This is a genomic window from Stieleria magnilauensis (assembly GCA_007753675.1).
GTDB lineage: Bacteria > Planctomycetota > Planctomycetia > Pirellulales > Pirellulaceae > Stieleria > Stieleria magnilauensis.
Genome location: CP036432.1, coordinates 6,562,984 through 6,620,654 on the forward strand (window position 1 = coordinate 6,562,984; position 57,671 = coordinate 6,620,654).

General features: G+C 57.6%; 45 protein-coding genes (1 of these 45 running past the window's edge). 28 read left to right on the forward strand and 17 right to left on the reverse strand.

From position 1 onward, the window contains the following. Window positions 1–479 precede the first annotated feature (479 nt). The 6 genes from TBK1r_RS23480 to TBK1r_RS23505 all read left to right on the forward strand — a co-directional run bounded on the left by TBK1r_RS23480 (window position 480) and on the right by TBK1r_RS23505 (window position 8,249). Window positions 480–1,859 carry an outer membrane protein assembly factor BamB family protein gene (locus TBK1r_RS23480; RefSeq protein WP_419580316.1) on the forward strand — a complete coding sequence of 460 codons (1,380 nt, stop codon included), beginning with the start codon at window positions 480–482 and terminating at the stop codon, window positions 1,857–1,859. 196 nt (window positions 1,860–2,055) lie between these two features. Next, a complete protein-coding gene (locus tag TBK1r_RS23485; protein ID WP_145216259.1) occupies window positions 2,056–3,390 on the forward strand; it encodes a PQQ-binding-like beta-propeller repeat protein in 1,335 nt (444 codons plus the stop codon). A gap of 366 nt (window positions 3,391–3,756) precedes the next feature. Next, window positions 3,757–4,695: an SGNH/GDSL hydrolase family protein gene (locus TBK1r_RS23490; protein ID WP_145216262.1), complete on the forward strand. Its 939-nt coding sequence runs from the start codon at window positions 3,757–3,759 to the stop codon at window positions 4,693–4,695. Between the two features lie 50 nt (window positions 4,696–4,745). Next, the gene (locus TBK1r_RS23495) at window positions 4,746–4,958 is read left to right on the forward strand and encodes a hypothetical protein (protein ID WP_145216266.1); all 213 of its coding nucleotides are present in this window, start codon (window positions 4,746–4,748) and stop codon (window positions 4,956–4,958) included. Window positions 4,959–5,179: 221 nt separating this feature from the next. Next, complete coding sequence (locus tag TBK1r_RS23500) at window positions 5,180–6,556, forward strand: sulfatase (protein ID WP_419580317.1); 1,377 nt, start codon at window positions 5,180–5,182, stop codon at window positions 6,554–6,556. A gap of 130 nt (window positions 6,557–6,686) precedes the next feature. Further along, complete coding sequence (locus TBK1r_RS23505) at window positions 6,687–8,249, forward strand: sulfatase family protein (protein ID WP_145216272.1); 1,563 nt, start codon at window positions 6,687–6,689, stop codon at window positions 8,247–8,249. A 324-nt stretch (window positions 8,250–8,573) separates the two neighbouring features. On the opposite strand, the gene TBK1r_RS39020 is transcribed toward TBK1r_RS23505, so the two are convergent. From TBK1r_RS39020 to TBK1r_RS23520, 3 genes are all read right to left on the reverse strand, one after another. Continuing rightward, a complete protein-coding gene (locus TBK1r_RS39020; RefSeq protein ID WP_419580318.1) occupies window positions 8,574–12,314 on the reverse strand; it encodes a glycoside hydrolase family 127 protein in 3,741 nt (1,246 codons plus the stop codon). A gap of 72 nt (window positions 12,315–12,386) precedes the next feature. Next, entirely contained in the window at window positions 12,387–14,372 is a 1,986-nt protein-coding gene (locus TBK1r_RS23515; protein WP_145216275.1) for a sulfatase-like hydrolase/transferase, read from the reverse strand. Window positions 14,373–14,470: 98 nt separating this feature from the next. Beyond that, a complete protein-coding gene (locus TBK1r_RS23520) occupies window positions 14,471–16,048 on the reverse strand; it encodes a sulfatase (RefSeq protein ID WP_145216280.1) in 1,578 nt (525 codons plus the stop codon). A 357-nt stretch (window positions 16,049–16,405) separates the two neighbouring features. Between TBK1r_RS23520 and TBK1r_RS23525 the strand changes: the two genes are divergently transcribed. The 4 genes from TBK1r_RS23525 to TBK1r_RS23540 all read left to right on the forward strand — a co-directional run bounded on the left by TBK1r_RS23525 (window position 16,406) and on the right by TBK1r_RS23540 (window position 21,350). Beyond that, a complete protein-coding gene (locus TBK1r_RS23525) occupies window positions 16,406–16,594 on the forward strand; it encodes a hypothetical protein (protein WP_145216283.1) in 189 nt (62 codons plus the stop codon). A gap of 196 nt (window positions 16,595–16,790) precedes the next feature. Next, entirely contained in the window at window positions 16,791–18,398 is a 1,608-nt protein-coding gene (locus tag TBK1r_RS23530) for a tetratricopeptide repeat protein (RefSeq protein ID WP_419580319.1), read from the forward strand. 402 nt (window positions 18,399–18,800) lie between these two features. Continuing rightward, complete coding sequence (locus TBK1r_RS23535) at window positions 18,801–20,063, forward strand: DUF1559 domain-containing protein (RefSeq protein ID WP_145216289.1); 1,263 nt, start codon at window positions 18,801–18,803, stop codon at window positions 20,061–20,063. Window positions 20,064–20,171: 108 nt separating this feature from the next. After that, a complete protein-coding gene (locus TBK1r_RS23540) occupies window positions 20,172–21,350 on the forward strand; it encodes an SGNH/GDSL hydrolase family protein (RefSeq protein WP_145216292.1) in 1,179 nt (392 codons plus the stop codon). A gap of 14 nt (window positions 21,351–21,364) precedes the next feature. Here the strand turns inward: TBK1r_RS23540 and TBK1r_RS23545 are convergent, their stop codons facing one another. Beyond that, window positions 21,365–22,762: a multiheme c-type cytochrome gene (locus TBK1r_RS23545; protein ID WP_145216295.1), complete on the reverse strand. Its 1,398-nt coding sequence runs from the start codon at window positions 22,760–22,762 to the stop codon at window positions 21,365–21,367. Window positions 22,763–22,968: 206 nt separating this feature from the next. Here TBK1r_RS23545 and TBK1r_RS23550 point away from each other — a divergent pair, with 206 nt between their 5' ends. Continuing rightward, window positions 22,969–24,369 carry a sialidase family protein gene (locus tag TBK1r_RS23550; RefSeq protein ID WP_145216298.1) on the forward strand — a complete coding sequence of 467 codons (1,401 nt, stop codon included), beginning with the start codon at window positions 22,969–22,971 and terminating at the stop codon, window positions 24,367–24,369. A gap of 35 nt (window positions 24,370–24,404) precedes the next feature. Here the strand turns inward: TBK1r_RS23550 and TBK1r_RS23555 are convergent, their stop codons facing one another. The 4 genes from TBK1r_RS23555 to TBK1r_RS23570 form a co-directional block, all read right to left on the reverse strand. Then, window positions 24,405–25,175 (reverse strand): SDR family NAD(P)-dependent oxidoreductase, encoded by a 771-nt coding sequence (locus TBK1r_RS23555; RefSeq protein WP_145216301.1) that lies wholly within the window; start codon window positions 25,173–25,175, stop codon window positions 24,405–24,407. Window positions 25,176–25,418: 243 nt separating this feature from the next. Next, a complete protein-coding gene (locus TBK1r_RS23560) occupies window positions 25,419–26,696 on the reverse strand; it encodes a hypothetical protein (protein WP_145216304.1) in 1,278 nt (425 codons plus the stop codon). A 117-nt stretch (window positions 26,697–26,813) separates the two neighbouring features. After that, a complete protein-coding gene (locus tag TBK1r_RS23565) occupies window positions 26,814–28,172 on the reverse strand; it encodes a DUF1552 domain-containing protein (protein WP_145216306.1) in 1,359 nt (452 codons plus the stop codon). A gap of 116 nt (window positions 28,173–28,288) precedes the next feature. Continuing rightward, on the reverse strand, window positions 28,289–30,838 hold the full coding sequence (locus tag TBK1r_RS23570; RefSeq protein ID WP_419580320.1) for a DUF1592 domain-containing protein: 2,550 nt from the start codon (window positions 30,836–30,838) through the stop codon (window positions 28,289–28,291). 460 nt (window positions 30,839–31,298) lie between these two features. Between TBK1r_RS23570 and TBK1r_RS23575 the strand changes: the two genes are divergently transcribed. Continuing rightward, window positions 31,299–32,483: a prenyltransferase/squalene oxidase repeat-containing protein gene (locus TBK1r_RS23575; RefSeq protein ID WP_419580321.1), complete on the forward strand. Its 1,185-nt coding sequence runs from the start codon at window positions 31,299–31,301 to the stop codon at window positions 32,481–32,483. A 180-nt stretch (window positions 32,484–32,663) separates the two neighbouring features. Here TBK1r_RS23575 and TBK1r_RS23580 read toward each other — a convergent pair whose 3' ends face one another. Both TBK1r_RS23580 and TBK1r_RS23585 read right to left on the reverse strand, forming a co-directional pair. Then, window positions 32,664–33,065: a TspO/MBR family protein gene (locus tag TBK1r_RS23580; protein ID WP_145216312.1), complete on the reverse strand. Its 402-nt coding sequence runs from the start codon at window positions 33,063–33,065 to the stop codon at window positions 32,664–32,666. Between the two features lie 43 nt (window positions 33,066–33,108). Continuing rightward, entirely contained in the window at window positions 33,109–33,555 is a 447-nt protein-coding gene (locus TBK1r_RS23585; RefSeq protein WP_145216315.1) for an alpha/beta fold hydrolase family protein, read from the reverse strand. A 120-nt stretch (window positions 33,556–33,675) separates the two neighbouring features. Between TBK1r_RS23585 and TBK1r_RS23590 the strand changes: the two genes are divergently transcribed. Further along, window positions 33,676–34,839, forward strand: a complete 1,164-nt coding sequence (locus TBK1r_RS23590) for an ISAs1 family transposase (protein WP_145207505.1) — start codon at window positions 33,676–33,678, stop codon at window positions 34,837–34,839. Here the strand turns inward: TBK1r_RS23590 and TBK1r_RS23595 are convergent. Together TBK1r_RS23595 and TBK1r_RS23600 are read right to left on the reverse strand one after the other, a co-directional pair. After that, a complete protein-coding gene (locus tag TBK1r_RS23595; RefSeq protein WP_145216318.1) occupies window positions 34,772–35,449 on the reverse strand; it encodes an alpha/beta fold hydrolase in 678 nt (225 codons plus the stop codon). The genes TBK1r_RS23590 and TBK1r_RS23595 overlap by 68 nt on opposite strands. 193 nt (window positions 35,450–35,642) lie before the next feature. Further along, window positions 35,643–36,542: an SDR family oxidoreductase gene (locus tag TBK1r_RS23600; RefSeq protein WP_145216322.1), complete on the reverse strand. Its 900-nt coding sequence runs from the start codon at window positions 36,540–36,542 to the stop codon at window positions 35,643–35,645. Window positions 36,543–36,907: 365 nt separating this feature from the next. Here TBK1r_RS23600 and TBK1r_RS23605 point away from each other — a divergent pair, with 365 nt between their 5' ends. The 6 genes from TBK1r_RS23605 to TBK1r_RS23630 all read left to right on the forward strand — a co-directional run bounded on the left by TBK1r_RS23605 (window position 36,908) and on the right by TBK1r_RS23630 (window position 42,505). Then, the gene (locus tag TBK1r_RS23605; RefSeq protein WP_473772450.1) at window positions 36,908–37,087 is read left to right on the forward strand and encodes a DUF1328 domain-containing protein; all 180 of its coding nucleotides are present in this window, start codon (window positions 36,908–36,910) and stop codon (window positions 37,085–37,087) included. A 52-nt stretch (window positions 37,088–37,139) separates the two neighbouring features. Then, complete coding sequence (locus tag TBK1r_RS23610) at window positions 37,140–39,044, forward strand: AI-2E family transporter (protein ID WP_145216325.1); 1,905 nt, start codon at window positions 37,140–37,142, stop codon at window positions 39,042–39,044. Between the two features lie 74 nt (window positions 39,045–39,118). Continuing rightward, entirely contained in the window at window positions 39,119–39,541 is a 423-nt protein-coding gene (locus TBK1r_RS23615; protein ID WP_145216328.1) for a response regulator, read from the forward strand. Window positions 39,542–39,684: 143 nt separating this feature from the next. Continuing rightward, entirely contained in the window at window positions 39,685–40,755 is a 1,071-nt protein-coding gene (locus TBK1r_RS23620) for a CNNM domain-containing protein (protein ID WP_145216331.1), read from the forward strand. A 207-nt stretch (window positions 40,756–40,962) separates the two neighbouring features. After that, window positions 40,963–41,793, forward strand: a complete 831-nt coding sequence (locus TBK1r_RS23625) for a transglutaminase-like domain-containing protein (RefSeq protein WP_145216334.1) — start codon at window positions 40,963–40,965, stop codon at window positions 41,791–41,793. A 28-nt stretch (window positions 41,794–41,821) separates the two neighbouring features. After that, window positions 41,822–42,505, forward strand: a complete 684-nt coding sequence (locus TBK1r_RS23630) for a hypothetical protein (protein ID WP_145216337.1) — start codon at window positions 41,822–41,824, stop codon at window positions 42,503–42,505. 622 nt (window positions 42,506–43,127) lie between these two features. On the opposite strand, the gene TBK1r_RS23635 is transcribed toward TBK1r_RS23630, so the two are convergent. Continuing rightward, window positions 43,128–44,522, reverse strand: a complete 1,395-nt coding sequence (locus TBK1r_RS23635) for an IS4 family transposase (RefSeq protein ID WP_145207138.1) — start codon at window positions 44,520–44,522, stop codon at window positions 43,128–43,130. Window positions 44,523–44,697: 175 nt separating this feature from the next. Beyond that, entirely contained in the window at window positions 44,698–45,702 is a 1,005-nt protein-coding gene (locus TBK1r_RS23640; protein WP_145216340.1) for a hypothetical protein, read from the reverse strand. Window positions 45,703–46,252: 550 nt separating this feature from the next. On the opposite strand from TBK1r_RS23640, the gene sbnA reads away from it, so the two are divergent. From sbnA to TBK1r_RS23655, 3 genes are read left to right on the forward strand one after another with little or no spacing between them, the layout of a single operon-like run. Further along, window positions 46,253–47,293 (forward strand): 2,3-diaminopropionate biosynthesis protein SbnA, encoded by a 1,041-nt coding sequence (sbnA, locus tag TBK1r_RS23645; protein WP_145216343.1) that lies wholly within the window; start codon window positions 46,253–46,255, stop codon window positions 47,291–47,293. After that, window positions 47,290–48,945 carry an FAD/NAD(P)-binding protein gene (locus TBK1r_RS23650; protein WP_419580322.1) on the forward strand — a complete coding sequence of 552 codons (1,656 nt, stop codon included), beginning with the start codon at window positions 47,290–47,292 and terminating at the stop codon, window positions 48,943–48,945. The genes sbnA and TBK1r_RS23650 overlap by 4 nt, the downstream gene beginning before the upstream one ends. After that, on the forward strand, window positions 48,938–50,455 hold the full coding sequence (locus TBK1r_RS23655) for a Y4yA family PLP-dependent enzyme (RefSeq protein ID WP_419580323.1): 1,518 nt from the start codon (window positions 48,938–48,940) through the stop codon (window positions 50,453–50,455). The genes TBK1r_RS23650 and TBK1r_RS23655 overlap by 8 nt, the downstream gene beginning before the upstream one ends. Window positions 50,456–50,501: 46 nt before the next feature. Here the strand turns inward: TBK1r_RS23655 and TBK1r_RS23660 are convergent, their stop codons facing one another. Continuing rightward, the gene (locus TBK1r_RS23660) at window positions 50,502–51,701 is read right to left on the reverse strand and encodes an AI-2E family transporter (RefSeq protein WP_419580324.1); all 1,200 of its coding nucleotides are present in this window, start codon (window positions 51,699–51,701) and stop codon (window positions 50,502–50,504) included. Window positions 51,702–51,739: 38 nt separating this feature from the next. Continuing rightward, window positions 51,740–52,036, reverse strand: a complete 297-nt coding sequence (locus TBK1r_RS23665; protein WP_145216352.1) for a Rho termination factor N-terminal domain-containing protein — start codon at window positions 52,034–52,036, stop codon at window positions 51,740–51,742. Between the two features lie 390 nt (window positions 52,037–52,426). On the opposite strand from TBK1r_RS23665, the gene TBK1r_RS23670 reads away from it, so the two are divergent. After that, window positions 52,427–52,639 (forward strand): hypothetical protein, encoded by a 213-nt coding sequence (locus TBK1r_RS23670; RefSeq protein ID WP_145216355.1) that lies wholly within the window; start codon window positions 52,427–52,429, stop codon window positions 52,637–52,639. Between the two features lie 217 nt (window positions 52,640–52,856). Here the strand turns inward: TBK1r_RS23670 and TBK1r_RS23675 are convergent, their stop codons facing one another. Next, the gene (locus TBK1r_RS23675; protein WP_145216357.1) at window positions 52,857–54,566 is read right to left on the reverse strand and encodes an HAD family hydrolase; all 1,710 of its coding nucleotides are present in this window, start codon (window positions 54,564–54,566) and stop codon (window positions 52,857–52,859) included. A 317-nt stretch (window positions 54,567–54,883) separates the two neighbouring features. On the opposite strand from TBK1r_RS23675, the gene TBK1r_RS23680 reads away from it, so the two are divergent. From TBK1r_RS23680 to TBK1r_RS23705, 5 genes are all read left to right on the forward strand, one after another. Continuing rightward, entirely contained in the window at window positions 54,884–55,516 is a 633-nt protein-coding gene (locus TBK1r_RS23680) for a PDZ domain-containing protein (protein ID WP_419580325.1), read from the forward strand. Between the two features lie 103 nt (window positions 55,517–55,619). Further along, on the forward strand, window positions 55,620–56,048 hold the full coding sequence (locus TBK1r_RS23685; RefSeq protein WP_419580326.1) for a CsbD family protein: 429 nt from the start codon (window positions 55,620–55,622) through the stop codon (window positions 56,046–56,048). Between the two features lie 85 nt (window positions 56,049–56,133). Next, window positions 56,134–56,364, forward strand: a complete 231-nt coding sequence (locus TBK1r_RS23690) for a hypothetical protein (RefSeq protein WP_145216366.1) — start codon at window positions 56,134–56,136, stop codon at window positions 56,362–56,364. Window positions 56,365–56,772: 408 nt separating this feature from the next. Next, entirely contained in the window at window positions 56,773–57,441 is a 669-nt protein-coding gene (locus tag TBK1r_RS23700) for a catalase (protein ID WP_473772451.1), read from the forward strand. 88 nt (window positions 57,442–57,529) lie between these two features. Next, window positions 57,530–57,671 carry the 5' end (the start) of an NADP-dependent oxidoreductase gene (locus TBK1r_RS23705; RefSeq protein WP_145216372.1) on the forward strand. It continues 884 nt past the right edge of the window, so the window shows 142 of its 1,026 coding nt (coding positions 1–142); it begins with the start codon at window positions 57,530–57,532; the stop codon falls past the right edge of the window.

Consider the following 57,671-nt stretch of genomic DNA (forward strand, 5'->3'; position numbering starts at 1 on the left):
CGCCACCATTCGCCGGTGGGTGACCGTGAACGAACCGGTGACTCCGCCGGTGCTGTCGACCAAAGCCGTGAAGTCTTCGTGGCTCAGGCCTTAGAGGATTCGGACTACGTCACTCGCCACAACTATTAATCATTTCCCCGCCGCAGAGATCACCCCACACCTCCACGGTGCAATGGGCAATGGGGCGAGCGGAATAGCTCGACGAGATTTCCCGCCAACGGTTCCAAGCAAACGACTTTGTCGAACAACCACGTGGTCGATTGCTGACCGACAGTTTGACCTTCGACCACCGGCGGAAATCGTTTTGCCCCCAACGCCCAACACGCGGTCGATGATATACTTGACTTACTGGGGTACGTTCCAACAAATGGATCCGGTCAATGACAACGTTGCTTTTTGCCTGCCTGTTGATTGCCTCTATCAGCGCGAGTGCGGCAAACGCAGATTGGCCTCAGTTTCGTGGCCCCAATGGGTCAGGGGTGGCACCCCATTCAAGCCCCCCGATTGAATTTGGGCCTAAGAACAATCTGCTCTGGCGTCTGGAACTTCAGTCGGGTCACAGCTCACCGGTCGTCAGCGGCGACTTGATTTTCTTGACGACCTTTGACCCCAATCGGAAGCAACTCAGCGTCGTTGCAATCGATCGGCATCGAGGGACAATTCGATGGGAACGCGCGGTCGCCCCGAAAGAGATCGAACGGGGGCATCCTTCCTTCAACCCCGCCAGCAGTACCCCGGTGACCGACGGCGAGCGTGTCGTCGCTTACTTCGGATCGTACGGGCTGATCTGCTTCGATCTGGAAGGCAATCGGCAGTGGGAACTACCGCTTCCTCTCACAAAATCTTACGCCGGCAACGCCATTTCACCGATCATCGCCGGCGACAAGGTGATCCTTTATCGAGGGAATTATGTCGATCATTTCTTACTCGCCGTCGATAAGCGAACCGGCAAAGAACTCTGGAAAACGCCCCAGTCGGAACCTTTTCATCCCGAACTCGCGTGCACCGCAATTCCCATTGTTCAGAACGACCTATTGGTTTTGCATGGCGCGCGTAGCGTGCAAGGCTTCGATCTCGAAACGGGTCAGCAGCAATGGATCACAAAGTGCGCAACAACGGCCACGAGTACGCCTTTGATTGCCCGCGGGCGAGTGATCGTCGCCGCATGGAACAAGATGGGGGAACCGGCACTGCGACCTGAGTTCCCCGATTTTGACCAGCTTGTGGCCGATCACGATGCAAATGATGACGGTGTGATCCAGCAACCGGAGTTCCCGCGACTGTGGATCTTTCATCGACCGGAAGGTGCCGAAGCACCGCAAAACGGCGCGACGATCGGTTTTCGAAACGTTGATCAAAACAAGGATGGAAAAATCGCGGCGGATGAATGGCGGCGGCAGTTGCGTGATCTCGAACGCTTTCGGCGCGGGTACCAAAACCATGGCTTGCTCTCCCTGCCGACAGACCGCCGCGGTGTGTTGGCCAACGATGAAGTGATCACGCTGGAAACGCAGGGAATCCCGGAAGTTCCCTCGCCAATCAGCGATGGACGGTACGTCTATCTGGTCAAGAACGGCGGGCAGGTGACATGCGTTGATTTGGAGTCTGGCGAACGGGTTTATCGAAAACGTACCGGCGGCAGTGGCACCCACTACGCCTCTCCCATCATCGCTGCGGGCCATCTCTACATCGCTGATGGAAATGGTCGCATCGTGGTGATGCCGCTTGGTGAGTCGGCAAACATCGTCGCTACCAATGAAATGGGCGAGGGCGTTTATGCGACTCCAGCCGTTTCCGGCGATTGCCTCTACGTGCGAACCCTTTCGGCTTTATACGCATTCGGAGAGGGAAACCAATGAAGCCCGCACTTATAATCACGATCGCGTTGCTGCTTCAGACGTTCAGCGGTGCGGCAGAATAGAGTGAACGGCTTCAGGTGTTTACCGAAGAATCGAGTGTCGGTTGCCGTGACGTCGATACGGAGGCTCGCCTGGACCTAACCGCGTTAGAGCACGACCTGGAAGACGAAAAAAAATTCGAGAGCAAACTCCAGCGATGAAAACATTCTCCATCCCCATTGCCTGCTTCATTCTGTCACTGTCGCAATCTCTCTGTTTCGGTGATTCACCGGAGCAAAACTGGCACCATTGGCGAGGCCCAGACGCAACCGGCGTGTCGCGAACGGCCGATCCACCCGTCGAGTGGAGCGAAGACAAGCATGTCAAATGGAAGGTCGCGATCGATGGAAAAGGCACCTCGACGCCGATCATCTGGAACGACAAGGTGTTCCTTTTGACGGCAATCGACACCGGGGTGAAGGACACTTCGATTCCCGATCCCGAAGACCAACCGAAGTCCAATTTCTTCGACATCAAACGCCCCAACACAGAACACGCATTTGTCGTGCTGTGTCTTGATCGTGACAGCGGGAAAGAATTGTGGCGACGGACTGCAATCACGAAGATTCCCCACGAGGGCGCACACAACGACAACGATTTCGCCTCGGCGTCTCCCACGACCGACGGCAACCACCTGTATTGCTGGTTCGGATCCGCTGGCCTGTATTGTTACGACCTCGATGGAAACAAGCGTTGGGAGCGAGATCTCGGTGAAGCCAAAGTCGGTTCAAGCCTCGGCGAAGGATGTTCTCCCGTTCTGCATGACGGCAAGCTGGTGATCGTCCGTGACCATGCAGGTCAAAGCTCCATCGAAGTGCTGGATGCCACGTCCGGAGAGACCCTCTGGAAACGGCAGCGCGATGAAGACAACGCGTGGGCGACACCGAGAGTGATCCGACACAGTGGAAAAACGCAAGTCATCACTGCGGCCTCGGGCGCGGTGCGCAGCTATGACCTCGACTCGGGCGAGACCATCTGGCAATGCAGCGGTCTGACCGGCAACGTCACCCCGTGTCCAGTGATCGATGGCGATTACGTGATCTGCATGAGCGGCTACAAGGGCTACGCTGCGATGGCCATTCCGCTGACGGAGACCGGGGACATCTCCGGTAGCGAAACGATCCTGTGGCAGCGAGACCGCGGCACGCCCTACATCCCATCGCCGCTGCTTTACGATGGCTTGCTCTACTACAACCAATCGAACCAGTCGATCCTGACCTGCGTGGACTCCAAGACGGGCGAGACGGTTTTTGGCCCGGAACGCATCGGTCAGCTATCCAACATCTACGCATCCCCTGTCGGCGCGTCAGGACGCGTTTACATCACCGGCCGCGACGGGACAACGCTTGTCATCCAACGCTCTCGTACGCTGACAGAACTTGCTACCAATCGGCTCGACGACCGCTTTGATGCTTCTCCAGCGCTTGCCGGCAAGCAACTCTTTCTCCGCGGCGCAGAGCACCTCTATTGCCTGGAAGCAGATTCAAACTAGCGATTGGGCGACCTCAACCCGGTTGCAGTTGAGCACCCCATTTTCTTGTCAGCAATTTTCTTGTCGCTCCGCTTCCCGACGCTCCCATTTTTCTGGCCGCGATCTTTCTGCCGTCCCTGTCGGTCCCTGTGAGCCGACTGAGCGACAATCTTCCGACGCCAGAGCGGACGGCGAGCAGGCCAAGCTGTGCCGCGATCGGCTGTCGCATGATTAAGTCTCCGCGTGTGGATCGAATGACTCGCCTCAGCGATACCTGTATACTAACGAAAACCGACGACCATCTTGTGGGTCGATCGATTGGCGGCGATGAGCGGGTCAACCGACTGGTGGGTGACCGTCGCAGCAGTGGACGGCAGGGCAAGTTGAATGAGTCAGAAAAAGCAGCGAGGCAAAACACGGCAGTTGATTTTGATCGCGACTGCATTGATCGTGATTCCCGGAACCTTTGGCTACATCGAGTTTTGGTTATCACGGCCGATCGGCGAAGGTCCGGCCGGACCGGAGGTCGATCGCACTCACTTTGAAAATGTTTGGTCGGATCGTGCCGTTCGCGTGGTCGGCATCGGAGACAGCATCACGGCGGGGCTGGGCGCGAAATCACCCAAGCACACGTTCTTCAATCGGTTGATTCAAAACCCATCGGATGAAGATGAACCGATGCGTGACGTTTGCCTTTCATCCGTGTTGCCCAATCTTTCCGCCGAAAACTTCTCCATCTCCGGCTCGGAATCGAATCTCCATCTGGACGTGATTCGTGAGACGATTCCGACGTACCCGGACGCCTTCGGAATCGTTCTGATGACGTCCGGCGGAAATGATTTGATTCACAGCTACGGCCGCAGCCCGCCTCGCGAGTGCGCGATGCACTCCGCGACGCTTGAGCAAGCGAAACCTTGGATCGACAATTTTCGGGATCGACTGGACACGATGTTTCGGGAGATTGCCGCGAAATTTCCAGCAGGTTGCGAAATCTACATCGGTGATATCTACGACCCGACCGACGGCGTCGGCGATGCGCCAAGCATCTTTTTGCCGGATTGGCCCGACGGTTTAGCGATCCACGCCCGCTACAACCAAGTGATACGCAACGTTGCGTCCCAATACGAGTTCGTGCATGTCGTTCCTCTCCATGAAACATTTCTTGGCCACGGATCGCACTGCAGACAGTTCTGGCGATCAAGTTACGACAGCGACGACCCACACTATTGGTTCTTCACCAACATCGAAGACCCCAATGATCGCGGATACGATGCGATCCGAAGAGTGTTTCTCAACACCATCCTTGCCAAGACGACGCTCAAATAGAAAAAAGGGAAAGGGGCTTTTTTGGGACCGAAAGTGAGACAAGAAAATGGATGACAGGAAAATCTGGGAGGATCGTTGAGGGCCTGGATTCCATGCCTGCGACCGGCGAAATGGATCAGGTCAGTTCATTTCCCGCACGCCATTTTCTTGTCAACAATTTTCTTGTCGCCCCTTTTCCCGACTCCCATTTTTCTGCCAGCGATTTTTCTGCCATCTCTGTCGTTGCTGGACACGAATTACCCGGATCCGAGCAAAGCCCGTAGGTGGATGGCACTATCTGAGACACCCACTCCGTCGATCATGACGATATCATCATTGAAAATGTGACGATGGAAGGCTTCAAGTACTACACTGATAAGCCGATCCTGACTGAGAAAGATCTCTTGCGTGGCAAAGGGGCAGCTGCATTGAGGCAATGGAAGTCCGACCACGGAGCTTCGGGATAGAGCAACAAGTAACACACGAGCAAGCCCCAATCAACACCATGTCTGAATACGCGACGCGGAAAGTCATCCTGCTATGCCTGCTGTGCTTTGCCCCAGTCTCACTGCCGGCCGAGACGGTCAAGCCGAACATCGTGCTGTTGTTTGTCGATGACCTCGGCTGGTACGACCTCGGGTATCGCAACGCGAAGTTTGAGACGCCGAACATTGACCGGCTTGCCGGCGAAGGCGTCGATTTCACGCGTGCCTACATCGCCAGCCCCACCTGCAGTCCGAGCCGGGCAACGTTGCTGACGGGAAAACACCCGGCTCGTTTGCAACTCGTTCGCCACATTCCCACCGGAACGACAAACGGTTTCGACAAGTGGGGGCGAACCGATCAAGAATTCAATCAATGGGACGGTGACCCCGCCCAATTTCCGTGTCGAAACTGGTTGCCGCTTGAGCACACGACGTATGCCGAGGCGCTCGGTGACCTTGGTTATCACAACACGTTCATCGGTAAGTGGCACCTCGGCCACGAACCGTACCACCCGGACAAACAGGGGTTCGACGTTCAATTTGGCACTTCCAACTTCGGCCATCCCAAGTCGTACCTGGCTCCGTTCTTCAAGAACTCTGACGTATTGTCGGATGTCAAGAACGACTATCTGACGGACGTTCTCACCGACCGCTGTGTCGACACGATCAAAAGCTACGAAGGCGATCAACCGTTCATGCTTTCGATGTGGTACTACAACGTGCATCGACCGCCCGTTCCTCGACCAGATTTATTCGATCATTTTAAGTCAAAGGGCTACGACGACACCGACGCCATCTACGCCGCTCAAGTCAAGGCCGTGGATGAATCCGTTGGTCGCATCCGCCATGCACTCGCGACCAAGGGCATCGCAGACGACACGGTGATCGTTTTCTTGTCCGATCAGGGAAGCTGGTATCAGAATTTACCGCTCCGCGGCAGCAAGCGAGTCGACACGCTATGCGAGGGCGGCGCCCGGGTGCCGCTGATCATACATTGGCCCGGTGTCACCAAGCCCGGCACGCAATGTGACGGCTTGGTTCAATCGACCGACCTGTTCCCAACGTTCGTGGAGATGGCGGGCGGAGACTCATCGGCATTCAGCGACCTGGATGGCATTTCGCTGCTGCCGGCGATTCGAGGCAATCCACTCCCTGATCGTGGCGAGCCATTGTTCGGCTACCGCGCCTACCAAGACCTTTACGCTTCGGTTCGCGATGGCGACTGGAAGATGCTGGCTTATCGAAGCGGCAAAGTCAGCCTGTACAACATCGCCCAAGATGAATCTGAACAGAACGACGTGTCGGAGTCCAACGGCGACATTGTGAAACGCTTGACGGGGGAACTTGTCGCGTGGGAGCAACGCATGAACGTCCAACAATACTCCGGCGTGCAATAGATCCGCGAAAGCAGATCGTCGCGTCGGATACAATTCCGCAGAACGCCCTGGAAAAACGTCTCATCCCCGGTTCTGTCTACCATTACCTCCCACAATCCTATCCTCAAACGTTTGCCTGAAAGAGTTGACAATGTTATCGAAACGATCCCGCCTCATCGTCCCGCTCGCAGTTTTATTGTTTGGGTTCTCTTTCCATGCGTCTGCGGCAGAACGACCCAACATCCTGTGGATCACCATCGAAGATTGGTCACCCGATCTTTCTTGTTACGGGACAAAGGGGATCGAGACACCGAACGTCGACAAACTGGCCGCCGAAGGGATTCGGTACGAGCGAGCGTTCACCACGTCGCCGGTTTGTTCGACCTCCCGTTCCGCGATGATGACGGGATTTCATCAGAACTACATTGGTGCACACCAACACCGTACCGCCGACAAAAAACCGCTGCCTTTTGGCATTCGACCGATCCCGCATCTGCTCGCCGATGCCGGCTATTTCACCTGCCTGATGAGTTGGAAAACCGACTGCAACTTCCTTCCCGACAAGAAGGAAGAGTTGTTCATGGGGGTGGACTGGAGCGAGCGACAACCGGACCAGCCATTCTTCGCTCGGATCACATTCGGCGGCACCCACCGGTCTTGGAATCGCGATCCGGTGCGGCCGATCGACATCGCGGACGTGGAACTGCCACCGTACTATCCCGACACGCCTTTCATCCGTCGCGACTGGGCAAACGGACTCGAGCAGATGCAGTTGGTCGATCGCGAGGTCGGGGAATTATTGAAGCGACTTGACGACGAGGGGCTCGCTGACAACACGATCGTATTCTTCATCGGTGATCATGGTCGTTGCCACATCCGCGGCAAGCAGTTTCTGTACGACGAAGGCACTCGGATTCCGATGATCCTGCGTTGGCCGGGCAAGATCGATCCCGGTCAGGTCAACGATGACCTGGTGATGTCGATCGACATCTGCGCGACCGTTCTCGACGCCGCCAATGTCACTCCGCCTGTGCCGCTGCATGGAAAAAACCTATTCAGCGATGAAGTGAAGAATCGGAAGTACGTCTTCACCGCTCGGGACAAGATGGATGACACCCACGATGCGATGCGCAGCATTCGGTCGCGGGACCATAAGTTGATTTTAAACCTGATGCCGGAGCGGGCGTACTGCCAATTGAGTTTCTACAAAGAGGGCGCGTATCCGCCGCTTGCGGAGCTGAACGTGTTGAACCTGCAAGGCAAGCTGACTCCGGAGCAAGCGGCGTTCATGGCACCCAATAAACCGGAAATTGAACTGTTTGACCTGAGCAACGATCCGCACGAGGTCCGCAACGTAGCCGATGACCCGAAGTACGCGAGCGTCAAAGCTGAGTTGCTGCGCGAGTTAGAAAACTGGCGAACGAACGTGATCCATGACCAGGGGGTCTCGGATGATTTTCGCGCCGTTGGCGTTTTCCCTGAATCGTGTCCGCTGCCGACCGTAGGACAGTGGGCTCAAGAACACGCTGACGAATATGACTTCAAAAAGTTTGGCGTCCCCGGCTGGTTCCCCACCAGAACGCTTGATGAATGGCAGTCGGTCAAAGCGATGTGGGAACCCTGGGTGTTCCGCGAACCGACGAGCGACATGAAACGCCCCGTGATTCCCTACACGAAGAAACCCGGTGCAAAGAAAACCCGCGCAAAGAAATAGAAACGATCACCAAGAGCGATACCTCAGCCCTGGCGTTGGGGATCGAACGGCCGGACGCATCGGAAATCGCTATGATGCGAAAGCGAAACAGGCTGAGCCCGGACGCGATAGTGAGTCATCGAAACGAAGGATAAATCATGAAGATAAAATCATTCACTCTGTTGGCATGTCTGTGTGTCATGACACTGTCGGGCATTGCGTCGGCTCAGACGCCAACGGCCGAAGATTACATGAAATGGCCCGCGTGATGCCCGATTTGGCATGTTTATCCCTTGGGGCTCTACCCACCGCCGTTAAGGAAGACGAAGCATTGGCCAGGGCGTCTCATTCCTTTTCGAACTCGGCAATGATTTCGAGGATTCCAACGCAGGCGTCCTGCTTCGGGGTCATCCGCACACGGATTGCATCACACCGGATTGGCGCGGCAGGGTGAACGACGTTGTACTGATTCGCTCGCGTGTCGTAGCGGTCGGTCGTGTACAACTCGAAAGGTGTCCAATTTCCATTCTGCTCGACTTCAAGCGACCACTCGGCGGGAAACTTCACGTCGAATTGGTCCTGCATCCAATAGACGCCGACGCTTCTCAGTCTCTTGGTAGCGTGGAAGCGAGCCTCGACCCACTGCGGCTCGTTTTTCTGAGGACGGCTTGTCCAGCGGGGCACCTTCTTGCCGCTGGAGTATCGAGGTTCCTTGCCGTCACCGATCGCTGTGACGGTGTCGTCGGCGAACGTGTGCGACGCCGTAACGCTTGCGAACACGCTTTCCTTGGACAACGAAACGGGATCGAACACCGCCAGCGTTTCATTGCGTGGGAACCAGACGGTCATCGAACTGACGCCGCGATTATTCCATGCGTAGTACGGCGTCAGAATAAGCGGCGAGTTCTCGATGGAATTGTCCGCTGCAACCGCTTGCGCGACCGTCCGCACCTGTAGAAACGAACCGGCGTCGATCGTCTTCGTGGAGACTCCGGCGTCAGCGACGTCCGGCTGTCCTGCGAAGAAGAAACGCTGTGTCGGGCCGCCGTTATCGACTCCTTCGGCGCAGAGCACGAAGGGGCCGCGCGTCAGCGCGATGCGATTCTGATTGGCCTTCACCGCCGGGTGGCACTCACTGATGCAAACCGGCATCGGAAGCGTCAACTGCACGCGATCACCGGCCTGCCACTGGCGGTCAATGGCGACAAAGCCTTTGTCGAGCTGCAACGACGCGTCCTCACCGTTCACAGTTAGACTCACCTCAGGGAGGGCTGTGTCCACGTAGCGATAGAGTTCGCCGGGGACGAATCGATCGCGAGCCCAGGTCGGTATCCGTAGCAGCACTCGAAATTTCGTCGGCTTTGCCGGGCTGACAACCAAACTGATTTCGCCGTCGTTGGGATACGCAGTCTGCTGCAGCAGCTCGACCTTCACGTCGTCCAGGGTGATCTCCGTGCGGCTGTCCGCATAAAAGCTGATGTAGACGTCTCGATTGTCGTGTGCGTACGTCATGCCGGGAACCTGCGGCAGCAATCGCGCCATGTTGGAGGGGCAGCAGGCCGTTCCGAACCACGGGGCCCGACCCGCCGTGCCATGATTGAACGGATACTTTCCGTCGGCTTCGAGAGGGTTGACGTAGAAAAAGCGATTGCCTTGCAGATTCACGGCCGCAAGCACGTTGTTCAGCAGCGAGATTTCGGCGACGTCCAAATACTTTGCGTCTTTGTGCAACAGGAACATGCGGTAATTGAAGAGCACGTTGCCTACGGCCGCGCACGTTTCATTGAAAGCATCGGAGTTCGGTAGTTCATATTGCGGACCGAAGCCTTCGATCCCGTGCACCGCACCGAGCCCCCCCGTGATGTGCATACGGGTGTTGGTGATGTCGCCCCAGATGTGATCGAGGGCATGACCGTATCCCGGCTCACCCGTCAGCGTCCCGACGTCGGCCATTGCCGAATACAGGTACGTCGCCCGGACCGCGTGCCCGACGGCTTCACGCTGCTGTGTTACCGGAGCATGCTGCTGGGCATACGTGGGCGACATCACGCCTTCGCCATCGGGCACGTACGTCAGGCCGCGGATTTCGAGAAACTTGCGTGCCATGTCGAGGTAGAGCTGCTTGCCGGTGACGCGATGCAGCTTGACCAGCGCCAGTTCCAATTCCTGATGGCCGGGAGCCTGGCGAATCGGCTTGCCATCGTTGTATTTCGGATCGCCGACGAAAAAGACCTGGTTGATGTGCTGCGCGCTTTTCTCGGCGACGTCCAGCAGCTTCTGCTTCCCCGTCGCCTGGTAATAGGCGATCGCCGCCTCGTACAGATGACCGACGTTGTACAACTCGTGGCTGTGAACGACGAACGTGTAAGCCGCGTCGCCCATCATGTTCTTCGACGTGCCGACACCTGTCGTGTGGGACGGATACAGGTAGCCGTTTGCCTCCTGAGCACCGGCAATGATGTCGGCGAGTTCGTCGAGCTTCGCTTCCAGGTCCGGATCACGTCGCAATTGAAGCAGATAGGCGGCTCCCTCCATGACTTTGTAGAGGTCCGAATCAACGAACCGATGCGCACGGTGATCTTCGACTTTTTTCCCAGCCAGAAAATCACGGGCGGCTTTGAGATGTTCGACACCGGGCTGCGTGCGTTCAAATGCGAATGGCACGAGCGTCGTCCGCTGGGTTTCCAGCCGAGGCCGCCAGAAGTCGCTGGTCATCTCGACTTCATTGAAGGGCACTGGCTTGAGCAGGTAGTCTTTAGAAGCGGCTTCGAGCTTCGCGAGATTCGGCGCGGCTTTGTGCTCGTAGCTCTTGATGGCCTTGCCAGCGTCAACGACCGCTTTGTTTCGGGCCTGGAACTCAGGATCGTCGTTGAGGGATTTGCGGATCGCGTTGCGATTTTCGACGGCTGCGTCCACACTTTGGAAGGCGTCCGGGTAGCGGGCTTCAAGTTCGGCTTGTCGACGGGCCGTCTCGGCGACCAAGGCAGCGAGCTGCTTGTCACCGACAGCTTCGAGTTGGGCGCGGACCTGGCCGAGTTCCGACGGGAAACGGTTTCTGTTGACTCCATCCTGCTTGAGACGAGCAAGTTCCGGCTTGGTGGAGAGGACGTAGTCGTCTTCGGCGCGACTCGCTTTGTGAACCCGGGTTTCCATCCTTTTGAAGTCGGGCTCGGTGTCCTTGATGTGCTGTTTCGTCTTTGCGATCAGTTTGCCGATTTGCTTGTGCGTGATGAAGGCTTCGGGGTAGTCCGCGTGCAGCGCGGCTTCGAGTTGTTCATGCTTGGCCACAAGATCCCGGTAGGTCTGGTCCTCCAGCGTGAGGCGGGACTTGAGGTTCATGTACTCGAGCTTGTACTGCTCTGCCGGATCGCGCGTGACGGGGGCGCGATCGGCCTGAATCATCGCGAGCGTTTTTCGTGCCTCGGACCAATCCTCGCGCTGGCCGCTGGCCTTCCAGACACGGACGTTGTCGATCGAGGCGCCCGGGAGATCGAACTGGAAGGCGAAGTATTGGCGAGTGCGGTCAATGATCGGGTGCCGGCCGAGTACAAATTCGGTCTCGCTCAAGTGCGCGACAATTTCGTCGCCCCAGTATTCGACCGTCATGGTCTGCCACTGGTCGGGACGAGGTCTGCGGATGCACTCACCAAGCTGGGCGGGAACCAACCCTGCGTCACGATCGACCGGCGTGTTGACCTGGAAATGATCAGGGTGAATCTGGGTGACGCTGTTGTAGTGCCCGCCGCTGCCTGTCACGAGACGAAGGTCGGTTGTTTGGCCGGAGAGCTTGAAGTCGAATTGGATGATCGTGTTGTGGAAGGAGGGGTCTTTGAGGAAGACGCGTTTGGTTTCCGTCGGATCGACATCCGTCCGCAACAGGGCGCCGTCGCGCAGGGCAAAGTCGGCCTTGAAGAACCAGCGGTCGCTGACCGTGGCAGGATCGAAGTCATCCGAGAAGATGAGTTCGCCGGGGAGACACATCAAGGCTTTGGGCGAGCCAGGGGGTTCAGCAGTTGCGACTGAGGAGACCGCAATGAGGCCGAGCAGGACGACGCCGAAACGCGATGACAGTGTGAACGTTCGCATGATGAATCCAGGCTTTCAGGGGAAGGAGCGTGAGCCACGGATAGACACGTCTATCAAGATCAGGCAGGATCGTCAGGTTCCGTTCGGATATTTGAACGTGAGGTCTTCAATCGTGCCGGTGTAGTGGTTCGGGGCGGTGTAGGTCCCGACGGGTTGGGCCAGATCCGCACCGACCTGAATGGAGTCGCCGGGTTCGCGTGGGAGGATGCCTGCCTCCGCCTTTCCGACGAGCTTGCCATTCACTTTCAGGAACATCTCACCCTTGGGATTCCAGTTCGCTTCGAATGGGGTCGGACCGGCGATCGCGGCAGAGGAACGGACCTCGGTGCGTTCTTCGCCAACGCAGGCGGCAAAGCACAGATATCCTTCATCGAGGTAGACGCTGTAGCCGGCTCGACTGTCGCCGTGAGCGAGGATCACCCCCGAGGGAGAACGGGAGTGAATGGTCCCCTTGATCTGAAGTGATCGGCCTCCCGCCACCTTCGGCGCACGAAACGCCGGCAGGTCGAGCCATGACTTTCCATCCAACTGGAGCGAACCGGAATCGTCTTTGACGCCATGGCTGACGAATCGAAGCAGTTGATTGCTGGCGAGGATTGCGATCGTGGGCACGGGGGCGGTGAGGGGAGCCTGGTCATCGAATGCAAAGCCGACATCGTCGGCCCAGGCCGCGATCTGGCGGGCCATCGCTGCGGCCCGCTCCGGTTGCACAGAGAGAAGATTGGTCGTCTCGCCTTCATCCGCTTCGAGATCAAAGAGTTGGGCTTCACTGCCATCGGGATTGACCAGGAATTTCCAGCGACCGTCGCGCATTGCGAACGTGGGGCTTTGGTGTTCCGGTTTGCCGCCTTTGAGAATGGCGTGCGGATGACCGTATTGCCAGAACACTGGTTTGCCGCGAGGGGCGGGATGGCCCAGAAGAACGTCACCACGGTCGAGACCATCAAGGTGATTCTCGACCGGAACGCCTGCGAATCGACAGAGGGTCGGGGAAAGATCAATCGCGGCGACGACGCTGGTGGTGTCTTCGATGCCGGCCGGGATCGTTCCCGTCCAGCGAGCGATGAAGGGCATGCGGATGCCGCCTTCGAACAGCGACCACTTCCGACCTCGATAGGGGCCTGTGAAACCTGCCGGTGGACCGGTCTTGTATTTGCGCGGCCAGTCGGTGGGACCGTTGTCGCTGGTAAACAGAATCAGCGTCTTGTTGCCGAGATTCAGTTCATCAATCGCGGCGACGACTCGCCCAATGTGTTCGTCCATCGCCTCCAACACTGCGAAAAAATCACGGACATAGGGATCGTCGGAAACAGACTTGAACTTGTCGGCACTGCCGGGAAGCGGCACGTGCGCGTCGTGAACGTCGTTAGGGAACAGCCTGACGTAGAACGGACGGTCGTGGTGACGCCGGATGAAATTGATCGTACGATCGGTCTGGATCTGCATCCTCTCCCACCGCTCACAAGGAATGATCTTTCCGCGACCCAGGGCACGCGCACGTTCGATGGCGTTCGGGTTGTTTTCGATGATGCGATCGCCAAGGCCTTCGAATGAAACCAGGGACTCGTCGAATCCATACGCCTGAGGCAGAGGTGCGTCGTCGACGTCTCGACCGCCTCCCATGTGCCATTTGCCGAAATGAGCGGTCGCGTATCCGGCGGCTTTCAGTTTCTTTGCGGTCGTCGGGGCGGACGGGTCCAGGTAATCTGCCATGCCGCGGTTCGCGTTTCCCGCCCGAGTGTTCAGGTACGAATGGATTTTCCAACGCCCCTGATACTGACCGGTGGTGAGTGCGACGCGCGAGGCGGAACAGATCGGCGAGTTGACATAGAAATTGGTCAACTTGATGCCGTCGGCGGCGAGCTTGTCGATGTTCGGCGTCTGGATGAGCGGATTGCCAAAGCAGCTGGGATCGGCGAATCCCATGTCATCGATAAAGATGACAACGATGTTTGGCGTTTCGCTGCTTGAATCGCTGCCAGAAGCTTCCGCAGCCGCCAATTCGTGGCATGCCGAAACTGCGATCAACGCGAGAACGGCCAGAGTGTGTTGTTTCATCGTGACAGGACTTTTCTCTCTGAGACTGGGCTCTATTCGGCATCGATACGAGTGGGACAGGGCTGGCGTTGCACTGCAGCCGCAGCACGCTCGCCGGTCTACCGGTTCGGTTTGGCGACGCGTGCCCCCGGTGCGGGCTTCGACGTTGCGGTTTTGGGATATGGCATCTTGGCGCCGACTTCGTCACGCCAGTCGTGCAGCATCTGCTTCAGTTTTTGAGAGATCATCGGCTGGGACTTCGCGAGATCGTTCTGTTCACCCATGTCATTCCCCAAGTCAAACAGCTGCACCGTTCCGTTTTCATAGTACTCAAGCAACTTGAACTTTCCGGATCGAATCGCACCGCCTGGGCTTTGGAAGCCGTGATTGCTGTAGTGGGGAAAATGCCAATAGATGGGTCCGCGATCGTAGTCTTCTGCTTTCAATGCGGGGACAAAACTTTGGCCGTCGACGTGCTGTTCCGGTAACGCGGGAAGGTCCAGCATCTCGAGCAGAGTTGGATAGTAATCGGTTCCTGTGACGACCGCGTGCGACGTGGAGTTTGCCTGTGTCTTGCCTGGCCAGTGCACGATCAAAGGCACTCGAATTCCACCTTCGTAGTTCCAGCCTTTGGCCCCGCGAAGCGGCAGATTGGAGCTTGCGAAGCGGGAATCGAGCGTCTGGCGAGGATGATCGATGCCGCGATACTGGTTCGACGCCGACATGCCGCCGTTGTCGGACGTGAAAATGATGATCGTGTTGTCTTCGAGCCCAAGCTCCTTCAGCGTTGCACGGATTCGACCGAGGCTTTCATCGGTCGCCTCGACCATCCCGGCAAACTCGACGTTGTCCTGCTTTTGCTTGACCCACCAAACCCGCTCTCTTTGGTGCAATTCAGCGTTGTCGCTTTCTGCTAAGAATTTGAGCTTGTCCACAGAGATCGCAGGCCCGTCGGGATTGGGCTCCAGAATGTAATCTGGGCCTTCCTGTTCTGTCATCGCCGCGAGTTTCTTTTGGTACTTCCGAACCAAATCCTTGCGGCCCTGGATCGGATCATGAACGGAGAAATGTTCGAGGTGCACAAAGAACGGCTGGTCTTTGTTTCGTGAGATGAAATCGATGGCGGCCTCGGTCAGCTTGTCGGTGTAGTAGTCGCCCTGTTTCGACGGCAAGGTCTGCTCATACGTCGGTGAAAACGGATGGAAGTAGGATCTGACCCAACCCGTGATCGCTTCATCGAATCCGTACGTCGTGGGATCTTTGTTCAGATGGGCCTTGCCGTAGTTCGCGGTGGCATACCCGTGGGCGTGCAGTGTCTCTGCGAGCGTTTGCTCTTCATCCGGCAGCGCCGTGAGCTTCTCGCCGTGATGCAGCTTTTCATACGCCCGCTCCGGACGCCCGCCCAGCCACTCGGTCAAATTGGTTCGTGCCGGGTACTTTCCGGTCAAGATGCTCGCACGACTTGGCGAACAGACATGGCAAGTCGCGTAGGCATTGTCAAACCGCATGCCTTCCCTGGCCAACTGGTCGATCGCCGGAGTCTCGTAAAAGCGGCTGCCATAACAGCCGACATCGGACCAGCCGAGATCATCGACAAGAAAGAAGACGACATTGGGCCGCCTCGTTTCCGCAGTCACCGTGCCTGCAATAAGGAATAGCACCCCGCAGAAGATGGTGTAATGAATGGGTCTTCTCATTGACGTTCCAACCTTCGCTCCCGCAAATCGTTACCAAGCGTGCCTGTCGATTGCCTGCCATCCCAGCCGGGATTCAAAGCCGGAGGTAAGCAACCTTGACGCCACACACAAGGGCAGCAATGACCGACGGCCCGGTGCGATCTCGAAGTGCTGCGATCTCTCGGTGCTGCGATCTCTAAGTGCACTGAATTGTACCAGCGATGGGGCGATTACTTGGGATCCGCACTTCGCCAAACGAGCGGGAGATGCGGTTCGCGGGGCAAATTGACACCAGGCTACTTGCGGCACCGGCCATTTCGGGGAAAAATAAACCCCTTCATCAGGTTTGCCCCCCTCTTTTACGAATGAGCCATTGTAATGTCACGCTTGATTCACTCCGCCATGTTCGCGTTCAGCCTTTTTGTCCTGTCGATCGCGGCTGTTGGCTGCGGTAGTGCTGAAAACACCGTCATCGAAGACACTCGACCACAAGCTGAAATTGAGCAAGAAGAAGCTGATTACGAAGCGCAAATGGAAGAAGCTGAATCGTCGGACGTCTCGGAGTAGTCGGGCGTTGGTTTCGTGAATCTCACGGCGTTTTTTGATGGCTCGACGCGGAAATCAATCGCATAAGTCTCGTCAAACGTCGACGACTCCGCAGGGTGCTACCCCTGCGGACACGGCGGTCGCCAATCGCCCTTCCTTTGCGATCCTGCTAGCGAGCACATGTGGGCTCGCTTTTTTTCTGCGCTTGCTGCACGTTTTGCAGACGTTTGAAGTCCCGACGCTGGTCCAGTTGCTGGGAGATGCCAAAGGGTACGTTGATTGGGCGGTCAAAATCAGCGACGGCGATTGGTACGGCACCGAGACCTTTTACCAGGCGCCCCTGTACCCCTATTTCTTGGCGGTGCTGATTTCGATCTTCGGTCCCAGTATCACCGTGATGCGACTGGTTCAGATGGTGCTGGGTGTTGCCGGGGTGGCCTTGATCGGTCTGGCGGGTCGCAAGCTGTTTTCAGAGCGAGTCGGACTGGTTTCCGCACTGATGCTGGCCGCCTACCCGCCTGCCATCTATTACGACGGCATCATTCAAAAAGCGGCGATGGCGACGTTTCTGCTGTGCGCCGTGATCGCAGCCTGCGTGTATCTGCAAACCGAGCGCCGTTGGTGGTACGCGGTTCTGGTCGGCGTGTCACTCGGCCTGTTGGTGCTGGCGCGAGAGAACGCGCTGCTGTGGACCCCACTGATTCCAGTTTGGATCTTGCTGGGGATACGCGAAACGATTTGGAACCGATGGAAACTGGTCGGCTGTTACGCCGGCGGCATCGCCTTGATCTTGCTGCCTGTCGCGGCACGCAATGCTTCACTTGGAGGCGAGTGGTCGCCGACGACGTTTCAAGCAGGTCCCAACTTCTACATCGGCAACAACATTGAAGCGAACGGAATCTACGTGCCCTTGGTCCCCGGCCGGGGAACGCCGATGTACGAGCGCGCCGATGCGGAACGCTTGGCCGAGCAAGCCGTCGGCCAGGAGCTGTCCGCCCGCGAAGTCTCTCAGTATTGGATGTCACGATCCTGGGAAGACATTCGGCAGGCACCCGGTCGCTGGCTGCAATTGATGGTCGCGAAGACGTTCATGGTATTCAATCGCTATGAAGTCCCCGATGTCGAAAGCATGTACATCTTTCGCGAGTACTCCCTCCCTTTGCAGCTGAGCCGAATTTGGCACTTCGGCACGCTGTGCCCGCTGGGGATCTGGGGACTGATCGCGACTTGGCGAGACTGGCGAAAGCTGTGGCTGTATCACCTGCTGTTGCTGACGATGATTGCGGCCGTGGTGCTGTTCTTTATCCTGGGTCGATACCGCAACCCGGTCGCAATCCTGTTCATTCCCTTTGCGGCCGCCGGCGCGGCCGACCTGTTCGCGCGCACCTGGGCAGGAAAACGGCGATCGATCGGCATCGTCGCGGTCCTGTTGATCTCCGGCATCTTTTGCAACATTCGCGTTCATCAAGAACGATCCCTGCGGGCGAGCAGTTACATGAACATGGGGATTGCAGCCTGCAAGGCGGGCGATCTGCCGGCTGGGATCGAGTTGTTGCAAAACGCGATTGCCGAGTTTCCGGAAATGGCCGAAGGCTACGTCAATCTTGGCCGGGCGTACATGCTCAATCGACAGCCAGAACGTGCGGCACAATACTTTCAGACCGCCCTAACCCTCGATCCACGGCTTCTGGGCGTCCATTTCCAGCTCGGCGAAGCACTGGAGTACTCCGGTCAGCGCCAGCAAGCGATCGAGCAGTACCAACGCGCCTTGACCGAAACCCCGCCCGATGCACGAGCCGCGGAAGCACTGAGCCGAATCCGCTAGCCCGAGGGAAAGGGGCAATCTCGTTAAATCCACCAGGTTTTGACCAACGCAGGGCCCGTAAGCCCCGCGCCGAACGGCTGATCATCAATGGACCACAGCCGGTTCGCGCCAGCGTCCGGGCATCCATCAATGTTGATGTAGCGAAATTGGGAAAGGGGGGAGTGAGGACACGGGCCCAGAATGCTGCGCTCTCCGCCGATTCACGATCAAAACCGCAGAAAAACCCACCTACAGAACCACAAAGGGACCGCCCAAAAACAGACACTGGTACTCATCGAAATTGGAAAATTTCTCCGGTTACTGTCCCACAGTATCCATTTTTTAGGTTAACTTGACCTCCCATATTGGGGAGTACTTCCCCGAACCTCTATTCGATGTCTTTTTCTTTTTTTGGAGTCTCACATGCAAAGACCTCATTCTTCGCGACAGGGTTTCACGTTGGTGGAACTGCTTGTCGTCATCGCCATTATCGGCATTTTGGTTGGCCTGTTGTTGCCGGCGGTTCAGGCCGCCCGCGAAGCTGCACGCCGAATGTCATGTAGCAACAATTTCAAGCAGATCGGGCTTGCGATTCACAACTACCACAGTGCGTTCAAGCAGATTCCGACAAACGGAACCGGTACCGCTCGTATTGATGGGATGCCCAATCAATCCAACAACTCGAACCGACTGTTTCTCAGTTGGTTGGTTCCGGTCCTTCCCTACATCGAGCAGCAAGCCTTGTGGGACCAGATCTCGAATCCCAACAGGTCGGCGACTCCCGGTCAGACCGTGGCAGCGACCGGCGGCGTTTGGCCCCCGATGGGACCTTGCCCCTGGCAAACTCGGTACATCCCCTGGGTGACCCAGGTCCCGGCGTTCCGTTGCCCCAGTGACCCCGGACAGGCTCTCGCCCCCGGTCAATTGGCACGTACAAACTATGCTGCTAATCTCGGCGATGCGGTCGACCGATCGAACAACGGCGGTCGCAACGACTTTGGATTCTTCGGTAACCGACGCGACCGAGACGAAAACTGGGCCGTTCAACGCGCACGTGCCGCCCAGCGAGGATTCTTCTGGAACCGCAATGAGATGAAGTTCCGCGACGTTCTGGACGGACTCTCCAACACGATTGCTGCCGGCGAAGTAGTCACTTCGGGCGGCAAGCGTGAGGTCAAAGCGGATTTCGTCCGAAACATTACGGCCATGCAGGGTCCCAACAACACCATCTTGATTCCGGCTGGCTGTAAAGCGGGTCCTCACATCGATCCTGATCGCCCGCAGTTCTACGATGAAACGGCAACGGTGAGTGGATCGCTGTCTCAGTCCAAGCATGCTCGTTGGGCGGATTCGCGAGCCTACTACTCCGCGTTCCACACCATCCTTCCGCCTAATAACGCCAATTGCGTTACCGCCAACAACGATGGAAATCACTCCGGTGTGATCTCAACAGCAGGCAGTCGCCACTCCGGTGGTGCTCACGTGCTGATGGGTGACGGTGCCGTGATCTTCATGACCGACAGCGTCGAATCCGGTGACCCCCAATTGCCGACGGTCTGTGTCCAGCGTAGTGGCACTGCGCCCCCTGTGGCTTCTATCCCAGGGACGGCAAGTAACTACGGGTTGTGGGGTGCTCTTGGCACACGCGACTCGGGCGAAACCATCGAGGAACAGCTCAACCAGTAGGGCGACCACCACCTACCGACAATCGCAACCTCGTCCGCAATCAGCGGGCGAGGTTTTTTTTGCAAGGGGAACGTGCCCGATGCTTATTCATGACATCGAAAACAAAACGTGAATCAGAACACAGTCAGGCTTAGCCTGAAAAAGCGGATCGTTTTTGGCATTTGCGTCACACTGGCATTCTTTTGCCTGGCCGAAATCGGCTTCCGAGCGCTAGAGATCGTTTGGCCGCCACACCATGTCGATTTCGGTCTCGGCTTCAACGACGACAGCCGGGTCTTTGTCGAATCGTCGCTCCAGTCCGGTTCCATGGAAACCGACCCGGTCAAACGCATCAGTTTTGTGCGACAACGGTTTGTCCGTGATAAACCGGCGGACGTTTTTCGGATCGTGGCGCTGGGCGGCTCCTCAGTGAATCAACTCGAACCGGAATTCAGGAAACTTGAGCGCGACCTGAGTGCCGAATTCGAGCAGTTCGACAAGATCGAAATCATCAACTGTGGCGGCTTGGCGTACGGAAGCCACCGGCTGGTACTGGTCCTGCGCGAGATGCTCGAGTACCAACCCGATTTGATGCTCCTGTACACCGGGCACAACGAATTCGAGGAGATTGAACAACTCTCACTGTCCGGTCTGAATCAGCTGAGTTTTGAACGAACGATCAGCAACTCGGCGATCATTCGGTTCATTCGTGATCGCAAGGCCGACTACGAACTCAACCGTCTTGAGAAAGAACACAATCAGCGATTGCTGTCACGAGAGGAGCCGGTCAGTGACTCTAATTTTGCCCGTGCTTGGTCGCACGAGTTCGATACTCAAGACGTGCAAGACCGCATGCAGAGCTACGAGCATCATTTGCGACTGATTCTATCGACGGCAAAGAACCAGCAAGTACCCGTGATCATGGGAACGGTGTCGTCGAATTTGCTGCGCCCCTACCTGCCGCGTGATGCGGCGCAGCGCTACGAGCAAGTGTACGAATTGTGGAAGGCCGGCGCGGCAGACGAGGGACTAAGACTGGCGAAACAGATCTTGGCCGAAACAGCCGGACGACATCAGTGCAGCGACTTGGAAAACAACATTCTGAAAAAGCTGGCCGACGAGTTCTCACTGCCGATCGTGGATGTCGAAACCATGGTCGCGAAGGAGGAACCCCACGGGATCCCGGGTGAAACGCTTTTTGACGACCACTGCCATCTCAACGCCGCGGGCCGAGCCGTCTGGATCTCGGGCTATGCACCGGAGATTCGGAAAGTGATTCAGGCGACAATGGATGCCCCTGAATCGTGATCGTGTTGATTGGATCACTCTTCGTTTTCGACGCCGCGAATGAAGCGACTGGTCGCCATTTCATCGATGCGAATGTAGTGATCGCGAAGGGGTGGAAAGACATCGCCCTCGACGCTTTGCAGACGCAGTTTTTCGGTCGGCCGCCGCGGCATGTGACAGTCGATGCAGTTGTCGGCAAAGTCGACGTCTGGTTGAGGATAAAAGCCGCAATCGCTTTCGCTTTCATGACAGGTCATGCAGCGACCCGAAAACAGTTTTTGATTCCCACGCTCGTTGTGGTGCGGGTCATGGCAATTGATACAGGTCATCTGCGATTGCTGAAAACAGACGCTCTGTGACAACCGATTCAATTGATTGCTGGTGTGAACACTATTTTTGGCATCCTGTTCGTCGTCGGGGGGATCGTAGTGGTCTTCCAGGCGATCTCCGGGTCGAAAACTCAATGCATTACCCTTGAGCGCTCGCGATCCACCGTGGCACTGGCCGCAGATTTGCATTTGAGTTTGACGTTCCAGATCGGCCGGATTGGTGATGGCGACCGCCTGGCGAGCGTCTTGGTTTTCACGATGAAAATCTACATGCTCCTTTGCCGGTCCGTGACATCGTTCGCAGGTCACGCCCAGAATCAATGATCCTGGGGTGTAGCGATTCTTGTTGCCGCGGTAGTCAAAGTACGTCATGTGGCATTCCAGGCAACGCTGCGGAATCGGCCGGGCGTACGCGGCGTCGCCGTCGATGTATCCGGGGCTGTTGATCCATTGGTTGCCGTCGGTGATGTGCGTCACGTTGTGTTGATAGAGCCCGTCTTTGTGCCAATACAAATAGGTCTGCGCCATTTTGGACGATCCCATGATGATTTCCATCGGGACCTCAAAGCTCCAGTCAAAGAAATGGACGCGTTGTAGAAACTCATCGTCTTTGCGAATCATTTCAAAGGACACGTTGGGGTCGGAGGTCTGGAAGGTGTTGGAGCCGGGTTCAAAACTTCCGTCGATCGTCGTTTCGTTGACCGGTCGACTTGTCTTGTAGTGCGCCGTCGCGAGAAACGACTGGTACTTCTCTCGGTGGCATTCCTGGCACTGTTCGGGTCCGATATATCCCGGATTGTCGTGCAGCGGAGTAAGGTCACCGCTCTTCTGCGGAGACTCGCCGGGGCGAAACGGGATCTCGACGCCGCCGCCGTCCTCGTATTTGCCGACGAACCAAATGTTGCCCGGAATTTGATTGACCACCATGTTGCTGGGCGGTTCAGCGAGGGCCGACACCTCGGGTTCCTCATCCGGTTGCTGTTGCCGCGCATCCATCAGATCACGAACCAGATCATCGTCGCGTTTCCGTTTCATCGCATCGTAGCCGAGCCAGGCGACGACCGTGACGATCGCAATGACTGCGAACCAGCGTTTCAAATTCAAGGTTTCCTCTCCTGCGGCGAAGATCTGTCAAAAAATTCGATTGGACCAAACGATCGAGTGCCTTGTCTGAATCAGCAATCAGGTGCCTGGCGGAAGCGTTGACAAAGCACCGAAAAATGACGAGCCTCGGATCCGCATCGGTTTACCATAGCTTACCTTAGCAACGATCGGAAAATGACAACGTTCAGTTCGAATCAAAGATAGACATGCAAAAACAGAATCAGCTGCTTCGCCATGCAGCCGCAGTCGCGCTGGCATCGAGTTTCCTGGTCGGCCTGCTTCCGGGCCTCTCCGCGGGGCTGCACGCCCAAACGGTGGATCCCACATCCGTGTTGGGTGACGTGACCCTGCCGCCGCCCGAGGACGTGTCCCAGAATTTCCCTTACGGCATCACGGGCAAGACGCCGCCGTCGCTGACCAAAATCAATTTCAAAGGACAAAAACCCTACCACAAGCACCGCATCAACCTGAGAGTCTTCCAGGGATGCCCTCAAGTCGAAATCTCTGAGGGCGGCAGACTTTGGGCAACCTGGTTCGGCTCCAACGTGCAAGCCGAACGCGCGCCGTACCACCAAGACCAATTCTCGGTCATCTCAACCTCCGGGGACGGCGGCAAAACATGGAAGGAAGTCTTTGTCTTCGACCCGAGTGAGCTGCTGGGCGGGGGAGCGTCGGACCCGATGCTGTGGAAAGACCCCGAGGGCAACATCCGCTTTATCGGCCTGAGGAACATCGACTTCAAGGGCAAAGACGAATTCGCCACGTCGGCGTGGGAATTTGCGATGCTGGACCCCGAAAACGAACACACCGCTTGGTCCCCGCCGCGACTACTCGGAAATAAAAACATCTCCGTCATGAAGCCGCTTCTCTTTCCTGACAGCACGATCATGCGGTCGATGGACGACTTTAAATTGGTCGGCAAACGGGACAAGGTGCGGATTCGCTTTCTGAAAGAGGACGTCGACGGCACGCCGATCTTCGTGTCCGAATTCCCCGTCGATAACGATGCGGTCTTTGCCGAGCAAATGCCCATCATTCGAAAAGACGGCAGCCTGTTCACGTTCTACCGCGCAAAGAACGGACAGAAGTTTGCCGAATCGTTCGACGGCGGTAAAACCTGGAAACTGGGCGGTTACTACCCGATGCAGTTCTCGATCAATACCAAATGCATTCTGAAAACACTTCCATCAGGTCGAGTCTTGCTGGTCGCCAACGATGTTCAAATGAAACAGGAAAACGGCAGTAAGCGATACGTCTATACCGACGAACAGGGAAACGAACGCGAACTGGAAACACACAAGACCGCGCGGACCCGGATGACGGCGTACCTGAGTGACGACGATGGCGAAACCTTTACGCATCGACTGCTTTTGTGCGACGATGGTCAGATCAGTTATCCATCGGCGACACTCGGCAACGATGGCGCCATCTACATCGTCTACGACCAAGGGCGGGGCGTGATCGGCCAACACACGATCTTTTTGTCAAAGATCACCGAAGCAGACATCCTGGCCGGCAAGCTGGTCAATGAGCAGAGCTTCTTGAACAACATCGTCAGCCGCCCCAGCGACCAAGGCGGCGGCCGCCGCGAGGGTGACAGTCTTTAAAGCCTCTCTGAAGTGCTACCGAGACACACGCGGTCTCACGCGCCCTGCAACCGGGCAACCAATTTTCGAGTTGCGAAGCGCGGTAGAAAACTGGTCGACGTCACCATCAGACGGTTCTTCCAACCCGGGATGACAATGTCCGCGTTGTTGACATAGCCCTCATAGCCAGCCTTGGCGACGGTTTTCGCTGGCATCGTTGCCGAAGAGAACATGTCCAGCTTGCCCATGCCGGAGTCTTCGCCGAATCCGGTCTCGGTGGCGCCGGGTTCCAAACAGGTGACGTGAAGCCCCGAACCGGCGACCTCCTCCCGCAACCCCTCGGTGAACGACAGGACATAGGCCTTGGATGCGTAGTAGACGGACATGTTTGGTCCAGCTTGATAGGCGGCGATCGACCCGACATTCAAGACGCCGCCGCGACCGTTTTTCAGCATCGCGGGAAGCAACATCCGGGTCAGGCGGGTGAGCGCGACGACGTTCACCATCAGCATGTCGGTTTGCCGATCGGCAGGAATCTCTGCGAATTTGCCGAGTGCCCCAAAACCTGCATTGTTGACCAGGGTGTCGATCTCGATCGAACGCTCCCTCAGCTGCCGGCACAGTTCATCGACCGCGTCCGGCTTGGCAAGATCCGCCGGAAGGACGGTCGCGTTGACGCCATTCTCGTTGCGCACCTGATTGGCCAACTCGTTCAATTTGTCTTCACTGCGAGCGACGAGTACGACGTCGTCTCCACCGCCGGCAAATTGTTTGGTGAGTTCCCAGCCGATCCCGGAGGAGGCTCCTGTGATGAGCGTGGTAGGCATGATGGCTTTTGGTTAAAGATTGCGTCCAATGTTTCGATGCTCACCGATGCAAGTGCGATTCCCGTGCCAAAGTCGAAATCGGCAGGCCGGTTCGCGATGCCGAGGAAAAAGCGGTCGGTCACCTTCCAGGCCGAAAGTTGATCGACCTGAGAACGAACACACCATCACCGCCGCGAATCGTTTTGCCCCCATCCGGAAGACCGACGCCCCATGGATCGCCTCGCTGCGACTATCCACTCCGCGTCAGTACTTGGGAAAGATGTCCGGGGTGGGGAATCGGTCTTCGTGGCGGAAGCTTCCATCGCCCAGAAACTCTTCTCGGGGAAGGTTCACCTCGGGCCAACCCGCCGGACGGACGCGAACGACTCGTCCCGGGCGGATCCCCTCAATGATCAGGTCCGTCTCGAAGCGAATTTGAATGCCGCTGCTGCCAAGGGGGACGTCGCCCGTCGCCTTCACGACGTCCAGGATGGGGCCTTTCGACGCCATGTGGGCCGGTCCGTAGTTCCCGCCGGCGTGTTTCAATGTGTTTTCCGATGCGTTCATCGCGGCCTGTTTCCCTTTCTGGAAATCGGCGTAAAGCGACGCGTCCATACCGCCGAATAACGTCGCGGTCACGGTCGCGCGGCCGAACTTGCCATACTCGACGGCATCAATCCAAGCGGGCATCCAGCGGCTGCGGATGAAGGCCTTGTGCGTCGCGGTCTGTTGGTCGGCGGCGCGCCCGATCGCGGTGTCGTCCAACCAGATGTCTGAGACATGGAACCGGGTGAAGACGCTCGACGGCGTGGGTTTCCAAGTGATGCCGAGCTGTACGGCCTGGTCACCGAGCACTTTCTTTCCGCTTGCCGGCCAAAGCCCTGCGGCGACCAAGTCCTTGACTCCCAGACATTCGCGGCCACGCCAGATGCGGGTGGCGGCATCAAACGTCAACGTTTCCTCGCTCGGCGTGCCGTCCCGGCCTTCCTTCGGTTCGCGGCGGGCAACGATCTGCCCCTCGTTGTTGTCGATGTCCATCTCTTTCAGTTTCCATACCAGTCCCTCGCGAAGGCAGTGGCTGAGTTCGTCTTCGAGCAGCAGGACATGGTTCTCGGCCGGTGCGATCCCGGCGCCACTGTAACCCGCCGTTTTCTTTCGGTTGTCGATCGGAAGCACCGGAACGGCGGAGAGCGTCGGATCGGGCGGCAGGAATGCCCGGACGTGCAGCACGGTGCCGAGCGGGATGTCCCGAAGATCAGCCGGTGCGCCGTGATACCTCACGATACCGTAGGGAAGCATCGCGAAGGGATGCGGCGGGTTCCGAAAATACGTGCCAGCCCCTTGCACACGAACGCTGCCGCGGCGATTGACGTGATCCACGAACACCAGTTCGCCGCGATAGGCGTGTGCCTTTTCCAAGGGAGGAAACTTGCCCACCGCGGGGCGAAACGGTTCATCTGCGACGGCTGTTCCCGCGGTCAAAACAATGATCAGCCACAGTGCCGGGTGCAGTCTTGAATTAAGAGTCTTGGTGGAGGGCATAGCGGTTGGCAGGTGGCGGTTGGCCGTTCGTCGATGGGAGCGGGGAAAGTTTCAAGTTTCAAGTTTCAAGTTTCAAAGCTAACAGCTAATAGATAACAGCTAATAGCTAATAGCTCCTCACACTTCAATGACTGAATTGCTGTCACCGAACGTGTCCGTCTCGACTCCCATGCGCTGTGCCATCATCAACAGGAGATTGCTCATGTGCGCGTCCGGGTTGGCGGGTCGGCTGCACAGCGCGTAGTGCTCACCGGGCTTGTCGAGTTGATAGCCGTTGAAGTGGCCCTGATTGAAGTCCAGATGGCGGCCGTGCTGGAGGCCGAGGTCTGAACCGCCGGCGAGCACCAGCGGCAAGTTGGCATTGCCGTGGCTGTGTCCGTAAGACATGCCGCTGCCGAACAACGCCATCGTGGAGCCCAGTAGCGGTCGTCCGTTGAGGTCCTTGGTTTCCTGCAACCGCGAGAGGAAATAGCTGTACTGCTCGATGGCGAAGGTGTCGTAGTTGGTGAGTTTTTCGATGTAGCCGGCATCGCCGCCGTGGTGGCTGAGTTGATGCCGCGACTCCGTGATGCCGATTTCCGGAATCGCGATCGCCTGGCCTTCGCCACCCAGGCTGAAAGTGGCCACGCGTGTTACATCGGTCTGAAAGGCCAACACCATCAGGTCGTAGACCGTGCGGAAATAGTCACCCGCCTGGGTGTCGGGGATGTCGCGGTCGGTGCGTTTGCGGTCGGCGTCAGAAATCGGGGGCAGCGGCGTGTCGAGCCAGGCATCGGCCCGTCGCGTGCGAATCTCTGCCTCTCGGACCGAACTGAGGTATTGATCGAGCCGCCCCTTGTCAGCCGCGCCCATCTTCTGCTCCAGCCGCCGCACTTCGGCGAGGTTGTCATCAAGGACACTGGCTTTGCGACGCAGAGCCCTTCGCTGAGCTGCGATGCCGCCTTTGGGTTCCTCGAACAGCGACGCGAAGATCTCACTACAACGACGCATCGGAGGAAGTTGAACGCCGTCGGCCGTCCAGGACAGCGACTCCTGCGTGATGGCAATTTCCATCGATGGGTAACGGGTGTGTGGAGCCGTGACTTCGGCCATCTTCTGGTCCACCGAGATGGTGTTGCGGTCCGAGGGGCCGAGCTTTCCACCGGTCAGCCAGATCTTGATGCAGTTGTGGTGGTGGCTGAGACTTCCCGGGTGATGCAAGCCGCTGATGGGCGTGATGATGTCGCGATGTTTCTCCAACGGCTTGAGCGACTGGGAGAACTGGTAATCTGCGCCCGGCGTGGTGATTTGATAATTCAGCGAATGAACACCGTTGGCGAGGTAGATGAACGCACTGCGTCGCGGCGATGCGGAAGCTTGCTCGGCCGCATGCAACGGGACCATGCATTCCAGCAATGGCAGTGAAATGCAAGTGCCCAAGGCACGTAGCGCATGCCGGCGGTCGATGAGCCAGGACTGCGAGAGAAAATGGGACATGGCGGTTAGTGGTTAGTGGTTAGTGGTCAGTGGTCAGTGGTCAGTGGTCAGCAAATCGTGTTGTCTGGCTAATAGCTAACAGCTAACAGCTAACAGCTAATTGCTAACAGCTCCCTTCACCTCTTCCTCATCAGTTCCGACAGAGCCACCGCGCGGACGATGTCTCGAATTCGATAGTCGTTCTTCTTCGCTTCGTTTTCAATCGCGTGGAGGTCATCTTGATCATCGACGGTGAGCACGCGGCGGAGGGCGTAGGTGCAGAGGTGTTCGATGAAGGCCCGTGCGACCTTGTCGCGGTCTTCCAACAGCAGCCGTTTGAACTCGACCGAGTCGGTGAACGGGCGGCCGTCGGGCATGACGCCCGAGGCATCCACCGATGGATCGTCTCCGGTCCCCGCTGCAACGCGTTCGTGCGTCCTCCATTGGCCGATGGCGTCATACTGGTCGAAGGCGAAACCGAGCGGATCAATGCCTCGGTGACAGGCGGCACAACTCGCATTCTGAGCATGCGCGGCAAGCTTCTGACGGACCGTCGCCTTGGGACTCTGCGGCGGATTCGGTTCGATCGGATCGACGTTGGCCGGAGGTGGCGGCGGGGTTTTGTTGAAGATCGCTTCGCTGACCCAGACGCCGCGATGCACCGGTCGGTGGCGGGTTCCGTCGGACGTTAACCCGAGCACCGCGCCCATCGTGAGCAGACCGCCGCGATGGTCGTCCGGCGTCAGCGAGACGCGTTGGAAGCCGCTGTGGGTCGGTTCCGGCAGCCCGTAGAAATCACAGAGCCGGGCGTTGGCCATCGTCCAGTCGGAACGAAGAAAACCGTCAATGGGCTGGTTTGTCGCGAACATCTCGCGGAAATACTCGACCGGCTCGGCCCGCATGCTCGCCTCGAGCCAGTCGTCGTAGCCGGGGTAGAGTTGTTTGTCGGGCGGGAACATACCGACACGGTGAAGCTGCAACCACTGCCGTGAGAAGTCATCGATGAAGCGCTCAATGCGGTCGTCCGTCAGCATGCGGTCCACTTCGGTCCCCAGCCCCGCGCCAATCAATTGGCCGCTGATGGCGGCGGTGAAGAGGCCATCGTCGGGCATCGAACTCCAGAGAAAATACGAAAGCCGCGAAGCGAGTTCCCAGTCCGTGAGGCGTTCACGGGGCTCGGGGTCACCTTCGACGAGATAGACGAAATTTCGGGAGGTCAGCACGCCCTGCATCGCGATCCGAAAGGCCTCGGCCGCCGTTTCGCCCGCCTCGCGCTCGACGCGGAACGATTGCAGATAGTGCTCCAGTTCGTCCATCATCACCGGGCGCCGCCAAGCACGTTCGGCGAATCGCCGCAAATGCTCCGGGACAACTTCGTCAGCGGCATCATCAGGCGGCAGCACGCCCTCGCGCCGAGAGCGTTCCGCCTCGGTTTGCAGCGGTCCTTCCCACTCAATCCAATCGAGCAACACGGTGGAGAAGATGCCGTTGCCTTTGTCATCGAACATCTGCGGGGCGTTCGGATTCAGAAGAATAGTCTCGCTGCTATGCGTAAATATGTACGACCGACTGGCGATCGCATTTCGGAAGGCGGCACCGCCCCTGCGGTCCACCCCATCGGTGGCGACCACGCAGAAATGCAGCGTCGTCGGCATTTCGAGAAACACCTCGAACTCATAGACCTGCGGACCGTCCTCTGGTGCCGTGATGTCAAATTCGATCAGACCGTCGACGGTCTCCTCGCCGGTTCGCGTGCCAATGCTCAGATGAGCCGGCTGGCCGCCGGGCGGACGGATTCCGCTGGCTTGCAGCCGCATGCGATAAAGCCCGCTGTGTTCCGGACCGGTCTTTCCAAACCAATTGGACGAGAGCGCATTCTGAACCCGGCCGGGGAACAGCAAAAAACGCAGCGGCCGCTTGATCCCAAACCGGTCGAGCGTTTCCTGCTGGATCTTCCCGCCGCCGTAACGCAACTCCGCTGCCGTTTTGCGGACGATGCGAGCGTCGGCGGATGTGGCAGAGAAAGCTCGATCGAGCACGATGTCCGCCGCGCGGTAGTAGCGGTCGACATGCGACGGCGACAGCGAAAGCTCCGACCCGATGCGCTCAAAACCTCGCCACAGCGTGTCCTCGTTCAACTCCCCCGGCATGAATGGATCGTAGCGCACCCCGAGCAAGTCATAGACCGTGTTCTGGTATTCTTTGCGGCTGAGTCGATAGTGCGCCACCGCCGGCCGGGCCGCCATCCGCGCCGCGCGGCCGTCCTTGAGCCGAGCGTCGAGACTCGTCACGAACGCCGCGATCTCATCCTGAGTCGGCTGCGGCTGATCCTTCGGAGGCATTTCGCCACTGTTGACCTTGTCGAGCGCTTCGGCCCAATGGTGTGAGTCCAGGCCAGCCTTGAAATCTCGCGACAGTCGGTCGATCCGCAGGTCGCCTTCTTCCTCCTGTGAGCCATGGCAGCCGACGCAATGTTTTTCCAGAAACGCCTCAAAGGGTTCCGTGGCGGACGCCAACGCTGACATGGAAACGGAAGCGGATGCAATGACAACCAGAAGAAAACGCACCGTCACTCGTTCAACCAATTTCACATGCACACCGTCAAAACCACGACTCGCAAGTGAACTGATCCAGCGACCTTCACTCGCGTGCACATCGTGCGCGAACGTATTCATTCGACCCTTCATGCAATCTCTCTCGATTCACGTATCCATCGACGTCGGCCGAGTCGGTGCTGCTCAAAACCGTTGTGGTAGGTGGGGCTGTTGCGGTAGGTGGGCAAGCGACGGACGGAAAATCAATGTCGTCGCGTGGACGTTCCGCCGTCTGGCGAGGGCAGCGACGCAGCAGGGGACAGTATAGACGGTCATTGACCGCTCGTTGCGAAGTCGCCCACTGGCGATCGCTCGAACTCGGCCCCCAATCCGGCTCCGGGAATTGGCGCGGCGGGAAATCCATCGGCGACGGCGGATATTCTGCCGCCGCGTCTTCAATGACTGCGTTTTCACGCACAAAAATCGCTCGCCTTGGGTTGGTATGTTTTTTGCCTCCTCACGGCGCTCCTTGCCAGGGCAGGCGCTCCTTGGCGAATACCGATGTGTCAAACGACCTTCTTCACCCAATCCATTCTCAGCCAGGAAAACTTTCGTGCAATTTGATCGACTCCTCAGCTTCGGTACCAAACGTGTTTCGACCCGCGTGGCGGGTGTGCTCCTTGCCGTCGGATTGGTGGTCCTTGCGATCGGCCAGGACGGTCCAGCGAAAGCGAACGCACCACAGTCACCCGGACAAACGAATGCCGCGATTGACGAAGCGGTATCGTTGGGGATCAGCTTTTTGAAGAACCGAGGACAATCCGCCGACGGATCCTTTAGCCCCGAAAGCGGTGTCGCCGTCACCGGATTGTGTGTCCGCGCGATTCTGGAAAACCGTCCGACCGAAGTTGATTCGCCAGCGGTGAAGAAGGCGTTGCAGGTGATCCTGGATAACGTCCAGCCCGATGGCGGAATTTATGTGAAAGGGTCCAGGCACCGGAACTATGAAACGTCGGTCGCCGTTGGGGCACTGGTCGCGGCCAACCGCGACGATCGCTTTGACAGCCAGCTCAAACGAGCCGAAGCGTTTTTGAAAGAGATTCAGTGGGACGAAGGCGAGGGCCTCACGCCCGCGGACCCGGCCTACGGCGGAGCCGGATACGGCAGCCACTCCCGCCCCGATCTCTCCAACACGTCGTTCATGATCGATGCACTGCGGGACTTGGGCAACGATGCCAACGACGAAGCGATCAAAAAGGCGTTGATCTTCGTCTCAAGATCACAAAACCTGGCCGGCCACGGAAATGATTTGCCGCACGCCGCGTCCGAAGGTGATGGCGGGTTCTATTACACCCCTGCCGCCGGCGGTGAAACCAAAGTGGTCGGAGGGGACACGCGCGACGGTGGCGGCGGACTTCGCAGCTACGGATCGATCACCTACGCGGGTTTCAAAAGCCTGATCCATGCCGGGCTAACGGAATCCGATCCGCGTGTGATCGCCGCCATGAACTTTATCCAGGACCACTATTCACTGACCGAAAATCCGGGAATGGGACAGGCCGGGCTGTATTATTACTACCACACCTTCGCCAAAGCACTTGGCGCCGCCAAGCTCCGCGTGCTAACCGACGCCGACGGCAACAATCATGTGTGGAATCGTGAATTGGTCGTGACGTTGACCGACGCCCAACAAGACGACGGGTCATGGGTCAATCGATCCAGTGATCGGTGGATGGAAGGCAACCGAAACCTTGTCACCGCATACTCGCTGTTGGCGTTGTCCTATTGCCGAGAATGACGACACCCGGCTTGCGGCCTGTCGATTTAATCGATGTGCCGAAATCAACGCGATGATGTTCAGCGCGACGCGTGAGCGAGTTGCGCCGTGTGGCCCCTTGCTTACGCATGCGGGCTTAAATCGACAGGCCGCTTGCCCGGTCCCTTCGCTGCCGCATCAGCCTTTGACGCAGTCACCGGGTCATCGGTCGAGGTTCCACCATGTGATCGACAGTTGCAGCACGGTCGCAATCGAGACCCAGACGAAATACGGCAACTGTGCCGCGGCAACCCACCGGTAGTGTTTCCACACCGCCACCATCATCCAGATGATCGTCGCCCAGACGATCAGGATGTCGAGTGCGGCCAACGGTAGGTTTCGCAGCCCGAATTGGATGGCCGTGAAGACCAGGTTGGCAACCAGATTGATGGCAAACGGCAACGCCACCTTCCATGGAACTTTTTTCCGAACAGCTTGTACGAACACGAAGGTAAACGTGAGCAAGATGATTGGATAGAGGATCTGCCAGATCAGACCGATGGTTGCTGGTTCGGGCGTCCACGAAGGTTTGGCCAGTGAGTCGTACCAGTCTTTCCAAGCCATCTGCGCATCCTGAAATCAGATTGGGGGAAGCGTTTCGCCGCGATCAGTGGTCGACGTGGGTGAAAAAGTTCACGATTGCCCGTTCATGCCATCGCTGGCCATCCTGATCGAGGAACCCCGTGTGGCCGCCCGACTGGGCAAGCGCGGGGAAGAGCGGTCCTTCCGCCGACCAATCTCGATCGCGAAACACGTCGTCATCGACCACCGGATCGTCCATCGCATGAAACAACAACGTTGGGATTGAGATTTCATCAAGGACATAAATCGCAGAATTTTCGCGATAGAACTCTTCCGCGTTTTCATAATCGAACCGCGGCGCGGTAAACCGATCGTCCAAGTCCCAAACGGAACGGGCCGATTGGATCACCTGCCGCTCCTCGTCGCAAAGGTCGCTCCCTTCACGAAGAAGTTCTTTTCGCTGGCGATGCAACAGGTAGCGATCGAACAAGCGGTTGGCACCACGTCGCAAGTTTTGTGACGTCGTGTGCATGTCCAGGGGTGTAGAGCACGACGATCGCACCAAAATCTGGTTTCAGTATTCGTCGAAGCCTTGCCTCAGTGAACCCCTCTGCCAATAAATTCAGCCAGACTGGTTTTTCACTGCCCTGTTATGGAGATGGCAATGGCTTCCCAAATCGATGTGTTTCACGAGTGTTTTGATCAGGTCGGCGACCCGCGAGTCGCAGGCCGGACAATCCATCCACTTAACTCGATTCTGTTTTTGGTTGTCTCGGCGGTCATCGCAGGCGCGGACGGACCTGATGAGATCGAAAGCTTCGGTGGTGAGAAACTGGATTGGCTATCCAAATTCGCCGACTTTGATGCCGGCATTCCGTCTCACGATACCATCACGCGAGTGTTGTCCCTGATCAAACCAGCCGAGTTTCAGAAGGCGCTGCTTCAATGGCACGCTCATCTCTGCGAGATTAATTGGGATCACGCCAGCAAGGACGACAATCGTCCCGTTCACGTTGCGATCGATGGCAAGACGGTGCGCGGATCCTATACCGATGCGGAGAAATCTGATGCGATTCATATCGTCAGTGCCTGGGCGACCGCAAATGGTGTCACGCTTGGGCAAACCGAGGTCGACTCAAAGTCCAACGAAATCACGGCAATTCCCGAATTGCTCGATCTAATCGACTTACGCAATTCGATCGTGACGCTCGATGCCATGGGATGCCAAAAGTCGATTGCTGAAAAGATCGTCGAGGGAGGTGGCGACTATCTGTTCGCTGTCAAAGACAACCATCCCAAGCTCTGTGCTGCCATCGCCGATCACTTTGAGATGGCCCATAACGATGGGCTCACAGCCCACGGTGTTCGGGCAATGACGACCACAGGAAAGCAGGCCGCGCGTGAAGAGGAACGCTTCTATGCGACCTGCCCAATTCCAAAAGCACTTCGCGAACTGACCGACCAGTGGAAAGGAGCAAAAAGTATCTGCCAAGCGAATACTTGCACGACTCGTGGTGACCGGCAATCAAGCGATGTTCGCTACTACATTTCGAGCCGACCGGCGCGGGTGCATGAATTCTCAAATTGTGCTCGTAGCCATTGGAGTATAGAGAGCATGCACTGGGTCCTCGATGTCGTGTTTCATGAGGACTCCAGTCGGCTCCGAACCAAGAACGCGACATCGAACATGAGCTTTGCTCGTCGGTTTGTGACGACGCTTCTCAAGCGAGACACTCGGAAGAAGAGCCTCAGGCGGAAGCGAAAAATCGCTGGCTGGAACAGCGAATTCCTCGAGAAACTCCTGTTTGCAGCCTAATTTTGGTGCGATCGTCGTGGGGTGTAGAGATACCGGCGGCGATCGAAAATGGTGAATCGTCTCCGGTCTCCGCGAGATACCGCAACAACACGTTGCCGCCGAGCGAAAACGCGACCGCCGCCAAACCGTGTTCACACCAAGTCGACCGGTCGGTTCGCAAATACTCGCACAAGTCACTCAAATCATCGGTGAACCCGGGATGGTGGAATCGTCGACAGCTTTGCGCCGAATCCCCTGCGCCGCGGTTGTTCCATAGGACGACCGGAAAACCGGCTTCAAGCAATCGCTCGGCCATGCTGAGCATGTAGCCGCTACGGGCGTGACCGCCCATCCCATGGACGATCACCACCAGCGGCCGGTCGGAGCCAGGGCCCTGGGCCGGCAAATAATAGCCACTCAGCACGTCCGGTGGTGTCTGATCTCCGACGATATCGAACTGGACGCTACCGGGCCATCGGTCCGTGTCCAAGTCTGTTCGAACCGCTTTGATGGACAGCGTCTGAAGCCAACCACCACGCCACCAACGATTTGGGACGAAGGGGTCAAGCCACGGGAAGTGTTCCAGGCCGAAGCGTAGATTTGAATCGTTGCCGATCGTTTCATTGCTCATCGGCACCATCCTACCTGAAATCTCGTCGGCCTGACTGAATCGAAGGCCTGAATCGAAGGCCCCCTTGGCCCCACTTTACCAGTTCACAGCAAACGCCGTTCCGTCGCTGTGACGAGAGTTGCTGCAGACGCATTGCGAGACGATCCGGGCTCGACGCGAAACGCCGTACGCTGGCGAGCCGAGGCGACGAGCATCACTTGGGCGCAGATCCGCCACCCCCATGGCCTCGCCGCTGTCGATGCGTTGTGCCGGAAAGTCCTCGGAAGTACTCTCGCCAACTTTGGTGGGGACGACCGGCGGCTGTCTCGAATTGACTTTCGTTATCGGCGGCCCCATTGCGGATTCCTTCGTAGATTCCCGCGATGATGTTGCCCAGGAACTCGCCGAGATCTGCGACACGATCGGCTCGATATTCGGCAACCGACATCTCGCGGTAGTTCAAGTCGGTGCCGAATGCGCTGTTGAGGTAGTCGGCCAATGTCGCTTGTGTGATCGCTTCACCGTGCAAGTTGTAAGTTTGACCGTTGTGTTTCGGCTCGGTCAGCATCCGCGAGTAGGCGAACGCCAGTTCGCTGCGTGTCGTGTAGCCGCACAGTCCGTCGCCGGCGCAGTTCGCGATTTCCCCCCGTTGCTTGTAGGTTTCGATGTACTCGACGTCGGGCTCGATGTAGATTCCGTTACGGCCGATCACCCACTCCAGACCACTGTCGCGGACGTCTTGTTCGGTTTGCCGATTGCTTTGCACGATCGGCGAGAATGCGGTGTTTTCTTCGGCTCCTTGGATACTGGTGTAAACCATCTTGGTCACCCCAGCCGACTTCGCCGCTTCGATCACGTTGCGGTGCTGGCCGATCCGATTGTCGGGGGTGTCCATTCCGGACACCAGCAAGACGGCGTCGATCCCTTGCAGCGAGTGTTCGAGCTCCGTTGGCGATCCGTAATCACCGGGCCGGATGTCGACACCCAGTGTCTGGGCTTTTTGAGGTGTTCGGGCGAGACCAACCACATTTTCCTTGCCGACCCGTTCGATCGTCGCTTTGACGATTTCCGAACCGAGCTGGCCACTGGCCGACGTCACTGCAATTTTCTTCACCTGACTCTCCCTGTGTAAGACAACGGTTCCCGGCGGTGCCTGAACTCCGTCTCGCTATTGATTCTACATCGCATCCATCGAATCACGAAACGCAACGCCACGCTCGGTTGACTTGCTCCCGTTCTTTGGAACAGGCGCGACAGCAGGTCATCATCGGGGGCGAGCTTGCAGAGAACACGCGCAGCGACGGGCTGCCGCTGTCCGTTTCACGGCCATCCTGGTCGCGAAACGTCCAGCGCACCGTCTGGCAACGGTGATTTACGCCACGAAATTCGCTGCAATTACCTTTGGCACGACAATCGCATTGAGGGGAAAGTCCTCGCACGGCGGTGACGTTCACGGCCACGAGGCAAACCATTCAACCCTTGGAGAATGCCATGTTAGGCTGGGCTTTAACCTTTTTGATTATCGCTTTGATCGCTGGTGTGCTCGGCTTTGGCGTCGTTGCCGGAACCGCTGCTACGATCGCAAAAATTTTGTTCGTCGTGTTCCTGGTCCTGTTCATCATTGGACTGGTCATGGGACGACGCGGACCTGCCGTTTGAGCCCCGCCTCGATCGGCACCACGTGAGAACTCTAGCAGACATGACATCGTGAATGGCAAACCGTAAATCCGATCTCGCAACCCTTGCGTCGGTCGCACAGTTGCTCGCGACGGTTTTAATCGTCGCGGCACTGTACTTTGCCCGCGATGTCTTCATTCCACTGGCACTCGGATTACTGCTTTCGTTCTTGCTCAGCCCCATCGTCAATCGACTCGAACGTGCGGGCATCCCAAACATCGCGGCGGTTGTGACGACCGCTGCGTTGGCCTTTATCCTGCTCGCGAGCGGATTCACCTTGATCGCTCGGGAACTGACCTCACTAGTCGGTGATCTCCCCAAACACAAACACGAACTGGTCGCCAAAGCCAGGAGTCTTGGCGGGATGACGACCGGGGTGAGCGGGTCGCTGGGAGACCTCGCCGAGGAAGTGACCGAAGCGATCGAGGAGAGTGAAAACGGCGTGGGTGAGCCGTCGGATGAAGGCTCTTTTTGGGAAACGCTGCTACCTGGTCCGGCCAAGAACGCCGAAGACATCACCCATGATGGCACCTCCGCCAAGGCGCCGCTGTACGTCAAAGAGGTTCAATCAGACCTTCCGCTTGCTTCCTGGGCGACAACGGCCGGAACCGTGCTGAGCCCCCTTGCGACGGCCGGTTTGGTGAGCGTCTTTGCGCTATTCATGTTGGTCCATCGCGAGGACTTGCGTGATCGAATCATTTACGTCGTCAGCCAAGGAAACTACGTTACGACGACCGAAGCACTGGACGAAGCCGCGAGCCGCATCAGTCGCTACCTGATGGCCCAGTCCATCATCAACGCCTCGTACGGGTTCGTGCTGACGCTCGGGCTCACCGTCATTGGCGTCACGATGACCGAGGCCGGCAGCTTTCCTAACGCGATCCTTTGGGGCGTTCTGGCAACTTGCCTGCGTTTCGTGCCCTATCTCGGCCCAACCGCGGCCGCGGTTTTTCCGCTGGCGCTTGCGCTATCGGTCTTTCCGGGCTACGGGGTCGCGTTGGCGGTGCTTGCACTCATCATCACGATGGAACTGGTCAGCAACAACGTTCTCGAGCCGTGGCTGTACGGGACCAGCACCGGCATTTCAGCCGTGGCGGTGATCGTGGCGGCAGTCTTCTGGGGCTGGCTCTGGGGGCCAGTCGGCTTGCTGCTTTCGACGCCGCTGACCGTTTGCTTGGTGGTGCTGGGCCGCTACGTCCCACGTTTTAAGGTTCTCTCGACACTGCTGAGCGAAGAGGTTGCGATCAAACCGTCGATGCGCCTGTACCAACGCTTGCTGGCTGGCGACGAACACCGTGCCAAGGAGATGTTGAATGAACACACGCGTGAAAACACTCTGGAGTCAACGTGTGATGAATTCTTGATCCCGATGATCAAACGCATCCGCAGAGACCACGACGAAGAACACTTGACCGATGTCGACGCCAACCGCTTGCTCGCCATGGCCGGCGGATTGATTGCGGAACTTGATCGGTGCGTCGCCCCGAGTGACGAGCCGTCGGATCATGAGATCGATGTCGCAAGTGCAGTCGACGTCCCGAACATCATCGGATGCACATCGCACCACTTCAGTGAATTGCTTGTCTTAAATCTACTTCGCATCGGCGGAGTTGGTCTTTTTAACCTCGATAGCATCGACGACGACATCCTCCCCCAACAGGTCGGACAAGAGATTGCGCGACGCGATCCATCCATGGTCGTCATTGTGGTGCTTCCCAAAGGCGGGTTCGTCCAAGCGAGGTATTTGTGCCGGTCCGTTCGCAACGAGGGCTACACCGGCCCAATCTTGGTTTCATGCCTCGGCAAATTCAAAAATTTTGACAAGCTGTTCATCAAGTTCCGAAAGGCTGGCGCGACCGGAATGGCGACATCGTATTCCCAGACTCGCTCCAAAATAGACTCCATCCTGAGCCGCCGCGACTCCGTGACCTTGGTTTAGGCGTCCAGCACGGGAGGAATGGCCAATCGCATCGTTAGCTCCTTAACCCATTGCCCTCATCAACAGGCCCGATCATGAAGACAATCCTTATCGTCGACGATCACGACGACATTCGTGAGATGATGACTCTGAAATTGCAGAAACACGGATATGCCGTTGTCACAGCGACCAACGGGCTGGAAGCCATCCTGGCCACGGCGCAGTCGGACCCATCGCTCATTTTGATGGATGTCAACATGCCCGAGTTGGACGGCCTGGAGGCAACGATGCAGATCCGAGCGGCAGACGCTGCCAACCGAATTCCGGTGATTGCTCTGACCGCTTACGCGTTACCGGGCGATGAATCGCGCGCGATCGCGGCCGGTTGCGATGCGTTTCACCCCAAGCCGGTCGATTTTGAGAAGCTGTTCCAACAGATCTCTGACTTAATCGAAGACGCCGACCGCAACCGGATCGAAACCGGAACCGAGTCGCAGGGAGAAGTGGAAGCGACGTAACGCCGAGTTCTTGCCCCCCGTCGACCCTGCAGACCTCACCCGCCTCGTCGTCTCGCCACTCAGGGAGTTTGCGGCGACGGCATGGTGTTTGCTTGCACTTCTCATGCTTCGCCTGTTCAATCGCGTCTTTCGGGGAAATTGTCGTGGACCTTGTACTTCTCATCATTTATCTCCTGATCGCCATCGGGTTCTCGTTCCTTTGTTCGATTGCCGAAGCGGTGCTGCTTTCGATCACGCCCAGCTATATCGCAGAGCGCAAGCAGGATCCGTCCAGGTCCGCGAAACGCATCATCGACCTGAAAACGAATATCGATCGACCGCTGTCCGCGATCCTTAGCCTGAACACGATTGCCCATACCGTGGGCGCCGCTGGCGTGGGTGCCCAAGCGGCGAAGGTCTATGGCGACGCCTACGTCGGGGTGACCAGTGCCGTACTGACACTGCTGATCCTGGTGCTCAGCGAAATCATCCCCAAGACCATCGGGGCGCTGCATTGGCGACGGCTTGCCGGAATCGTCGCGATTTTTGTCCAAGGCCTGATCTACCTGATGCTTCCCCTGGTATGGCTATCCGAGCTGTTGACGAAGCTGATCGCGGGAGACGAGAAACAGAAACTGGTGACTCGTGCAGAGATTTCGGCGATCGCGGAGCTTGGTACGAATGAAGGGCTATTGAAGAAGCGCGAATCAAAGATCATGCGTAATTTGCTGAAACTCGATTCGTTCACGGTTGCCGACGTGATGACACCGCGCACCGTGGTCATCGCGCTGCAAGAATCCAAAACGCTGGGAGAAATTTCCGACGAAATCGACAAGCTTCCCGTTTCACGAATCCCGTTGTTTACCGACCGCCGCGACCACGTCTCGGGATTTGTGTTGAAGACTGATCTATTGAGTGCGATCGCGGCAGACGAATTTGATCGCCCCCTCACCGATTTCATCCGTGAACTTGAGACGGTGAAAGAGGAGACGTCGATTGCCGAGGCGTTTGACCAGTTACTCGACAATCGTGCCCACATCGCCCTTGTCGTGGATGATTACGGCGGAATGGAAGGCGTCGTGACCCTGGAGGATGTCGTCGAAACGTTGCTGGGCATGGAAATCGTTGACGAACAGGACGCTGCGGTGGATATGCAGAAGGTTGCACGGGAACGGTGGGCCGAGCGAGCGACCAAACAAGGCCTAAAGCTCTCACCGGTTCCCACCACAGACTGACCGTACAACGGCGTCGCCTCCGTCGCGAGACTCCGCTGCTGACGGAAAGTCTGGCTGTTGGTTTGGCGCAAAACGTGCAGCAACAGCCTGCGTCGCCATCAGGTCCATCTCGACCGACGACCGAACCACAAGATCTCACACGCGTTGACCTTCCTGACAAACCGTTTACAGGCTCCCTCGGTCGGCGACGAAATAACAGGACCACCAATGACTCAAATCCAGATCGGTAGCACGCTCGTTTACGACGTCCGTCAAACAACCATTTTTCTGCTCAAGATTGCTGCGACATCGACACCGCATCAAGTGATTGCCAATGAGAGCTTGCAGCTCGACCCAATGGTCAACGTCGAACAATGTCAGGTCGGCTTGGAAGGCAACCGGCTTCATCGCGTGGTCGTCGAGCCATGTCGGCTGTCGATTTCCTATCAAGCGACCGCGGACTTGACCCCAGAACTTGACCAGCCTCACGACGTCGGCGAAACACCGGCAGCGGAAATGCCACCGGAAGTCTTGACCTACATGAACCCGAGCCGCTACTGCGAAAGCGACGCATTGGCGAAGTTCGCGTTTGATGAGTTTGGCCAACTGAATCCAGGCTTCAGCCGTGTCCAAGCGATCTGTGACTGGGTCAATCATCATCTGTCTTACACCCCCGGAAGCACGACTGCGACGACCACTGCGTCCGACGTCTTGACGCAACGGACAGGCGTCTGTCGCGATTACGCGCACCTTGCCATCACGCTGTGCCGTGGCATCGGAATCCCAGCTCGATATGTTTCCGGGTACGCAGTCGATCTGCAACCTGCCGACTACCATGGGTTCATGGAAGCCTATCTGGGAGGCCAGTGGTACCTATTCGACCCGACCAAGTTGGCATCCACTGTTGGATTGGTCCGCATCGGGGTTGGCCGCGATGCCGCGGACGTGGCGTTCAGCACGCTGACAGGCAATGCGACGCTGCTGGAGAAAAACGTTTGGGCAAACGCAGTCGACGGCGGCCTGCCCGCGGACCAGAACCCTGCTGTCTCGACCGCGTAAACGGCAATACCCCAAATTGACACACAACATGACCAAGGCATGGCTTACGCATCAATGGGTCGCCGCGGGCATCGTTTCCGCCGCGTCACGATTCATTCCCGTCCCCTTTGTCGATGACCTCGTTCGCAATCGGTGTCGTCGCTTTGTCGTCTCGCGCACACTTGCCGCCTACGAACAAGAGGCAATGCTCGATGACCTGGAACCGTTTTACGACAACGACCGCGGTTGGTTCTCTGGAGCGATCTCCCAGGCCGCCAAGGTCCCCGTCAAACTACTGCTATTTCCGGTTCGCAAAGCCGTCTCGATCGCGACGTCGGTGCGCGGCGTGCCCCTGGAAATCATGCGAACCGTGCTGCTGGGCCGGACGCTCGAGAGATACCTGAAACACGAGCAGCTGAGCGGTCGCGCCGATCAGGCGACCCGAATGCACGCCGCATTCGAGCAATCCTTCAAGCGGATGGATTTCCAAGTGATCAAGGCGACCATCAGCGACACACTGTCCGGCGTGGGAGGATGGAAGGCCGCGGCGATGAAAAGTGCCAAGCGAGTCCTTGAGAGCGAAGACGCAACCGCAAAGGAACTCGAGTCCGAAACCGAAGTTGATATCGGAGCAAACGAGGTCCAAGCCGTCCTCGACCGTCCCGAAACCTTGCAACTGTTCGCACAATTCGATCAGCGGTTCGACGAAGCCATGGCTCAGTCATCGAACTGAGACGCTCTGTTTGCAATCACAAAAAAATGCACGGCAACCGCGTTGTGGGAACGACTCGCGAGCGGCAACCGCTCCTGCGGCCCGCACGCCAGCGGCGTGCCACATCAAAGCTTGGGGTCGCGCCCGCGCACCCCAAGTTCCGGTCGCCAACAGGCCGCCAACCCCAACGGGGTTGAACAGAGCAACACGGTTCGCCCGATTCACGCCGCCGTTTGCGCACCCCGGATTGTGCCGCGCCGTTTGTTGAACCCCGCTGGGGTTCCCCTGTCCTTTGCGCCCCCACCCGGAGTGCGCTTCGCGACTCCGGGCTTTGTTGTGGCACCGCTCTGCTGTGTGCACCGCAGAGCGGTGCTTGCCCAAAAGCCGCTCAGTAATACAATTGACGTCCAGCGGGCCGACACAATTCCCCAGCTTTTAGCGGTACCCGCAGCTCATGAGACCGATTGTGCCGGCCTTTCAGGCCTCCGTGATCGAGGTCTTTCCATTCCGGTGGCTAACCGACCTGTTGATTTAAGCCGATCGTACGTGGGATTAGTCGCGAGCGCGCAAGCGTTCGGGCATTCATCATGTCAGTTACTCACCGGCACCCGCAGGCTCGCGCCCAATGCCACCTACTTTGTGGTCATTCGGGTGGTATATCATCGGGCTGCTGTTTTTTTCTTCGAAGTGACTTCTGGAATTTCGTTGTCTTTTGGCGCCGCGGGTGGGCTATGCGTGGGTAGCTGCGAGGCAATTTTCGATTGGGAAGTTTGCGGCCCGCTGCGCTCACCAAAGCGCCGTGATAAGCCAGCCTCCATTCCTCCAGGGTCGTAAGCTTTTCACGTAGCAGATGATGCTTGAACGTCGTCCAAACTCCCGTGAAGCTGAGCTCGCGAGGGTCAACTCGAATCAATTTCGCTGCTTGTTTGCGTAGCTGAGCGACAAGATTATAAGCGATGATCGATCCCATTAGCTCCTTCATCACCGTGTCGACACTCTTGGCGCGAATGTTTTCTGTGTCCATCGTCACTTTGACATCGCGGATATCGAACTCCACATCGTAGCGACGAACGTACAGGGCAGCGGCCGAGTGAGCGTCCGTCTCAAGGCTCGTCACGATCTCCAGCGTGTCTCCATTTTCAAGTTCAATTTGGTGGAGAAAGACTTCGATAGACGTGTCTTTACTAAGATCGAGATTGGTTCGGCGGTCCTTCGGTGTCGGCCGCCAAATCAAGTGAAACGTCTTGTACCCGTCCCCTTGGTCGACCAACGTAGCCGACTTGCGGTACGACCTGAATCGCTGTTTGGTCAGCCGCAGCACGAAGTCTTGATGATGTAATTGGCAGTGGTGGGCGACATTAAAAATCCCAAAACCGCTATCAGCCAGAACGATCGAGCGTTTCGGGAGTCGTTCAATAATCGGCTTGGCTTGCTCAAGTTCACTTTTGTTGTCCGCTCCGTACATCGGATCGACTTGCGGCAACAACGCGCACCCGGTCTGCATTTCATTTGCGACCAGCAATCTCGCAATAGGCCAAACCGTCTCTCCGTGTTGGTTGGACGCCGGCGGGAACGCTTTCTGAAGTGCTTCGGTCGGAGGAAGCGTGATCGTCGTCCCATCGATAATGAATACACGTCGATCGAGAAAGGCTTTGGGAGCGCGGGAAGCAAGGTGATCGCAGATTCGATGGGAAAACTCTTCCACGACAGCGAGCGGAATCCTTTTTCTGGCGGCGTTGTAGGCCGAATTGTTTTCGGAAAGGCGATTCTCTTGAACCCTTCGATTGTCAGGCAAAATATCCGTATGATTTTTGAGCAAATCTGCGACGGCATCGGTTAGTGAGATGCCTCCTTCGAGCCGTTGTAAAACGAGTAGCCAGAGGGTCGGGGCCTGCGTATAGACCATCCGCGCGTTGGCACAATCGTGATCTTCAAAGACCCGTTGTAGTTTGGGTAATTCAAGAAGCTCAGCCAGCAACGCTTTGGCTTTGCCAAAGCGAGACTCTTCATCGGCACCGAGTGTCGTCGGGTCGACCATGGCGATTCCCAGTCAGAAAGGCAGTAAGTGTAAACTTACCTGCCAGGCGCAAAAATCGTGCCAAAACCGGGTTTTTGGGACCGCGCCACCCGATAGGGTCCAGAATAGGTGGCATTGGGCTCGCGCCAAACGGCTGATTAAATCAAAAGCCCGTGACGCCGTCGGAATCGACGGACTAGTTTTGCGATTGGTCGGCGATCAAGATCACGCGATCACCGATCTTCACCGGCACGCCGGCGACCGTGATTTCACTGCCTTTTTCGGCGTCCTTTGCCGAGGCCGGGTCTCCCATGTCGACGGTCAACTTCTTCCCGTTTTCGGTCTTGATTTTCACGACCAAATGCTCCTCGCCTTTCACCTTCGCGGTTCGGGTTGACTCAATCGTTCCGCGGTAGCGACGACCTGTACGTTCGATTTTTCGTTGCTTTCCATCCTGTTCCAAGGTTGTTGCGACCAGAACATTCTTGTCTCCTCGTTTGGCGACTGGACCAAACGCGGTGAATTTGTCGCCTTTAAACAGTTGCAGGGTCGTTCCGCTGGACCCGAAATCCACCCAGTCGACGTTTCCCTCGGCGCCCTCGATCTGCACCAACAGGCTGATCTCCCCCAGTCGGTTCACCAGCTTGGTGTCGGCAACGGTGCAAGTGACTTTGTACGATTTACCACTGAGCCCCTGCTGGGTGCTCTGCGCGATCTTGCTGCTGTGCACTGCATTGTCGGGCGTGCTCGACAGCTCAGAAAACTCGTAGTTGTCGTACACGCCGTCTCCATCGTCATCGCGGTAGGTCGCATAGCTGTCGTTCAGCTTGTCGCCGTCGGTGTCGTGATAGCGGCTGACGGATTCGTAGGTTCCGTCGTTATCGTCGTCACGCCAAGTCGCGTAGCCGTCGTCATAGTCTTCGCCATAGAATTCCTCGGCCGGCACGGATCCCCGATCGTTGTCACTGTCCGTACTGGACAGGGAATCAAAGTAGCCGAATTGCTCGTCGTCCCAGCGACCGATCGCTTCGTCGGTCGGGTTGTAGTCGTTCCCGTCGAACCATTCCGACACGTCGTACCAGGCATCATCTTCGCGTCGAGGTCCGGCGTTCTCGTCGTCAACGGCGTGCAGCGGTGTCGTCATCAGCGCCAACAAAACGGGTGAGGCAGCGATGCCGATTCGCAGTAGTTTCTTGTTCATTCGTCGTTCCTCGGTCAGGAGTCTCAGGGAAAAGTTCGTCGTGACTCGGCGATGAGTTCCAGTCGCCGGTAGCGTCCGACGTCGACGCAAACGACGTGCCAGGGACATTCCCCGCAGCGAGGTGGCACCTACGCAGGAACTCTCGCGTCGTGCCCTCTTTCTCTTTGCGCGTTTCCCACCCAGGTCGGTCTCATTCCGTTCAGCGCTGCGCTCTGCAGAACGCTCACTCCTCAACGGGTCGGTCATCCAATGAGTCGGCGATGATCGGGATCGACGCACGCGGGAAAACGGGTTTCTGGAAACCCTGAACGGCAACGCTGTGAACCACTTATTCCCTGCGTTTGACGAGGTATTAGCGGAAGGGCGCAAGCCCTCTGGTCCCTCATCGTTCCCGAAACACCGGAGGGCTCGCGCCCTACCGCTAAAAATGCTTCACAGCGTTGCCTGAACGGATGACGTCAACGCTCCTTTCCCACTTTGCATTTCCCACCGGCACGTCAGTTGCTCTACCGCGGAGGGCTGATTTTTTAAGATGACTGAGTAACGCGAGATGCAACACAACTACGAATACGTCTCTGATGGTGTGCTGGACGCGATTGGGAACACGCCGTTGATTCGATTGAATCGCTTTCTTGCGAATCCGCGAATCGAGCCGCGAATCGAGCTGTACGCTAAATTAGAAGCTGCGAATCCGGGCGGAAGTGCGAAAGACCGACCGGCACGATTCATGTTAGAAGAAGCGCTTCGTCGAGGAGACCTTTGCGGCGATTCAACAGTGATCGAATCCTCTTCCGGTAACATGGGGATCGGCCTTGCCCAGGCATGCCGGTTCCACGGATTGAAATTTATCTGCGTGGTCGACCCGCGTGCTCAGCAGCAAAACCTGGATATCATCAAAGCTTTGGGGGCAGAGGTGGTGATGGTCACAGAGCCGTTGGGCGGCGACTTTCTGGCTGCCCGGATCGCCAAGGTGTGTGAACTACTCGAACACAACGTGAACAGTTTTTGGCCCAACCAATACGCCAATGCTGATAACCCGCGTTCGCATCATGAAGGGACGATTCGGGAGATCGATGAAGCGCTTCAGGGCAACTTCGACGTCCTGTTCGTGGCCACCAGCAGCACCGGCACCGCACAAGGTTGCCGCGATTACTTGCGCCAGCGGGGTCGCGACGTTCGCGTGGTTGCGGTGGACGCCGAAGGAAGCGTGCTGTTTGGCGGCTCTGCTGGTCCCCGCCATATCCCCGGCCTGGGCGCCGGGAAAGAACCCAAACTTGCCATTGGGCAATTGTTCGACGACGTCAACCGTGTGTCCGATCTGGATTGTGTGGTCGGGTGTCGACGGGCGGCCTTGCGTGAAGCGATGCTCGTTGGTGGCTCCGCCGGCGGCGTGCTGATGACCGTCTCTCGGATGCAGGATGAACTCGCGGGAAAACGCTGTGTTGCAATCCTTCACGATTCCGGCACACGCTACTTACAGACCGTCTTTAACGACCAATGGGTCCAAGAATCGCTGGGCTGTGACGCAGGGACACTTCGTCGGTTGGCCGAAAGCGATGATTACTTTGCAGAAAGGAGATGCCAACGATGAGTTCGGTCCTTGATGTTCGCGCGACATCGAACGACAACGTGAGTCCCAAGCAGGCAACCCGCCCGTTGCGTCTGGCCGTCATCGGATGCGGACCGCGGGGGCTGCAATGCCTGGAAGCAGTCAGTCGCAATTTGTCGCCGGCAGCGCTCGCGAACCTCGAGATCTCCGTCTACGAACCGTGCCGGACCCTGGGAGCAGGTTGCGTCTATGATCCGCGACAGCCCCATGTGCTTCGCATGAATTTTGCGTCCCAGCATGTGGATTTCTGGAAGACAGACTCTGACTCCATCACCCCTCCGTCCACATCACTGATCGGCTGGCTCGTCGATCACTACCCTGCGTTGGCTGCGAACGACCAGTACGTGCCACGTGCCATCGTGGGCGAATATTTGAACGAATGTTACGCTGTCGTGGAGGGAAAGCTTCGTGGCGCGCAATCATATGAGGTGATCAGCAGGCATGTCTCCCGCATTCGAAAGTTGCGGTCTGGCTGGGAACTGACCGCCGGCGACAACACAAAGAGGGTTGACGTTGTGGTCCTTACGACGGGACACGAAGGATTTCGCCGCTCGAGCACTTTGGAGCAAGATGAATCAGCGAGATTTGCTTTTCCGGTGCAAGAGAACCTTTCCGAACAATGTGTCTTGCCAGGGTCGAGTGTCTTGGTCCGAGGATTCGGGCTAACCGCGCTGGATGCGATCCTGGCAATGACGGAGGGGCGCGGAGGCTCGTTCGCGCAAACTGACCGGTCTTTCGAGTACCGTGCCGGTGGCCGCGAGCCCAAAAAAATCACCGTCTACAGTCGCAGCGGCCGTCCCATGCTCGCCAAACCGACCGCGGCAATCGAACAGGTGTCCGACCACTTCTGGGCGCGTTTCCGAGAGCAGCTACAGGCGATCTCTCCCGATCCTTCAACCGTCAACTTTCATAAAGACGTGTTCTCGGTCATCCAGCGGGCCGCCGCGGAATTGCTCGTCCAACATGGCATCTCGGTTTCCGAAAAAGACGTTGCCGATTGGTATCGTAGTTGGTCTCGCTATCGAATGGACTCGCGTTCTGCGTACAAAGCGATGCGACGATCCGTAATGGTGTCGACGGGCGAGCGTCCCCGCGACATCGCCTACGCCCTGGGCGAATCCTGGCGCAAGCTCTATCCCGAAATTGTCACCGTTGTCAGTCACGGCGGCTTGAATTCATTACAATGGCCCAAATACCAGCGTATCGCCGCGGAGATGGAACGGATCGCCTTCGGGCCTCCTGCGGATTCGTTGCGGCGGTTATTATCTCTCATCAGGGCTGGCACCGTCGAACTGACCAACCAGGACGATGACCTGGATGCAACCCCGTTCGACTCACACATCGACGCCGTGATTGCGGCCCCGAACCAAATCTCGCCGAACGGCCCTCTCGCTTCGTTGCTTGCCGACGGCTGGGTGGTGCGCGATGAGACAACGGGTGCCATCAAGGTCGATGCGGCGGGAGAGGCGATCAACTCGCGATCAGAAGAACGTCCGGGACTCTATCTTTTCGGCCGCGCGACCGAGGGCTGGGTCGTCGGCAATGACACGCTCTCACGCACACTCCATGGTCACATTGAACAATGGTCAACTTCACTCGCATCCCGAATTCCAACTCTGAGCAAGCATGAGTGATCCCGTTAGCCTGATGACAGGCGAGACGACCCTGCGTAAGAACTGTGCGGGAGACCCGGCCCTGTCCGCTCGGCTCGAACCATGGATGTGCGAGTTCCTCACCAGCGAGCATGTCGCACAGAGCGTGACGAAGCATGACTCGCCGTTGAACGTCATCTGTCCTTCGCCGATGTCGCGGAACATTGCTGAAATCCAATCCCAAGTGGAAGCGAGGGGCGTTGCGTCGAAGATCTTCTTCGCCCGCAAAGCGAACAAATGCCTGTCGTTTGTCGACGAGGCGATTCGTTGCGATGCAGGTTTAGATACGGCGAGCGAAAATGAGCTTCGGCAGTGTTTGCAGCGCGGAGTCTGTCCTGATGACATCATTTGCACCGCGGCGGTCAAGTCCGACGATCTGATCGATTGCTGCATCGCCAATCAAGTCTGCATTGCCATCGACAACCGTGACGAACTCGACGCGGTCGTCGCTCGCTGCCGGGCTGTTGGTAAACGGGCACCGATCGCGTTACGATTGGGCGGGTTCCTGCATGACGAACCGTTGCGCCAGCTTCCAACGGATAGCGGACATCCATCACACGCCGTCGGCCCCCGCCAGGCGACGAAACTGCCGACAAGGTTCGGTTTCGACGCGGTGACGGACAACGGCATCATCAAACAGCTGTGCGATCTTCCCATCAAGGTTCGGGGCGTGCACTTTCACTTGGACGGCTACGACGCCGGCCAGCGAGTCTCGGGAATCACTCAGTCACTGCGGTGGATCGACTTGCTTCGATCGGCCGGACACCACCCATCGTTCATGGACATCGGGGGCGGGTTCCCGATCAGTTACCTCGACGACGGGGATCAGTGGGAAACGTTTTGGCATCAACAGGAACGCGCGCTGCTCGGCCGGCGTGATCCGGTGACCTATCGCAATCACGGACTCGGCCTGTTCGAACATCAAGGTCACATCCTTGGCAGGCGAGACAGCTACCCCTATCACCAGTCGCCTGTACGCGGCGACTGGATGGCAAACATTCTCGACAGCGTGGTCGAGGGAAACACGATTGCGGAGCGTTTGCGGGAAGCGCGGATCGAACTACGCTGCGAGCCCGGTCGCAGCCTGTTGGACGGCTGCGGTATGACGATCAGTCGCGTCGAATTTCGCAAACAGAATGCAGACGGCGACTGGCTGATCGGACTGTCCATGAACCGTACCCAGTGCCGGACGTCGAGCGCCGACTTTCTTGTCGATCCGATTCTGATCCGCACCAATCGATCCGCCGACGACCCCAAATCGGGCTTCTTGGTGGGTGCCTATTGCACGGAATCCGAGCTGATTTCGCTACGCAAGCTGACGTTTCCACAGGGTGTCGCACGAGGCGATTTGGTTGTATTTCCCAATACCGCAGGCTACTTGATGCACTTTTTGGAAAGCCGATCGCATCAATTTCCCTTGGCAAAAAACCTGGTCGTTTCCGAGACCCTGTCTGTGACGGAGTTGGACGCGATTGATCGCCGAGTTGACTAGAATGCCCTCCCTGTTTCCAGTTGTTCCATTCGAGTCGACCCGCTGCTCAAGACGACGCTGAACTTGCCTCGGCAGTCCCCTGATCTGACTGCAGGTAGTCTTCGACATACAACATCTCAACCATCTTTTTGCCGGCGGCGAGCAAGGGCGATGCGACAGCCGCTCCGGTGAACCCGAATAACACGCCCATGATCGCTTGGAACGCGATCAGCAACGCCGGAGGCAACGAGGCAGCTTTCTGTTGAATCAGCGGCGTCACGACATAGCTTTCGATCAGCTGCAAGACGAAGTATCCGCCGACGACGGCTCCGACAATCCCGACGCCCTGTGGCAGCGCGAACAAAATGGCCAAGGCCAACGCGATTGCCGCTCCGATGTTAGGAATGAAGGTCAGCAATGCGGTGAGAATGCCGAGCGTACCCGCCATCGGCACTCCTAACACAAGCAGTAGCAGGAACGCCCCGAACCCCGTCGCCAACATCGAACCGAATCGGCCGATCAGCCACCGCCAGAGCGTCTCGCTGGTCGCATCCAGCACCTCCGCAAACCGACTTCGCTTCGGTTTGGGAACCAGGGAAACGATGCCGTCGCGATAGGATCCCGGCGAAACGGCCAGGAACAACCCGACGAAAAAGATCAGCAGGCTGTTGACGACCAATCCGAACGTCGTTCTGAACATCGCCCCGATCGAACCGGCAGCCTGTTGGACGGGCTCTGGAATGCTGTCGAGCTGGATTCCCGATTGCTTTGACGAACTTTCTTTCTCGTCGCGACTTTGATTCTCCTTGCTGCTTTGGTCTCCCCTGTCTGTTTTTTCCTCAGGTTTGCTCTTGTCTTTTTCAACTCCGAGCGCCGTAGAGACAATCGGTGTGGACGCGAGCGTCGCTTCCAAAGCCGGATACTGCTCGATCAAATCGCGTAGTTCATTCACGCCCTCGTCGATCTTCCCACGCGCCGCTTCGACTTGGTCGTTGATCTGAACGAAGAAGAACGCCACCGTTGCGGTCAATATCAGCAGCAAGGAGACAACGACGACCGCCAGGCCCCCCCGATAACCGACGGGAGAGTGAGACGAGACCCATCGGGCCAACTTGGTGAGGAAGACGCCGAACACGACACCAAGAAACAGGATCAAAATGATTTCGCTGGCGAGAACGAAAGCCGCTGCCAACGCCACGATGATCGTCAGTACGGTAATCGCACGAATCAGGTTGACGGGGATTCGGTTGGTTGATTCGCTATTCAAGGTTGTCACTCAAAGATGTGGATGGGATCGGTGAAGACTTAACTGGCATCGCGGATCGCATCAATCAATTCCGCTTTTCTCATCTTGCTCCGTCCCTTGATGCGAAGTTCAGCGGCACGATTGCGGAGTTCATCGGTTGTCCGGTCCTCCAGTTTGGTGTTGGGGTTTCCGGTACCTTGAGTCGTGGTATTCGGCGTGCGGCCTTCGTTGCGACGTTGCTTGTTGACGGTACGCGCGGCGACCTCTTTGGCGTTGTCTTCTGACTTGCCGCGCTCGAGTTGGCTTTCTTTGATGTGCTCGTACTGTCGTTCATCTTTTTCCGTCCATTCAGGCATCGAACTCTCCCAGTTTTGAATGGTTGGCAGGCGTCCATGATTGGTTTGATCATGTCGACTGACGCGAGGGAGATGCGAATCGTGTGCCAACGTCGATGTTAGCGGAACAGCACGAGCGCCATACCGCTAAATTGAGAAGGTGATTGACCATCGCAGGGCCCGTAGGCTCGCGCCAAACGGCTGATCATCAACTGACATCAGCCGGTTCGCGCCAGGGCGAGCGACGTCCATCAATGTCGATTTAGCGGTATTGAGCGCGAGCGGGCTGTCCGGTTTCGGCGCAGGTTTTGCACTCGCGGAATCAGACGCGATGACCGGCCCGATCACCGATCGAGGCTGGCTAGCCGAAGCACCAACGAACCGACAATCCATCTCTTTAAGGAGTGTCTGATGTCACGAATCGCAACCGTCGGATTCGTCATGATTGACGGATTTCTAAGCCTTGCGACGATCCTTCAGTCGTCGCTGACATTGGCAGTCGTCTTGCTATCACTTCTCGGCTCGCTCGGAATCACGATGTTATCCGGGGCGGTCCGTTCTGCCCTCCAGCCGAGCTATTTTTGGGAAGATGCCGACGGAGCGCGCAACCTCATTGAACGATAAGCGACGACGAACGCTGACGTCGCCAATCAAATCCGGATGCGGGAAAAACTCCCGCTCCCGCCTACACTCAATATCGATCAGGAAAACGCAGTGGAGGTTTGCCAGCCTCGGTGGCCTCTTTTGAGACAGGGGCTGGCAATTTTTCTGCCAAACCAATCCGCCAGCGGCGACAGACGCGGACTCCGGACAAATGCACCCCCGTGTGGATCGGAGCCGCTCACCACTTGGGTTTGAATCGTCGCTCGATGTGGTAAACGATTTGCTCGCGACTTTGCTCCGCGGAAAGGCTCTTGGTTCGCTCGATGTCTTCGACCTCCATCGCGAGTTCGGCGTCGCGGACCACCTCGCGCAGCCACTGAGAAACGTGGTGGTTGGTCAGGTGGAATTGCCACGTTTCGTCGTCCACCCCATTGGCGGTTTTGACAAATTCTTTCAAGTTTGCCGCGGGCAGTTTGAGTTTCGATTCCGGACCGCGAAACACAAACTGCAAGTCCTCATCCATTTCGCCGTTGTAGTAACTGTGCAGGTGTCGTTGGCCATCGACTCGCGGGGTAATTCGGCTAAACCATTGAGTCCGGCGGTCGCCCCGTCGCCAGGCCAGGGCCTGGTGAATCTGTCTCCCTTCGGCGGCAGCGAACCGGGGACTCTGCTGGCCGATCCGCTGACAGATCTCGACAATCGCTTGATGTGGATCGCTGGCGATGGAAATGAACCATTTCACGTTTTGCAAGACAACATCGGACAGCTCGTCGTGGAACGCCGAGACGAAGATGTAGCCTTCCAGCTCGACCGGGTTCCATTGATTGGCTGGCTCCCAACCTCGAGGGGCCGCATAGTGAGCTTCATCGACGATGATCCAGTGGGGGCGACCGCATCGACTTCGCAGTTCGGCCAAGGCACGGTGCAGGCGATCGCAATAGCTCGGCCGTTCGTCTTTTTCGACGCTATACAGGCTGACGATACAATGTTCGTCAGGCTGTTTCAGGACGCCAACCACCTCCTCGATCGAGGGTGCACGTTCACTGTTGCCAAGGGCCACGGCGTTATCAATCCCCGGATAGTCGCCTTCGGGGTCGATGATGCAGCATTGCTCTCCCCGTTCGGTCAGCTGCTCAAGGACACTGATGGCGAATTTGCTTTTTCCACCACCCGGCCCGCCGGTCACCAGCAGGCTCTCGCCATACTGCGGAATCGAGAACGGTCGGCCGTCCCGCTTGGCCCCCAACGTCAGCCCCCGACCATCGAATCCCAGCAAATGCGCCAAGTCATTTTCCAGAATCATTTCAACAAGTTGCTCGACGCCCTCCCCACGCGGCTTTTGGAGAACAATGTCGGCCATCTCCTTGACCGGCTGAAGCGCGTTGTCGACCGCAGCCGACGCGCCGCAGAGCCGCAGCATCGCCTCGTCATTTTCCGCATCGCCGACGGCCACCACGTTGACTGGTGAAACCTCGATCTCTTTCAGCGTGCGCGACAACCCGGCGGCCTTGTTGATCCCGCTAGGCAAGATCATCACGGCGTCTTTGTTGAAGATGATCTGAAGATCCAAAGCCATTTCGCGGATGACTTCAAGAGCGACCGTCTCATAGGGGTTCCACGTCGCAACGATCGCCCGCCCCGTTTCCAACCGTTCGACTCCCCGTCGCCGCAACTCCGCGACAAACGGTTCCGGTGGCGGATCAACGAGCAGCGTCTCCTCGTTGGTTTCCGGATCGTAGACTAACGCGCCATTTTCGGCGACGATTTTCTCGAACAGCAACACCGCCGGAAAGATGTCCAAAATGGGCTCCAATCGTCGACCCGTGACCAAGACCAAACGCCTTCCCGAATCGCGAAGACGCTTGAGGGCATCGATGGTCGAAGGGGGGACGATCCCGTGTTCGGCGAGCGTGCCGTCATAGTCGGCCGCTAAAACATGATAACGCATAGAGTGTTCGCTTGATGCGATCGCTTCCGATCCAATCCGGTGTAGAGCACGGGCTGACGGCTACCAAAAGTACAGCGGAGAACGCCGCCACTGCCCCTTGCAAGCATCCGTGTTCGGTCTGCCGAAACGTGTTGCCCGGCGAAGGGAATCCACTGCAAGCGGCGCGCCCGATCGGCATGTGCTTTGCGACCGTGGTTTTGCGTTCGTGATTTGGAACGGCCGGCCCCTCTTGGGCACGCGCGACAACGATGAGATCGAGCTGGGTTTCCCATCACCAAGAGCAGCCGGGCCCCCATTTAGCAGTTTTGGAGAGAACAATGAAGATTGCACAATGGTCGATGGCGACTGCTCTGTGTTCTATCATGCTGGTCGGTTATCTGCCGCTGACCATGGCGCAGCAGCCAGACCCGAAAAATGAAACTTCAGCGCGTACCGCGGCGCCACAGAGAGAAGGTGGAATCCTGCGCAGCGAAATGCAGCAGGAACAGGGCGACGACCAACAGGGGACTGAAGAAGGCATGCCGAGAACCCGTGCGGTTCCCGGCAGACGATCTGTTCCCGAAGCACAGCTTGCCCCCGACGATCAACGCCTCGCGCCTCAGTGGCAACCGCCGGATCGCCACCGCTGGAAGCTGGGCGTTTATGCATCGAACACCGATACCGGCGTGGTGGTCACACAGGTCATCCCCGGCAGCCCGGCCCGCGACGTGGGGCTGGAGCGTGGTGACCGCATCGTCGCGGTCGGAGGCTTCCAGGTCGGTTGGGTGGATGACCGTCTGTACCCGCTCGGTGCCGAACTGCAACGCCAAGCGGGGCATAACGGGCGCGCCAAACTGCTGGTGCAGAACGTCCGCAACCGCAACCTGTTGACCCTGGATGTTCATCTGGAGGGCCGCCACGACAGACGCGCCAGGATCCAGGACGCCGGATTGGCACAACCTTTGCCATAAAGAAACAGAAGTTTGCAACCGAAATGCTTCGGTCGCGCTGAATGGGAGTTCGTTCACTCCTTCCGCGACCCGAGATCAAAAACGTAGTCGAAGGAAAATCAAAATGGTCACAAGACAACAAGCCAGTGGGCAATGGAGCCAGATTCACGGTGCCGTCCAGAAGAAATACGGGCAGGTCACCGACGATGAATTGCGAGAAGTCGAAGGCGACAGCGAGCGATTGATCGGGTTGATCCAAAAGAAGGCCGGTGTGGCACGCGAAGAGGTCGAGTCGTTCGTCCGCAAGGTCTACCAGGACTGTGGAGAAACCTGCTCGAACCTGACCGAACGCGCCGGTGAGTATGCCCAGGCGACCCGCGACCAACTGCGTCAAGGGTACGAGGGGACCACCCAGGCCGTCGCCAAGCACCCGTTGGAATCGGTCGTCACTGCTCTCGGTGTCGGCCTGCTTGCGGGAATTGCAATCGGCTACTCACTGGCAGCCGATCGCTACCGACAACCCACCTGGCGCGAACGCTTCTCCGGACGTTGAAAGCGTTGACACCGGTTTCCCATCATTCCCGGCAGCAGGACGCTCTGAATCCTTACCCCATTTCCAGCAAGAAGAAGCGATACCCATGAGTACATCGACCACCCAACAAAAGAATTCCACCGACAACAGCCGCAGCCAGGGTGATTTCACACAGGCCGCGACGGAAGGTCTGCAAGAGTACGGCAGCCACTATGTTGCGGCCCCGGCCAAGGACGTCGTCAAACTGTTGAAAAGCTACGCTGAAGAGAAGCCCGACGTCGCAGCGATGTGGTGCTTCGCCTTCGGCGTCATCGTCGGCTGGAAGCTTCGCGGCTAGGCCTCGATGATGAACGCGCACGAGACTTCGATGCAGGCGGTCGTTTACGACGACTACGGAGACGACCGACTTCGTGCAATCCGACGAGCGCTGGAACCTCGTGTTCGATGCGGCAGGCAAATCGGGTTACTGGGATTCGCGGTCCGTCTTGCTTGACGGAGGTCGATCGACCGACAAGACGTGCGGCACGGCTTTTGCGTCTGTGCGGCTCCCTGTTTGAGTCGATTGACGACGGCCGAGAACTCTCTCAACTCTCGGATCAAGGCCACCGCTGCCGCCGCAAAACGATTCGTGCTGGACACTCACTGGTCAGCCTGGTCGATTTTGCTTCACCTTCGATCGAAGGTTGCGCCGTCAGTGACCAAGTTTGGAATCGCGAACATGCAAAGACATCGAATAAGGTCGAACATGGCAAAAAAAGGCAATGCAGTTTCCGGCTCGAAGATCGGCAACGGGGGCGAACTACATCAGACCGTTTCCGGTGACGGTCAGCGGCTGACAACCAATCAGGGTGTTGTGGTTTCTGATGACCAGAACACACTCACCGTTGGACCTCGCGGTCCTCAACTGCTGGAAGATTTCATTTTGCGTGAGAAGATCACGCACTTCGACCACGAACGAATTCCGGAACGCGTCGTCCATGTCCGCGGGTACGCAGCGCACGGATACTTCCAGGCGTACAAGGGCAACAGCAAGCTGACCAAAGCCGCGTTCTTGCAAGACCCCGAGGCACAAACACCGGTCTTCTGCCGTTTCTCGACCATTGCCGGCAGCGCCGGATCGCCCGACCTGGCACGCGACGTCCGCGGCCCCTCGGTCCTGTTCGACTGCGTGGTGGTTGCCCCAGCGGCAAGCCAATCAGCAACGTTGGTCGCCAATGCCGATGCGATCGATTGGATCCGCGACGCGTTCGGTCACCTGAAGGTGATCGGATTCAACGACGCAGCAAAACCGATGTTCGAAAAAGCATCCGTTGCGATCGACGCCGATGAGGGCGTAGTCGACGTCAGTGGGGGGAACTTTGACGCGTTCACCACCGCCGCCAAAAAGCATCGCATTGGGGATCGAGAGTGTTAGAAAGACAATTCTCAATCCCTTTCGTACGGACCAATGATGAACAGACCCGGGACAAACCCGGGACAGGCCCACCCCACAGGAAACTCTGATGGCTACCCAAACCTCACAATCGACGAAGTCAAAGCAAATCGAACTCGCCTCGCGACCTGACGGCGAACCGACGGAAGCGAATTTCAAGCAAACCGTTGTCGAGATCCCGCCGATTGCAGATGGCGAATTCTTGGTCAAGA

Excerpts from the sequence above, each read along its gene's own strand:
- TBK1r_RS23610 (WP_145216325.1), top strand. The coding sequence starts at position 37,140 with ATGGCAAACCGTAAATCCGATCTCGCAACCCTTGCGTCGGTCGCACAG.
- TBK1r_RS23580 (WP_145216312.1), bottom strand. The coding sequence starts at position 33,065 with ATGGCTTGGAAAGACTGGTACGACTCACTGGCCAAACCTTCGTGGACG.
- TBK1r_RS23630 (WP_145216337.1), top strand. The coding sequence starts at position 41,822 with ATGACCAAGGCATGGCTTACGCATCAATGGGTCGCCGCGGGCATCGTT.
- TBK1r_RS23490 (WP_145216262.1), top strand. The coding sequence starts at position 3,757 with ATGAGTCAGAAAAAGCAGCGAGGCAAAACACGGCAGTTGATTTTGATC.
- sbnA (WP_145216343.1), top strand. The coding sequence starts at position 46,253 with ATGCAACACAACTACGAATACGTCTCTGATGGTGTGCTGGACGCGATT.
- TBK1r_RS23595 (WP_145216318.1), bottom strand. The coding sequence starts at position 35,449 with ATGAGCAATGAAACGATCGGCAACGATTCAAATCTACGCTTCGGCCTG.
- TBK1r_RS23650 (WP_419580322.1), top strand. The coding sequence starts at position 47,290 with ATGAGTTCGGTCCTTGATGTTCGCGCGACATCGAACGACAACGTGAGT.
- TBK1r_RS23700 (WP_473772451.1), top strand. The coding sequence starts at position 56,773 with ATGGCAAAAAAAGGCAATGCAGTTTCCGGCTCGAAGATCGGCAACGGG.
- TBK1r_RS23570 (WP_419580320.1), bottom strand. The coding sequence starts at position 30,838 with ATGAAGGGTCGAATGAATACGTTCGCGCACGATGTGCACGCGAGTGAA.
- TBK1r_RS23640 (WP_145216340.1), bottom strand. The coding sequence starts at position 45,702 with ATGAACAAGAAACTACTGCGAATCGGCATCGCTGCCTCACCCGTTTTG.
- TBK1r_RS23500 (WP_419580317.1), top strand. The coding sequence starts at position 5,180 with ATGTCTGAATACGCGACGCGGAAAGTCATCCTGCTATGCCTGCTGTGC.
- TBK1r_RS23590 (WP_145207505.1), top strand. The coding sequence starts at position 33,676 with ATGGAGATGGCAATGGCTTCCCAAATCGATGTGTTTCACGAGTGTTTT.
- TBK1r_RS23560 (WP_145216304.1), bottom strand. The coding sequence starts at position 26,696 with ATGCCCTCCACCAAGACTCTTAATTCAAGACTGCACCCGGCACTGTGG.
- TBK1r_RS23635 (WP_145207138.1), bottom strand. The coding sequence starts at position 44,522 with ATGGTCGACCCGACGACACTCGGTGCCGATGAAGAGTCTCGCTTTGGC.
- TBK1r_RS23535 (WP_145216289.1), top strand. The coding sequence starts at position 18,801 with ATGCAAAGACCTCATTCTTCGCGACAGGGTTTCACGTTGGTGGAACTG.
- TBK1r_RS23685 (WP_419580326.1), top strand. The coding sequence starts at position 55,620 with ATGGTCACAAGACAACAAGCCAGTGGGCAATGGAGCCAGATTCACGGT.
- TBK1r_RS23585 (WP_145216315.1), bottom strand. The coding sequence starts at position 33,555 with ATGCACACGACGTCACAAAACTTGCGACGTGGTGCCAACCGCTTGTTC.
- TBK1r_RS23515 (WP_145216275.1), bottom strand. The coding sequence starts at position 14,372 with ATGAAACAACACACTCTGGCCGTTCTCGCGTTGATCGCAGTTTCGGCA.
- TBK1r_RS23625 (WP_145216334.1), top strand. The coding sequence starts at position 40,963 with ATGACTCAAATCCAGATCGGTAGCACGCTCGTTTACGACGTCCGTCAA.
- TBK1r_RS23555 (WP_145216301.1), bottom strand. The coding sequence starts at position 25,175 with ATGCCTACCACGCTCATCACAGGAGCCTCCTCCGGGATCGGCTGGGAA.
- TBK1r_RS23495 (WP_145216266.1), top strand. The coding sequence starts at position 4,746 with ATGACAGGAAAATCTGGGAGGATCGTTGAGGGCCTGGATTCCATGCCT.
- TBK1r_RS39020 (WP_419580318.1), bottom strand. The coding sequence starts at position 12,314 with ATGCGAACGTTCACACTGTCATCGCGTTTCGGCGTCGTCCTGCTCGGC.
- TBK1r_RS23505 (WP_145216272.1), top strand. The coding sequence starts at position 6,687 with ATGTTATCGAAACGATCCCGCCTCATCGTCCCGCTCGCAGTTTTATTG.
- TBK1r_RS23550 (WP_145216298.1), top strand. The coding sequence starts at position 22,969 with ATGCAAAAACAGAATCAGCTGCTTCGCCATGCAGCCGCAGTCGCGCTG.
- TBK1r_RS23615 (WP_145216328.1), top strand. The coding sequence starts at position 39,119 with ATGAAGACAATCCTTATCGTCGACGATCACGACGACATTCGTGAGATG.
- TBK1r_RS23675 (WP_145216357.1), bottom strand. The coding sequence starts at position 54,566 with ATGCGTTATCATGTTTTAGCGGCCGACTATGACGGCACGCTCGCCGAA.
- TBK1r_RS23680 (WP_419580325.1), top strand. The coding sequence starts at position 54,884 with ATGAAGATTGCACAATGGTCGATGGCGACTGCTCTGTGTTCTATCATG.
- TBK1r_RS23520 (WP_145216280.1), bottom strand. The coding sequence starts at position 16,048 with ATGAGAAGACCCATTCATTACACCATCTTCTGCGGGGTGCTATTCCTT.
- TBK1r_RS23690 (WP_145216366.1), top strand. The coding sequence starts at position 56,134 with ATGAGTACATCGACCACCCAACAAAAGAATTCCACCGACAACAGCCGC.
- TBK1r_RS23565 (WP_145216306.1), bottom strand. The coding sequence starts at position 28,172 with ATGTCCCATTTTCTCTCGCAGTCCTGGCTCATCGACCGCCGGCATGCG.
- TBK1r_RS23670 (WP_145216355.1), top strand. The coding sequence starts at position 52,427 with ATGTCACGAATCGCAACCGTCGGATTCGTCATGATTGACGGATTTCTA.
- TBK1r_RS23525 (WP_145216283.1), top strand. The coding sequence starts at position 16,406 with ATGTCACGCTTGATTCACTCCGCCATGTTCGCGTTCAGCCTTTTTGTC.
- TBK1r_RS23485 (WP_145216259.1), top strand. The coding sequence starts at position 2,056 with ATGAAAACATTCTCCATCCCCATTGCCTGCTTCATTCTGTCACTGTCG.
- TBK1r_RS23665 (WP_145216352.1), bottom strand. The coding sequence starts at position 52,036 with ATGCCTGAATGGACGGAAAAAGATGAACGACAGTACGAGCACATCAAA.
- TBK1r_RS23655 (WP_419580323.1), top strand. The coding sequence starts at position 48,938 with ATGAGTGATCCCGTTAGCCTGATGACAGGCGAGACGACCCTGCGTAAG.